Raw genomic sequence first — 56,852 nt, 5'->3', positions numbered from 1 at the left:
CGCCCCCGCATGACCCGCCTGAAGCTGGCCATCCTGATTTCCGGGCGCGGCTCCAACATGGAAGCCATCCTGGAGGCGGCGCGGGACCCGGCCTATCCGGCCAAACCCGTCCTCGTCCTGTCCAACCGGCCGGACGCCAAAGGGCTGGATACGGCAGCCGCCGCCGGCATTGCGACCGCCGCCATAGATCACAAGACCTATGGCAAGGACCGCGAAGCCTTTGAGCGCGCGATGCACGAACAGCTCACAGAGGCAGGCGTCGAGATCATTGCGCTGGCCGGGTTCATGCGCGTCCTGACACCCTGGTTCGTCAACACATGGGAAGGCCGGATGGTCAACATCCACCCCTCCCTCCTGCCCAAATACAAGGGCCTCGACACCCATCAGCGCGCGCTGGATGCGGGCGATACCGAAGCTGGCTGCACTGTCCACTGGGTCAGTCCCGGTGTCGATGATGGCGAAATCATCCAGCAGGCGAGCCTGCCCATCCTGCCGGGCGACACAGCCGACAGCCTCGCCGCACGCCTCCTGCCAGTTGAGCACCAGCTCTACCCGGAAGCGCTGACCAAGGCCTGCGCCGAAATTCAGACGCGCGACTGAACTCCCTGCCCAAATTGAAGTCGCGAAGTTCGCTTGGCGCTCTTGATGTCCCGGTCAGCATGGGTAGGCTTCATGCCAAGCCAAAATGACCGTGGGGACGTAATCGGTGCACATCATCACTCGCTACCGCAGGCTCAGCCTGTGGAACAAGATCGCTTTTTGGGGCTCGCTGGCTTCAATCTTCGGCGTCGCAATCTTTGTCTGGAACACGATTGATACGGCCCGGCGACAGTTCTCTGAACCTATCGCGATCAGCCGGGTATATGATGAGATAGACAGCTTCATATACGAAGGTGTGAGTGATGAGCGACCCATCGAGGATGTCCGCCAAACCCTTCCGGCGATTTCCTCCACGCCTTTCCTCTCATTCTCGGTTCGGTCGGACGCCGAGAAACACACAGTGCAGTTTGCGCCCTACCTGCTGGTCGACGTTCTGTCCGCTGAACCTTTCGCACCGCAAATGCTTGCGCTGTACGAAGCCCAGCGCGGTGCAGGTGGTGAACAGCGCGAGTTCAAAGGCATGCTGCGCCCCGTAACCGGCCTGCAATTGGCCCCGCATCTGGACCCTTATGACCGCACCCTGAAACAGGTGGATTTCTTCACGCTCGCACCCGGCGAGATTGAAGAAGTGTTTTTGAACCTTGGCTACTATCCTGGCTACAAGTTCACATACCGGATCGGGCTACAGTATCGGTATCAGGACAAGGACAGGACCCTGTGGCTGCCGGATACATATGAGCGTGGCGTACCCAATACCGAACTTCCTGTGTCACATTTCGGGCGGGCCTATGTCGTCTCATTCCATCCCGACAGCTATGAAGAAGATGTTGCAACAACCCAATCCCGGTACACAGAATTTCAGGATGAAGTTGAGCAATTTGTCCAGCAAACGCGGGTTTTCTCTCCACGGGATGTCGACTTGCAGGTAGCAGACTAGCCTCCAGTCCACGCAGGTTCATGCCTTTCGAATTCGTCGGACACACTGCGCAAATATGCTGGTGAGACGATGCCAGCCTTTTCCCTCTTCCAGCCCTTGCCGGGCCTGCCTTGGCATCTTTTGCTCATCTGGCCCCTGATCTTCTGGCGCATCCAGCGCCTGAGGGCGTGGTTCCGCGCCAATGGCCGCCCCGGCTCTCAGATGCTCTGGGGCATCACACGAAGCGGGCGGGTTGTGGTCAATCTGTCGTCGGATGATCTATCGGGACGGAGGTCGCTCCAATCCGGATTCGGTTTTGAACCGTCACGCCCTTTCCGTGAAGCGGCCTACGGCGAATTGATCATACTCACCCCCGATCCGTGTCCCCGGCGAATGCCGGGGCCTCCTGCAGCAAGAGATCCCGGCTTTCGCCAGGAATTCGGACTCTATCACCTGCCGCGCCCCGACACATGACCCTGCCAGCCTTGAAACTGATCTGGTAACCCCCGGAAGGCACCGCCTGTCCGGCCGCTTGTGCTGCGCGCAAGAAAAAGGGCCCAACCTTACGGCGGGCCCTTTGCAAATCTCACCTGCCCGAAGGCGTCGCCTTAGCCAGCGATGTCGGCCTCGGAGAAGAATTGCGCGATCTCGATCGCGGCATTCTCTTCGGAGTCCGAACCGTGCACGGTGTTTTCGCCGATGGATTTGGCGAACAGTTTGCGGATCGTGCCGTCAGCGGCTTCGGCCGGGTTCGTGGCGCCCATCACTTCGCGGTAGGCCGCAACAGCGTTCTCGCCTTCGAGGACCTGAACGACGACCGGGCCGGAAGTCATGAATTCAACCAGTTCGCCGAAGAAAGGACGCTCACTGTGAACGCCATAGAAGCGCTCGGCCTGAGCCTGCGTCATCTGGATGCGGCGCTGGCCGATGATGCGGAGACCGGCTTTCTCGATGACGGCGTTGACGGCGCCGGTCAGGTTACGCTCGGTGGCGTCCGGCTTGATAATGGAAAAAGTGCGCTGAACAGCCATGATGACATCCTGCTTGCAAGGGAAAAAAGGGTTCTGGCGCGGCCTATAGCGGGGCGGGCCCAGCGGGGCAAGCATCGAAGGCCGCTATTGCGCAGGCGGCCCGAGAGGCATAGGGGCTGGGGCCTGAATGTCGACAAGGATCCGACCCATGAGCGCGCTGCCTCCCTGCCCCAATTGCAATTCCGAATACACGTATGAAGACGGCGCGCTGCTGATCTGCCCGGAATGCGCCCATGAATGGAGCGCGGACACGGCAAGTGCAACGGACGCACCAGTCATCAAGGACTCGAACGGCAACCCACTCGCCGATGGTGACACGGTCACGGTCATCAAGGACCTCAAGATCAAGGGCTCGTCCTCAGTCGTCAAACGCGGCACCAAGGTCAAGAATATCCGTCTCGTCGACGGCGATCACGATATCGACTGCCGCATCGACGGCATTGGCCAGATGGGCCTTAAATCGGAATTTGTGAAAAAGGCCTGACGCCTATCTCCCCGCTTCCTGCCAGCCGCCATTCGGCGTCTGCTGGAAATAGCGTGTCACCAGCCCGACATCCTTGGCCGCTTTGAACTGTTGGCGGGCCAGATTGCGCGTGTCCGTGTCGCCATCATCGAACATGACCATGCAGCGCGTATAGGGCGCATCGACAGGCGCCTTCGTCCCGTCCATCAGGAACAACGCATCGGCCTTGTTCAAATTGTCCGGCTTGCCGGCCAGCAGGATCGGCTGCCGCGCAGGATCAAGCCCCGGCGCCTCGGCCTGGCCATGCGGCAGGAAAGTCTTCTCGTCGAAAGTCCAGAGGCTCGCATCCAGCGCCGCCCGGCGCTCGACACTCGGGCTGACCGCAAGGACCCGCCAACCAACATCAAGGCATTTCTGCATCAGCGGCGCCGCAGCCTGCTCCAGCGTGGTGCGGGAGAGATGATAAAACCACCATTCAGGCTTCGGCGCCTCTGACATCACCTAGTTCTCGTAATTGTCCGCGATCCAGCGATCGAGCAGACGCGGGCCGAAGCCGGACGCCCAGCTGACATCAAAGGCCGCCTTCTCACCCTCGACCCAAGCGACGCCTGCGATGTCGAGGTGCGCCCATTTCACGCCCTCTTTCACGAAGCGCTTCAGGAATTGCGCCGCTGTGATCGAGCCAGCGGCTCGGCCGCCAATATTGCGCATGTCGGCAAATTTCGACTTCAGCAGCGAGTCATATTCTGGCCCGAGCGGCAGGCGCCAGACGCGCTCGCCTTCGGTCTGGCCAGCCTTGGAGAGTTCATTTGCCAGATCGTCGCTCTCAGTGAACAGGCCGGCATGGTGATGGCCGAGCGAGATCACGATCGCGCCGGTCAGCGTGGCGAGATCCACCATTGCCTTTGGCTTGAAGTGCTCCTGCGCATACCAGAGCACATCGCAAAGCACGAGACGGCCTTCTGCGTCAGTATTCTGGACTTCGATGGTCTGGCCGGAGGCCGACTTCAGGATATCACCCGGACGGATTGCATCGCCATCCGGCATGTTCTCAACCAGACCCACAAGACCGATCACATTGACCTTGGCCTTGCGCTCGGCCAGCGCGCGGATTGCACCAGTCACAGCCGCTGCGCCGCCCATATCCCCGCGCATATCTTCCATGCCCGGTCCGGGCTTCAACGAGATGCCGCCCGTGTCGAAACAAACGCCCTTGCCAATCAGGATCACCGGGTCTTCGCCTTCGGCACCGCCCATCCATTTCATCACGCCGAGCTGGCTTTCCTTGACGCTGCCCTGACCGACGCCAAGCATGGAATTCATGCCGAGTTTGGCCAGCTCCGCTTCGCCCAGCACTTCGACCTGAACACCATACTGGCCCAGCTCGCGGCATTTCTCTGCAAAGCTGGCCGGATAGAGATCATTCGGTGGCATGTTGACAAGATCGCGCGCAAGCTTGGTGCCTTCGGCGCCCGCATTCAACGGCACGAATGCCGCCTCTGCCGCAGGCACATCGGAGACCACCAGTGTCACGCTTTCAAGGCTTGGCTTCTGGTCATCTTTCAGCTTGGTGAAATATGTATCGAAGCGATAGCTGGCGAGCTTCGCACCGAGCGCAATGCGCGCAGCATCCTCTGCAGAACCAGCATGGATCGCGAGAGATTTGAAACCGCTGCTGGAATGGGATTTGTAAAGATTGGCACCGAGGCCTTCGAGAACGCGCGCATCGCGCTTATCCTTCTTGCCTGCACCGATCAGCACCGCACGGCGAGAACCGCTGCCCTTGGGCAAAACGATAAAGGCCTGCTGGTCCTTCTTGCCACTGAACCGGCTGCCGTCCATGGCTTCTGACAACAGACCGCCCGTGGTTTCGTTCAGCGCGGCCGCAACTTCGGGAAGATCCCCGTCTTCATCGACCAGAAAGGCGATGATGTCGGCCTTGGCACTTTCAGCAAATGTGATTTTCATGTGTGGATTCTCCATTTGCAGCGGAAACTAAACGTCGACGCGCGTTGCGCAACTCGTTAGCTAGGGAAATATCACCCCTTTCTGAAGGATTCTGCGAAAAGCCTGCTAATCGCCTTATGACCAAAGTCCAGACATACCTGTTTTTCGAAGTCCTGAAGGCTGTGGTCATCATCATTGGCGGGCTCGCCATGCTGGCCTTGCTGGCCCAAGGGCTTTCACGCACCGATTTGATTCTGGAAAACCGCCAGTCTGCGATCACCTATTTCTATATTGTCATGCTCGGCGCACCGCAGATCATAGCGCTTCTGACCCCGCTCGCCCTGTTCGTGGCAACGGTCTGGTCGCTGAACCGCATACACAAGGATAGCGAGATCGTTGTCGCGCAGGCCGCCGGCATGACCCGCTGGCAGATCGCTTCACCGATCATGCGGCTCGCCGTGCTTTGTCTCGTCGCACACCTGACCGTGAACCTCTGGGTCCAGCCCGCCGCTCAACGTGCCATGCGCGAAACCGTGGCGACGGCGCGCGCCGATCTGGCTGCCGCCTTGATCCGGCCCGGTCAGTTTACCTCCAATGGGGACCGGCTGACCTTCTATGCGCGCGAACAGGCCGGCGGCGAACTGCGTGGCGTGCTGATCTCCGACATGACCGATCCGGAGAACCCCACTGACATTCTCGCGCGCAGCGCCGCGCTGATTGAAGTCGAAGGCAGCCCGACACTCCTGCTGCGGGATGCGACCAGCCAACAGCTCGACGCAAACAACCAGCTATCGATCCTGGAATTCGACCAATACTTGTTCGATCTGACTGACTTCATGAAAGAGGACTCAGACCTCGTCCTGAAGGCATCGGACAAATATCTCTATGAATTGTTCTTCGTGGACCGAACCAATTATTTCGAACTCAAGGAAATAGACTCCCTGCTGGCGGAAGCGCACAGTCGCCTGACCACACCCTTGCTGAACATCGTCATGACGCTGCTGGCGATCTTTGCAGTGCTCGGCGGGGATTTCAGCCGCAAGGGCTACAGCAAGCGGATTGGCTGGGCGACCGGTGGTGCCATCGGCGTTCTGATTGTGCAGTTGGTATTGCAATCGGCCGCCGCGAATGATCCGGCGCTCAATGTGTTGCAATGGCTCGTCCCGCTCGGCATCATTGCAATCCTCAGCTATATCTATTTTGCGAGAGGGCGCCACCTCGGCAAGGTCGATCGCCCACCACTTGAGTTATTCCGGAACCCGACCGGAGCCACCAGCTGATGCCTCTATTTTCCAAGATACAGAGATACATCCTGAAGGAATGCCTCATGGGACTGGCCCTTGTGCTGGGCATCCTCCTGCTGGCCATTCTCATGATCGATGTGGTCGAGCAACTGCGCACAGTGGGCGGCGATGTACGCCTCAGCATTCTTGGCGCGCTCAACCTGTCCTTGATGAAGCTGCCGCAAATTGTCGAACAAACCTTGCCCTTTGCGCTGCTGATCGCCTCCATGATGGCCTTCACCCGGCTCAATCGCCGGTCGGAATTGTCCATCATCCGCGCCAGCGGCATTTCGGCGTGGCGCTTCCTGACCCCGGTCATGGTCCTCGGCGTGGTCCTCGGCCTGTTCACAATGATGGTGCTCAATCCGTTTGCGGCGAAACTGACCGAGTCCTTTGAGCAGACGCGCGACCGCCTGCTCAATGAAGGCCGTCCTACCCTTTCGGTTTCCGATACAGGCATCTGGTTGCGCCAGGGTGACGAAACCAACCAGATTGTCATTCACGCCAAGCGCGTCGCCGAAGGTGGGGTGAATCTTCAGGATGTGAAGATGATCCAGGAAGAGCGCCTCTACGCAGATGGGCGACCGACCAATGACTACGCCTTTGCCCGCCGGATCGACGCGGATAGTGCGATTCTGCGCAATGGCTTCTGGCAGCTTGAAGGCGTAATCGAAAATGTTCCGAACGCTCCACCCGAGTTCAAGGAAAATCTCGCCATCCCCACGACACTGGACGCGGTCACGCTGCTCGACAAATTTGCATCTCCCAACACGATTGGCTTCTGGCAATTGCCGCATTTCGTTCGCCAGACCCAAGCCGCCGGCCTAGACGCTTCGCGCTACAAGATGCGCCTCAACGCGCTCATGGCCCTGCCGGCCCTGTTTGTGGCGATGGCGCTGATCGGCGCCGTTGTATGCCTGCGCCTGCAGCGAATGGGTGGAAATTCACAGCTTCTGGCCATCGGGTCGCTCGCAGCGGTCGGGCTGTATTTCTTCACTCAATTCTCTTCCAGCCTAGGGGCAACAGGTGCAGCGCCCCCCGTGATCGCAGCATGGAGCCCGCCACTCTTTGTGCTGTTCTGCACGCTCACCTTCATCGCCTATCGGGAAGACGGCTAATCACAACCCGGCCTTGACAGGGCCTGTCTCCCGACCCCATCTCTCGCCGCCTTAAAGAGGTAAGCGCATGAAACTTGTCGTCGTCGAGTCGCCCGCAAAGGCGAAAACCATCAACAAGTATCTCGGCAAGGACTATAAGGTCCTGGCGTCCTACGGGCATATCCGTGACCTTCCCTCCAAGAATGGTTCGGTCGATCCGGACGATGATTTCGCGATGGTGTGGGAGGCAGATTCCAAATCGTCCAAGCGTATCTCCGAGATCGCAGCGGCATTGAAAGAAGCCGATACGCTGATCCTCGCGACCGACCCCGATCGCGAAGGCGAGGCCATCAGCTGGCACCTCGTGGAAGCCTTGCGCAAGCGCCGCGCCCTGAAGAAGGACACGCTAGTCGAGCGTGTCGTCTTCAACGCGATCACCAAGAATGCGGTCACGACCGCAATGGAACATCCCCGCCAGATTGATGGCGAACTGGTCGATGCCTATCTGGCGCGCCGCGCACTCGACTATCTGGTCGGCTTCAACCTGTCGCCGGTCCTGTGGCGCAAATTGCCGGGTAGCCGGTCGGCTGGCCGCGTCCAGTCTGTGGCACTGCGCATCGTTTGCGACCGCGAGAACGAGATCGAGATGTTCCGGCCGCAAGAGTACTGGAATGTGGCGGCTAACCTGCGCGCACCAGACGGCACCGACTTTGAAGCGCGCCTCTATAGTCTCGACGGCGAAACGCTGAAAAAGTTCACGCTGGGCAACAAGGGCGACGCCGACAAGGCGCTGGAAATTGTCCAGATCGGCGGCTATTCCGTCACCTCGGTTGAGGCCAAGCCGGTCAAGCGCAATCCGCCCCCACCCTTCATCACGTCCACGCTGCAACAGGAAGCCTCCCGCAAGATCGGCTTCAACGCCAAGCGGACGATGCAGGCCGCCCAGAAGCTGTACGAAGAAGGTCGCATCACATACATGCGTACCGATGGCGTAAACATGGCCGAGGAAGCCTATGCGGCAGCCCGGTCCATGATCCAGTCGAACTATGGCGCGCGTTACCTGCCGGAAAAGACCCGCCGCTATTCTTCGAAGGCCAAGAATGCCCAGGAAGCGCACGAAGCCATCCGGCCAACCAATTTCGACCTTCGCCCGGAAGATTATCATGGCGATGGCGACCTGAAGAAACTCTACACGCTCATCTGGCGACGCGCGGTCGCCTCGCAAATGGAAACCGCCCGCTTCGAGCGCACCACCATCGACATGACCTCCAAGGACAAGCGCGCGGTCCTGCGCTCGACCGGTCAGGTCCTGGTGTTTGATGGCTATATCAAGCTCTACACCGAAGGTCGCGATGAAGGCGATGATGGCGATGATGGCGACGATGACGAAAATCGCCTGCCCAAGATGGAAGAAGGCCAGCATGCGGACCTGCTGAAGGCCGAGGCCAGCCAGCACTTCACCACACCGCCACCACGCTTCACGGAAGCCTCGCTGGTCAAGAAGCTTGAAGAGCTCGGCATCGGCCGCCCGTCTACATATGCGTCGACCCTCTCCACGCTGGAAGATCGCGACTATGTCCGTATCGAGAAGAAACAGCTGATCCCCGAGGACAAGGGACGCCTCGTGACGGCGTTCCTTGAGAACTTCTTCCGGCGCTATGTGGAATATGATTTCACCGCCGGGCTCGAAGAGAAGCTCGACATTATCTCGGATGGCAAGCTCGACTGGAAAGCCTTTCTGAAGGAATTCTGGCAGCAATTCGCCGCCGATATCGACGAGACGAAAGACCTTCGTGTCTCAGCGGTTCTGGACGTTCTCAACGAGGAACTCGGAGCCTATGTGTTCCCGCGCCAGGATGCGGACGGCAATCCGATCGAGAACCCGCGCCAGTGCCCGCTCTGCAAGGAAGGCGAGCTTTCAATGAAGCTGGGCCGCTTTGGCGCTTTCGTCGGCTGTTCACGCCATCCTGAGTGCAAGTTCACTCGCCAGTTCAGCGCAGATGGCGACGCCGCCGCAGCAATCAATCCAGACGGCAACGAGTTGGGTCTTCATCCCGATACCGGCGAGATGATCTATCTGAAGACCGGGCGGTTCGGTCCCTATGTCGAAATGGCGAATGGCGAGAAGCCAAAGCGTGCTTCGCTGACCAAGGCCGAAAAGGAAAACCCGCAGGACATCACGCTCGACCGCGCCGTCGAACTCCTGATGCTGCCACGGGAAGTCGGCAAACACCCAGAAGACAACGAACCGATCCTGGCGAATTTCGGTCGCTTCGGCCCCTATGTTCAGCATGGCAAGACCTATGCGAACCTCAAAGATCCGAACGACGTCTTCACCATCGGCCTGAACCACGCCGTCACACTGATCGCCGACAAACGCGCCAAACAGGGAGCCCGTGGCGGAGCCGCCGCTCTGAAAACTCTCGGCGATCATCCGGATGGCGGCACAATCGAAGTCTTCGAAGGCCGCTATGGGCCATATGTGAAGCATGGCAAGACCAATGCGACCCTGCCCAAGGACGTGACGCCGGATGCGGTCACGCTGGAACAGGCCATCGAGTTGATCAACGCCAAGGCATCCAAGGGCGGCAAGAAGGCTCCCGCCAAGAAAAAAGCCCCTGCCAAGAAGAAGGCGCCTGCGAAGAAAAAAGCGCCTGCCGCAAAAAAGGATTAATCCATAAGGCAATGAGCTCAATCGACGGTCACCGGAACACTTTCGGTCGGCCTCCGGTTGAGGGATTGGCCTGCCAATGGTTTACTGTTCCTGCCTCGCGGAATTAGGGGTTGCATCATGCCTGTTTTAGAGAAATTGGCATTCTTGGGAGCGGTTACGCTCGCCTCGGTTCTGATCGCCCAAGAACTGGACAAGACGATTGCGGCCTTGGATCGACCGTCTGAAGTGATCGATCTGGAGGAAATCCCGCGCCCGTCTCCGGCCCCGGATATCCCGCCAACGCTCATGTCGCTTGCGCCAAGCCCGACGGGGTTTCTGGATACGCTGACGGCGTGCAAGGGGATGGCGCCGAGCATTGGAGCGAATGTCGATCAAGACCTCGTAGTCACCGACTATAAGCGCTTTGTGCTGGCGGAGGGCCATATACGGCTTGCCACCGCCCCAGTCGGCGGCGGATGCCTGTCATCGGTGTTCGGGCCAAGGAATCAAAGGCCTCGACTATTACAGTAAGGAGGCGGTGCCCGTCTTCGCGGCTGCAGACGGGGAAATACGCCGGCGGCGCTATCGCAGTGATTATGGCAATATGATCGTGCTGGGTCATGGCCGCGGCGTCTTCACACGCTATGCCCATCTCGAAACCTTCGCAGACCCGGACGAAGGCGAACGCGTCAGTGCCGGGCAATATCTCGGCATGATGGGCAATACGGCGGGCTACCAAATCCCGCGCCACCTTCACTATGAAGTGCTGACCGGGAAATGGGGTGCGCAAGCCGGATCATTCGCCCTTACACCCGTAGACGTTATGTCCCTGCCGGAAGCTATCGACTGACCGCGAAATCGCGCGCTGCATAAAACCCCCGCGCATTTTTCTGCGAGTCCCCCTATATGGGCGGTATGAGTTTCCCAGATAAGAAAACAGTGCTCGATTTCATTCGAGACAATCCGAACGCAACGACCAAACAGGACATTGCCCGCGGCCTGCACGTAAAAGGGCGCGAACGCGCCGTGCTGCGCGAAATCCTGAAGGAGTTGGAGGCCGATGGCACGCTGGAACGGACAGGCAAACGCGCTTGGTCCCAGGCGGATCGCCCCCCTTCGACTGGCGTTGTCCAATTCACCCATACCGACGAAAATGGCGATCTGATCGGCAAGGCGCTTGGCGACAATGGTCCGTTTGGGCCGGACATCATCTATTCCGGCCTGTCCGGTAAGCAGAAAGGTGAGGCCACCGAGCCCGGAGAAGGCGACCGCGCCCTGTGCAAGATCACCCAGGTCGATGGCGACTGGCAGGCCCGGGCCCTGACCGTGCTGGAAAAACAGCTGACCAATTCGCTCGTTGGCATGTATTCGCAAGGCCCCCGCGGCGGCAAGGTTACCCCGGCCAATCGCAAGGAGCGCCGCGAATTCCTGATTCAGGAAGCTGACCGCAATGGCGCCGAGGATGGCGATCTCGTGGTCACAACGCCCAAGCCACAGGGCCGCCGGCAATATGGTCCCAATCTCGGCGTGATCCGCGAAGTGATCGGCCATATCAGCGATCCCCGCTCAGCCAGCCTGCTGGCCATTCATGCCCATGGCATCCCGGTCGACTTCCCTGAAGCGGCGCTGGAACAGGCCCGCAATCCAAAACCCGCTGCGGCGGAGCGTGAGGACCTGACAAAAACCCCGCTCATCACCATCGACCCGCATGATGCGCGCGACCATGATGACGCAGTATTCGCCGAACAGCTGGATGATGGCTGGCGCGTGATCGTCGCCATCGCCGACGTGGCGGCGTTCGTCACGCCAGACTCGCCGCTCGATCGCGAAGCGCTGAAACGCGGCAACTCGACCTATTTCCCGGACCGCGTGGTCCCGATGCTGCCGTTTGAACTGTCAGCGGATGAATGCTCCCTGCGTGAGGGCGAGCTGCGCCGCTGTATGGCGGTAGAGATGATCTTCGACAAGTCGGGCTCCAAGCGCTCGCACCGTTTCATTCGCGGCATGATGAAGTCAGCAGCGAAGCTCTCCTATGAGGAGGCTCAGGCGGCGATTGACGGCAAGCCGGGCGGCAAGGCCGGTGAGATGCTGGAAACCGTCCTGAAGCCGCTCTGGGGCGCCTATGCGGCGCTCTCGAAGGCACGGGACGACCGCTCGCCGCTGGACCTCGACTTGCCTGAGCGCCGCATCCTGTTTTCCAAGGATGGCGAAATTGAAGGCATCATCACCAAGGAACGCCTCGACGCGCACCGCCTGATCGAAGAATTCATGATCCAGGCAAACGTGGCCGCAGCCGAAACGCTGGAAAAGCAGAAAAGCCCGCTGATCTATCGTGTCCACGACACGCCGACGGATGCCAAGATCGCAGCCTTTGCGGAATTCCTGCAGACCATCGACATGAAATGGAATATCGGCCAGCGCCCGCAGACCGAAAATTTCAACCGCCTGCTCGGAGAGATCAAGACGGGCGACTATGACCAGATGGTCACGCAAATGGTGCTGCGCACGCAGGCCCAGGCAATCTATTCGGAAGAGAATCTCGGCCATTTCGGCCTGAACCTCGTCCGCTATGCACACTTCACGTCGCCCATTCGGCGGTATGCCGATCTGATCGTGCACCGCGCGCTGATCGCATCGCTCGGGCTCGGCCCGGACGGCCTGTCCAAGGACATGTCGGTACGGCTGGAAGAGATGGCGCAGCACATTTCCGATACAGAGCGCCGCTCCATGGCTGCCGAGCGCGAAGCGACCGACCGCTACCTCGCCATCTTCCTCGCAGACCGTGTCGGCAGCGAGTTCGAAGGGCGGATCACCGGCGTCACGGGCGCGGGCCTGTTCATCGCCCTTGCGGGCTCCGGCGCGGATGGGTTCGTGCCGATCTCGTCCATCTCGGATGATTACTGGGTGCTGGATGATGCCGCGATGCAGATCTATGCGCGCGGGTCCGGCAAGACCTATGGCCTCGGCCAGATCGTCCGCGTGAAGCTGAAAGAGGTCACGCCCTTGCAGGGCGGCCTCCTGCTGGAAATGTTGTCCGAACCCATGCCAGCCCCGGAGGGCCGCCGGGAGGCCCGTCAGAGCCACAATACGGGCGGTGGTCGGCCGCCTCGCCGGAAAACCGGTCCTGGCAAGCCCACCGGCAAGGGGCCCGGCAAAGGGAAGTTCAGCAAGAAGACGCTGCCCAAGCACAAGCGCAAAAGCCGGAAATAACGTGGACATGAATTCGAATCCGCATTCAGATACGCTGATGGGCTCTGCGTTTGACAAGGAAGACGATGGCGACGTCATCGAGACTCGCAAGCGTAGCCCCCGCCCGAAAGACGCTGCCACGCTGATCCTGGTGCGCCGGGATGCGGCGCAACCCCGCGTCCTGATGGGCAAGCGGTCAGCGGGCCACGCCTTCATGCCCGAAAAGTACGTCTTCCCCGGCGGGCGTGTGGACCCGCAGGACGGCAAGGCCGTCTCCTATTGCGAGTTTGCGCCCCAGCAGGAGCGCCTGCTGCGCATCCAGACCCGCCGGAAGCCGCGCGCCTTCGGCCTGACGGCCATCCGCGAGACGTTTGAGGAAACCGGCCTGCTGGTCGCGCGTGAAGCCGAGATGCCGGAGCGCTATGTGGAGGGCTGGAAACGCTTCCACGCCCTTGATGCCGCGCCGCATCTTTCGCCACTGACCTTCATTGGCCGTGCCATTACGCCCCCCTACAGGCCGAAGCGATTCGATGCCCGATTCGTCATGGCGAACGCCGAAGAAGCCCTCATCGACGAGCGTCCACCTGTCGACGGCGCGGAATTGTCAGACCTGCAATGGGTGACACTGAAAGATGCGCTCGCGCTCGATCTGCCCAATGTTACCCGGTTCATGCTGGGGGAAATCGAGGAAAGACTGGACAAGCCGTCGCTGAACCGGGGCCCGCCCTTCCTGCGCTGGACCCGCAGCGGACATTCGACCGACCGCCTCTAGCAGCAATGGCGCTTGACTTCCGACGCGCACATCGCCATTAAGCCGCTTTCCAGTTTCAGACGCTAACACAAGCGAGCATTCGTCATGGCCAAACCAGCCACCATCAAGATCCGCCTCAATTCGACGGCCGACACCGGTTTCTTCTACGTGACGAAGAAAAACCCACGCAACATGACTGAAAAAATGGTCAAGCGTAAGTACGACCCGGTTGCGAAGAAGCACGTCGAATTCAAGGAAGGCAAGATCAAGTAAGATCCTTGTTTTTCATGCATTGTTCGAAAAGCCCGCTCCACAAGAGCGGGTTTTTTGTTGCCTATTCTTCCGGCACGCCATGATGCAGGTCTCGTGTCTTGCGGATACCGGGGAACAGGACTGACCAAGCCGCAGCCACGCCGACGGCCGCATAGCCGCCTGCTACGACCGTGAAGACGGCGCCCCATTTGGCGGCCATGAATCCGGCCCGCGCCTCGCCCAGTTCATTGGACGCGCCCAGGAAAATCGAGTTCACGGCATTGACCCGCCCGCGCACTTGGTCAGGTGTCCAGAGCTGCAGGAGAACTTCGCGGATATAGACCGACACCATGTCGAAGGCTCCAACGAAGATCAGCGCGACGATGGATAGCCAGACGACATTCGAATACCCGAACACGACGGTGGAAATCCCGAAGAGCGCGACCGACACGAATAGTATCAGGCCGGCATGATCCTTGATCGGAAACGCCGTGATGATCGCCAGCATGATGAGTGCGCCAATGCCGGGCGCCGCGCGCAACAAGCCAAGCCCCTCTTCACCAATTTCCAATATGTCCCGCGCATAGATCGGCAGCAACGCCACGGCGCCGCCCAGCAACACAGCGAACAAATCCAGAGAGATCGCGCCCAGCACAACTTTCTGATTGAACACATATTTGAACCCGCCCAACAGCACGCTGAGTGTCGTTGGCTCGCGCTCGATACGCTGGGGAGGCTTCGGGATCGAGAAAATCAGGATGGCCGATATGGCAAACAGGCTGACAGCCGTTCCATACGCAAACCCCGCCCCGACACCATATAGCAAGCCACCTGCCACCGGCCCGAGGATCGACGCCGCCTGCCAGGACGATGCAAGCCAGCCCACAGCATTGGCGAAGTCTTCACGCGGTACCAAATTGACCGCAAGACTCGACGAAGCAGGCGTATAGAATGCGCGTGCGACGCCAAAGACAGTGAGGGTTGCGAGAACGATCAAAGGATCAAATCGTCCCGTCAGCGCGAGCGCCAAAATCACCCCGGCGCATACCAGTTCGACGCTGACTGAGGCTCCCATGACATTCCGGCGACCGAGCCGGTCCGATGCGACACCTGTCACCACGACCAACAACAGGGCTGGCAGGAACTGGACAAGGCCGATCCAACCGAGAAGGGCCGCGTTCTGGGTAACATCATACATCTGCCACGCCACGGCGACAGAAACGACCTGCGCCGCAAGCGATGTCATGAAGCGAGACAGGAAGTATCTGCGATAGGAAGAATGGCGAAACGCCGAGAACCGGTCATTCATGAGCAGCGCCTTGCGACGGGCGGCGGCTCAAGTCAATCAGGCAGCAAGACTTTCGACTCTGTTCCGGCCAGCAGACTTGGCTTGATAGAGCGCCGTATCCGCGCGCTTGGTCAGATCAGCAATCGTATCATGAGCGCCGTTAATGGTGGAAACGCCAGCGCTGAGCGTAATGGAAATTTCGCGCGCACCACTATTCACAATGAATGGCTCAGCCGCGACAGATCGGCGGATTCGCTCGGCTGCTGCGCAAGCGAGATCACCCGGCGTATCTGGCATAATGACCATGAATTCTTCGCCACCCGGGCGACAGACCACATCCATGACGCGGCTATTGACCTTCAGGCGCTTGGCCACTTCCTGCAGGACTTCATCTCCGACATCATGGCCATATGTATCGTTCACTGCTTTGAAATGGTCGATGTCGGCCATAACCACCGATACGGGTCGTCCGCCCATCTGGGAGCGCTGGATCAATTGTTCCAATTGGTTGTTCATGTACCGACGATTGTAGAGGCCGGTGAGCTGATCGATGACCGACAATTCAAGACCACGATCCACGCGGTCTCTCAATGCCTCGATATAGCGGGTTCGCCGTGCCTGCGTCCGGACACGAGCCAGCAATTCCTGCTTGTCGACGGGTGCAAAAATGACATCGCTTGCACCCAGATCAAGACCTTTTCCAGCCCTCGGCCGATCATCCGGATCGCAAATCAACAGAATTGAAATCGCGCGTGTCGCTTCATTCATCTTGAAGTGCGCACAGAGTTTCAGGGCGTCATAACGATCACTGAGCATAGACAGGACGAGAATATCCACGCCAAGCTCATTCAACCCTTTCATGCCGCCCGCCTCCAGCAGTGTAATGGCCGTATGACCACCAGACCGCAGGGTTTCAGCGACGCGCGACGATGATCTGGGATTGTCATCCACCACGAAGAGGCGTGCTGGCTGGTCTTTGACATTGAGACTTTCGTCGCCATCAATGCCCGCTCGCAGGCCGCTGGCCTGACGTTGGCGAAGCTCTGACGCAACAGCATTGTATCGGGTGATGGCCCCCATACGCGCCATCAAGGCAAAGTCATCAACCGGCTTGGTCAGGAAGTCTTCCGCCCCGACGTCCAGGCCCCGGACGCGATCCTCGGCATCATTCAGGGCCGTAACCATAACGACGGGTATATGCGCAGTGGCAGGGTTTTCCTTCAGGCGGCGGCAAACTTCATACCCGTCCATACCGGGCATCATCACGTCCAGAAGGATAATGTCAGGCTCGCTACGCTCCACCATGCTGAGCGCCTCGATCCCGTTTTCAGCCAGCATGACTGTATAATATTGAGCCTCCAGCTTGGCTTGCAGGAGGCGTCGGTTCGCTTCGATGTCATCTACGACGAGGACGCGTGCTGTCACGCTGCCTCCTTGGGCATCAATGCCTCAACCGCCTTGATGAAGGTTGCAATCTGGATGGGCTTGGAAAGGTACCCCTCACAGCCAGCTTCACGAACCCGCTGCTCATCCGCGCGCATGGCAAATGCCGTGACGGCCAGAACCGGAATGTGCGCGACCTTGTCATCGTCCTTGAGCCATCGCGTGATGTCGAGACCTGAAACTTCCGGCAGCTGGATATCCATGATGATGAGGTCCGGCAGTTCCTGGCGTGCAATCTCGACAGCCTTGGCACCATCGCGACATTGGAAGGTTTCAAAACCGAAAGCATCCAACAAGTCACAGAAAAGGCGCATGTTGAGTTCGTTATCCTCAACAACCAGAACTTTCCTGGTGTGCGACTTCGTCATGATTGAGTTGGTGCCTCTGATTCGGGACGATTCTAAGAGCTCTTTTGCCAGCTACACCCGAAATCGTTAACACTGGTTTACGTGTTTGCGTCCCATTGATTGCCGCGGGCGTCGGAACATGGCATGAACACGGGGCCATGTACACGCTCTGCAGAGACTGTTTTCACCTTTCAGACGACGACAGCGCTGCCTGCCCTCGCTGCGGGCGGCATCGTGTAATCCGCAATAAACACATCACAACGCTGGCCATCGCTCATCTCGATTGCGACGCCTTCTTTGCAGCCATCGAAAAACGCGACGATCCCTCCCTGAAAGACCGACCAGTCATTGTGGGCGGCGGAAAAAGGGGAGTCGTATCTACGTGTTGTTACATCGCCCGTCTCTATGGCGTCCGCTCGGCCATGCCGATGTTCAAGGCGCTCAAGGCCTGCCCGGACGCCGTCGTGATCAAGCCGAATGGCGAAAAGTACCGGCTCGCCGCCCACCAGATGCGCGAAAAGATGCAGGCGCTGACGCCCATGATTCAGCCCGTCTCGGTCGATGAGGCCTATCTGGACCTCAGCGGCACGGGCACCCTTCACAAGGCGCCGCCGGCCGTGTCCCTCGCCCGGCTTGCCGTAGAGATTGAGCGCGATATCGGGATCACTGTCTCGATAGGCCTGTCGACCAACAAATTCCTGGCCAAGACCGCAAGCGAACTGGACAAGCCGAGAGGATTTGCTGTCATCGGCGCAGACGAAGCCGAAGCCTTACTCGCTCCGAGACCCATTGGAATCATTCATGGCGTGGGCCCGAAACTGGCCCAGAAACTGACCCGGGATGGGTACGATACGATCGAAGACCTCCAAAGAACGGAGTTGAAGCAGTTGATCGGGCGCTATGGCGAGACCGGAATGTGGCTGAAGAATCGGGCGCATGGCATCGACAACCGGCCGGTCCGGAATGATGAGGAGCGCAAGTCGGTCGGTTCCGAGACCACGTTCAATGACGACATGTCAGACCCGGCCTGGTTGGAAGACCAGCTCTGGCGCCTCTGCGTAAAAACGGCAGACCGTGCCAAGGCCACGGGCCTTGTCGGCAATGTCATCACGCTCAAACTCAAGACCGCTGAGTTCCGGACCCTTACGCGGCGCATGTCCCTGTCAGAGCCCACCCAGCTGGCCCAGACCCTGTTTCGGAATGCCAAAGTGTTGCTGGCCAAGGAAACCAATGGCCGGACACGCTTTCGTCTCATCGGAGTTGGTATTTCCGACCTGTCAGAGCATCGCTCGGACGCTGTCGACCTGCTCGACCCTCTCGTCGCGAAGCGCGCGGCGGCAGAGCGCGCGTCGGACCTGGCCCGGCAGAAATTCGGCGCCGAAGCCGTGATCACGGGCCGGTCAGCGCGGGTGAAGAACGCGCCCCGGTGAACGGCGTTTGCGCCCCGCCCCTTGGCGGTCTAGTGAAAACGCAACACCATTTTCAAGGAGCGCGCCATGTCGACCCCCGAAACCCGTCTTGATGAACTCGGCATCGAACTGCCGGAACCCATGAAACCGGTCGCCACATATGTCCCCTATGTCATCAGCGGCAACATGCTGTTCGTGTCCGGTCAGGTCAGCGCGTCCGCTGACGGCCTCATCAAGGGACGCCTCGGCGAGAACATGGAACTCTCCGCAGGTCAGCAGGCCGCCCGCTTCTGTGGGATCAACCTGATCGCCCAGTGCAAAGCTGCCATTGGCGACCTGTCCCGTATCAAGCGCGTGGTAAAACTCGGCGGCTTTGTGAACGTCGCGCCCGGCTTCACTGACATCCCGCAAGTCATCAATGGATGTTCAGATCTTATGGTCGACGTATTCGGCGAGGCCGGCCGTCATGCCCGATCGGCTGTGTCATGCCCCGAACTGCCTCTGGGCGTCGCCGTGGAAGTCGATGGCATCTTCGAGATTGCCGACTAGATGGCACAGGCATTCACGCTCACGGACTTCGCCTACGCACATAGAGGCTTGTGGTCCGGACGCAAAACACCTGAGAATACGATGGCGGCCTTTGATGCGGCGGCACAGTACGGGCTCGGCATGGAGTTCGATATCCGCCCCGATTTGGATGGAAACCTTGTCGTTTTCCATGATGACACACTGGACCGCCTTGCCGGGCGCCCTGACCGTGTAGAGGATCTTACGTCGGACGACCTGCAGGACATAATGATCGCCGGAATCCATGGCTTGCTGACCTTCGAACGCCTGCTTGCAAGTTGGCCACACAAGCTGCCCCTGCTGACAGAAATGAAGCTGGACGGACGCACGGACCCGGCAGATCTCGGCCGCCGAACCGGTGCGTTGCTTCAGAACTATGCAGGACGCGCAGCGGCGATGAGCTTTTCGGAAGAGGCGGTACGGGCCCTCCCATCGGACGTGATGCGCGGTCAGCTCATTGGACCGTCCCACAAGATTGGCACATCCGAGTTCGAAACAATTCTTCAACGCGCATTGTCAGACGGCATTGACTACATTGCCGTCAACATCGCGGACGTCGATGGCATCCGCAAACGCGTACCGGAAGACCTCCCGATTGTGTGCTGGACGGTACGGACGCTGGATGAGGTTCGGCTGGCCGTTCATGAAAATGTGGCCATCATCTTCGAACATCTCGCTCCGGGACTGGTCTCGGCCTACGCCTTGCCCTAGATTCAGAGCATGGATGACACCGCGCTGAAATTGAGTTTTGCCTCAGCCATGGCGGAGGTCGATCCGGAGGAATGGAACGCGGTCGCCAATCCAGCCGGCGTGCGCTTCGATCCCTTTCTGAAATGGGAATTCCTGGACGCGATGGAAACGTCTGGCGCGGCCACTCCAAATACGGGCTGGATGCCGCGTCATGTATTGATCCGCGACGCAACTGGCCGACTCAAGGCTGCGATGCCGCTCTATGGCAAAACCCACTCACGCGGCGAATTCGTCTTCGACCAATCCTGGGCCGACGCCTATGAGCGCGCAGGCGGAGCCTATTATCCCAAACTGCTTGGGGCCGTGCCCTTCACGCCGGTAACCGGTCGTCGCCTGCTTGTGCGTCCGGGCCCCGATGAAATACGCCTGCAGACGGCGCTCCTGTCCGGCGCGATCCAACTGGCCGAGCAGAACGAGCTATCTTCATTGCACATCAATTTCGCTTCACCGGCAGAAGCCACAATGCTGTCGGAGACGGGCCTGCTGTTGCGCACCGACCAGCAATTTCACTGGCAGAACCGCGACTATGGCTCGTTCGATGATTTCCTTGCCGACCTCTCCTCGTCCAAGCGAAAGAATCTTCGGAAGGAACGCGCAAAGGCGCAGGAAGGATTGGACTTTGTCCACCTGCGGGGCGACGACATTACCGAAGCTCATCTCGATGCGTTCTACATATTCTACATGGACACGGGCACGCGCAAATGGGGCTCGCCCTATCTGACCCGAGACACTTTCTCACTCTTGCGAGAACGGATGGCCGACGATCTCCTCTTTATCTTCGCCATGTCAGACGGAGCGCCGATTGCCGGTGCCATGAATCTAATCGGCTCCGACACACTCTATGGCCGCTACTGGGGGTGTACCGAGCACAGATCAATGCTGCACTTCGAGACCTGCTACTATCAGGCCATCGACTACGCCATCCAACATGACCTCACTTTTGTCGAAGCCGGCGCGCAGGGCGGCCACAAGCTGGCCCGTGGCTATACGCCTGTCACCACCTATTCCACCCACTGGATAGCCCATCCCGGCCTGCGCCACGCCATCGCCGACTATCTTGAACGCGAACGCGAGGCGGTAGAATCCGACATGGACTATCTCGCCGAACGAACACCCTTTAAAAAGCGCGAATGAGCGAGTCTGCCGTCCTCAGGAACTATCGCCGGGTCGAAGAGGCCCTCATCGTCTGTGCAGCGTTGCAGTATGCAGAGTTCGACGCCTCTATCGACAACTACAATCATGCGACCGTGAACTGGCTGTTGGTTCCGGCCCTTGGGGGAATCCCTGTCCGGCTTCCAGCATCGCAACTGGAAGACGCGAAGGCATATCTCCGGGAAATGGTCGAAACCGCGGAGGACCGTCTCGTAGAAGCGACGGGGGAAGCCCCGGATCCGGTACGGAGAAAATATTGGCGCGCCTGGGCTGTGGCCGCCTTGTTCATGCTAGACTGGCTCTCGTTATTTGTCCTGTGGCGCTTCCTGAGAGCCACATATCTGAAACTACGGCATCCCTCCCCACACAAACTAGAAAGTTCGTCCTCGTCATGACTCTTCACGCTGCCTACGATCCCGACAATATCTTCGCCAAGATCCTGCGCGGTGAAATGCCCGCCGTCAAAGTCTATGAGGATGACGCTGCACTCGCTTTCATGGACGTGTTTCCCCAGAGCGAAGGTCACACGCTCGTCGTGCCGAAGGGCGTGCAAGCGCGCAACCTGCTCGACATGCCGGCCGACAAGCTCGGCCCCTATATGGAGGCTGTGCAGAAAGTGGCGCAGGCTGTCGAAGCTGCCTTGACGCCCGATGGCTTGGTCGTGACCCAGTTCAATGGCGCCCCCGCCGGACAAACTGTCTACCATTTGCACTTTCACATCATTCCGCGCTGGAAGGATGTGGCGCTCGGGCGGCATGGCTCGGGCGAAATGGCAGATACAGCTAAACTCGGCGTGCTGGCCGATCGCATCAAGACCAAGCTCTAGGGGTTAGAGCCCCAGCTTCGCTTTCAGGATATCGTTGACGGCTTTCGGATTGGCCTTGCCACCGGAAGCCTTCATCACCTGGCCCACGAACCAGCCCATCGTCTTGGGCTTTTCCTTGATCTGCGCGACCTGGTCCGGATTGGCAGCCATGATGTCGTCGACGATCTTCTCGATCGCGCCGGTATCGGTTACCTGTTTCAGGCCGTGCTTTTCGACAATGTCAGAAGCTTCGCCTTCGCCTTCGATCATCCGGGCAAAGACGTCCTTCGCGATCTTTCCACTGATCGTGTCATTGGCGATCAGTTCGATCAGGCCGCCGAGGCTGGAGGCAGATACGGGGCTGTCGGCCAGCTCAATGTCCTGCTTGTTGAGATAGCCGAACAATTCCTGCGTCACCCAGTTCGCCGCAAGTTTCGGATCGCGGCCTTTGGCAACGTCCTCGAAGAAGCTAGCTTTTTCGGCGTCGGCGCTGAGGACACCCGCATCATAGCGTGACAGCCCATAATCGGTTTCAAAGCGGGCGCGCTTCTCGTCTGGCAGTTCCGGCAGGGTCGCACGGATTTCCTCGATCCAGGCCTGCTCGACTTCCAGCGGCAACAGATCCGGGTCCGGGAAATAGCGGTAATCATGCGCGTCTTCCTTGGAACGCATGGAGCGCGTCTCGACCTTCACCGGATCGAACAGGCGCGTTTCCTGGTCGATGGAGCCGCCATCCTCAAGGATCTCGATCTGGCGGCGCGCTTCATACTCAATGGCCTGCTGGATGAAGCGGAACGAGTTCATGTTCTTGAGTTCACAGCGCGTGCCGAGATGGCTGAAATCGCCGGTCTCGCGGAATTTCTCATACTGGCCCGGACGGCAGACCGATACGTTCACGTCGGCGCGGAGATTGCCCTTCTCCATGTCGCCATCACAGGTGCCGAGCGCAATCACGATGGCGCGCAGCTTCTTCACATAGGCGGCCGCTTCGGCAGGTGTGCGGATGTCCGGCATGGACACGATTTCCATCAGCGCGACGCCGGACCGGTTAAGGTCCACATAGGTCGAGCTCGGGTCCATGTCGTGAATTGACTTGCCAGCATCCTGTTCCAGATGGAGCCGCTCAATGCGGCACGGGAAAGCATAGGCATCGCCGCCATGCGCGGGCTCGACATCCACCTCGATTTCGCCTTCACCGACAATCGGGTGCGCGAATTGGCTGATCTGATAGCCCTGCGGCAGGTCGGGATAGAAATAATTCTTCCGGTCGAAGCGGGAATAGGTGTTGATCTGCGCCTTCAGGCCGAGGCCGGTACGGATAGCCTGCTCGACGCAATACTTGTTGATCACGGGCAGCATGCCGGGCATTGCGGCATCGACCAGCGATACATTGCAGTTGGGGTCCGCACCAAACGCCGTGGACGCGCCAGAAAACAGCTTCGCGTTGGACGAGACCTGAGCATGGACTTCGAGGCCCATGACCAGCTCCCAATCGCCGGTTTCGCCCTTGATGACATATGGTGTGCGCGCGGACATAGTGTTCCCTGCTGGCAGTATGATTTGGCGCTGTTCTAGCCGTCGGAGCGGCGCACTGTCGAGCCGTCAATACCATTCGATAGGCGCCAACCCTTCCAATTTTCGGGATATGGGCGAATAATTCCGCTCGTGGAGGAAAAAGGGAGTGCCGGAATGATTTTCAAGATGATGATGGATGCCTCGGGCGAGGATGAAAAGCCGGTGGTTCGCGGCTTTCTCAAACATCTTGTCTTGGGATTCGCCGGCGGCGTGGCTGTGGGCTCCATCCTGCTGGGCGGCATGTTGCTATATCTCCAGGATATGGACCTCGACATGCCCCTGTTATGGATTTTCGCGATGATGCTGCAATGCGGCCCCGTAGGCGGCCTGATCGGGGTTGGCATCTACTTGTCGCGGGTCACACAGCGGGATTCTGATGAGGATGATGACGACAAACCAGGTCCCGGCGGTAACGCGCCGGAAGAAGTAGAATTTGACCAAGTTGTCATTCGGCCAAACAGCAAGTCCGGCGGAGCACTCAAGCCATCCAAGGCTTGAGGCCTAATCAAGCTTGCCTGACTCTTTTGCCCGCCGCACCCGCTCGGCACGCGCGGCCATGCGGTCCTTGATGGGGGCCGATTGGGCAACACGGACAGGACCTTCGCTTTCGGCCGCTGGTTCAGGTTCTGGGGTGTCTTCCAGCTTACCTTCCTCGACCAGTTTCTTGCGCCGTGCGGCAACCCGTGCTTCGCGCGCCGTCTGCGCCGCGCTCTTGCCGCCAAACAGGCCGGACAGCTTTGACTTTCCGGCACCGCCCGGCTGGGGGTGGTCCTCTAGTCGCCGCTTTCTGCGTGCGATGATTCGGGAAATTCGAAACGAGACGTAGCCAGCCACGAGGAATGCCACGAGCAGCATGGACCGCATTTCCGGGGCAAACAGGCTGTAGCCATATTGCGCCATCATCGCCGCCATCAGGGCGAGGCAGAAGACAAGCAGGACAGCAAAGAGAAGGAGGAAACGGGTGATGTTCATGCCCCCGAACCTACCACCACTTCTCCGCCTTGGCCACGAAACCTGCTGCGCGTTCCAGTTCGCCGCCGACGCGGAAACAGGCCGTCTCGTCGAGCGCCTTGCCGATTACCTGTAGACCGAGGGGCAGGCCGCTTGAGGACAGGCCAGCGGGCACGGAGATGCCCGGCAGGCCGGCAAGGTTGGCCGTCACCGTGAACACGTCATTGAGATACATCTCGACCGGATCGCCGCTTTTCTCGCCAAATGCAAAGGCCGGGCTCGGACAGGTCGGCGTCAGTACGGCATCACAGCTCTCGAACGCCTCAATAAAATCATTGAGGATCTTGGTGCGAACTTTCTGGGCACGCAGGTAATAGGCATCGTAATAGCCGGACGAAAGAACATAAGTGCCAATCATCAGGCGGCGCTGGACTTCAGCTCCAAAACCGCCAGCCCGCGTGTCTTCATAGGTCGCGGTCAGGTTCTCCCCGGCTACGCGCGCGCCATAACGCATACCATCATATCGAGCGAGGTTTGACGATGCCTCAGCAGGCGCAACGATATAATAGGCTGGCAGCGCATACTTCGTGTGCGGCAGACTGATATCGACGATTTCGGCGCCTGCAGCTTTCAGCCAGGCAATGCCTTGCCCCCAGAGCTTGTCGATCTCGTCGGACATGCCCTCCATCCGGTATTCTTTCGGAATACCGATCCGCATGCCCTTTACGCCCTTGGACACATCGCTGCGCCAGTCTGGCGTTTCGACGCTCAATGAGGTCGAATCCTTGGGGTCGTGACTGCACATGGCTTCCAGCAGGATGGCGCTATCCTCGACCGTCTTGGAGATCGGGCCAGCTTGATCGAGCGAAGAGGCAAACGCGACCATGCCATAGCGGCTGGCGCGGCCATAGGTTGGCTTGATGCCGACCGTACCTGTGAAGGCGGCTGGCTGGCGGATAGACCCGCCCGTGTCGGAAGCTGTCGCCGCGAGACAAAGGTCTGCTGCAACGGATGCTGCCGACCCACCTGACGAGCCGCCGGGTGTCAGGCCTTGATTGTCGCCCTTGCGGCGCCACGGGTTGATCACGTTTCCAAACCGCGAGGTCTCGTTGGAGGAACCCATGGCGAATTCGTCCATGTTGAGCTTGCCCAGCATGACTGCGCCTTCATCCCAGAGGTTCTGGGTGACGGTGGATTCATAGGTTGGGGTGAACTCACCCAGGATGTTGCTGCACGCCGTCGTGCGCACACCCTTGGTGCAATACAGATCCTTGATCCCCAGCGGGGCGCCTTCCAGCTTGCCGCCCTCGCCCTTGGCCAGTCTCGCATCGGACGCGTCCGCCATGGCGAGCGCCTTTTCCGGCGTTTCGACCACATAGGCATTCAGCGTCCGCGCGCCTTCAATCGCGTCGACGAATTGCTGGGTGATCTCGCGCGAAGAAAACTCCTTGGCTTTCAAGCCATCAAGCGCTGCGGCGAGGGTAAGTTTGGTCAGTTCGGTCATCGGACATCCTGAGAAGAAATCTGCCCGCCTGCTATGACGGCTTGGCACAAAAGTTCAAGCCTTCGTGAGCCTTCTTGTCAGTTGCGCGAGAGTGGCGCAGGCTAGGTTCCAACGCCAAATTCAACGGAGACCCATCATGCGTACCCTCATGCTCAGCCTTGCTGCCCCCGTTATCCTGGCGGCCTGCGCCACTTCAGAGACACAAGAGGACCGACCACGCGGCGTCGAGCGCTATGCCGACGATCCACGACTGGGCGAAGAGGTGAGCAGCATCTGCTTTGCATCCACCATTGATGGTTTTGGCGAAACAACACGGGACACAGTTGTGGTGCGTGACGGGCGCGACCATTTCCTGATTGAAGTGTTTGGCGCGTGTACGCCGCTGGATGATGCAATGCGGATCGGAATGGACGCGACCGGCAGCTGCTTGCGAAAGCATGACGCGCTAATCGTGTCCGACTCCATTTCTGATTTCGCAGAGACCACGCCCTTTTCCAAGCAAAGATGCCTGGTGAATGGAATCTACGCATGGGACCCAGAGGCAAAGGCGGAAGAATCCGAAGAAGAATCTGGCGAGGAAGACGCTGAATCCTGATGGCGGCGGCTTCGGCATGTGGTAATCATGCCTATGGAAAAAACCGGATACGCCTCACCCGTTGAGGTTCGCCAATCTCCCTTTCACGGTCGTGGCCTGTTCGCGGCCGTTTCCTTTGAAGCGGGCGACCTGATCGCAACCTATCCCCTCCTGGTCCTCAGCCAGGATGACACCGCCGCCATTCGCGGCACCCAGATCCATCATTACGTCTTCTACGTGGATGAAAATGAACAAGGAAAAATGCGCGCCGCGGTCGCATTCGGCCTGATCTCGATGTGCAATCACAGTGTCGAAGCCAATGCGGATTTTACCGTCGACCCGGCTGCACAAACTGTGACGCTAAGTGCCCGCACCCCCATCCTTGCCGATGCAGAAATCCTGATCGACTACGAAGAATTCGCTGACCAGAATATCTGATCGCTACCAGCGGCCAGACATCCGATTCCAGCGCCACAGAAGATGGGCGGTCACATGATACAGGCTGCGGGATACCAGATTCAGCCCAGGCAGATTGCCCAGCCAGGCCAACCATCCATAGCCGGGCGTCCGCTGCCATATCTCAGCGACCGCTGGCCATCCTTTAACCGCGCGACCATCCGGCAGGACAGCATGCAGTTTCAGGCGAACGTCGTTGAGGGAAATGCCCTGATCGCGAAAACGATCAGGTGTTTGAGAAACATCCACATAATCGACAAGATCTGAACCTGTTCGGGTTCGCCGTTCGAAATGGCAAATTCCCTCCCGACAGACAGGACACACACTGTTGTAGAGAACTGTCAGCCGTTCCATGAGCGCGTTGTACAGCACTTATGGCACGATGGCACTGCGGCGGGCGGCTTATTCCACGGCCTTGGGCACAACGAAGAAACCATCTTCGGTGCGCGGTGCGTTTGCCAGAACCTGATCCTGGATATCGCCATCTGTGACGATATCTTCACGCATGGGCAGCGTCGTCTCAACCACGGAGGTCATCGGCTCCACGCCGTCAATATCGACCTCGTTCAACTGGTCGATCCAGCTGAGGATGCCATTCAATTCCCCAACCAGTTCCCCGACATGCTGTTCGCTGACGGCAATGCGCGACAGGCGGGCAACCTTGCGGACATCATCCTTTGTAACAGACATGAGCGAACTCCAACGCGTGAAAATGAACCGCCCGAATACGCCATAGGCAACACGGCATCAAGGCGCTATGTGGGCTATTCATGCCCATAACTGATCCTGACCATTTCCCGAAAACCGGCGCGCTGATCGGCATTGATCCCGGGACGAAGACGCTCGGTGTCGCGTCGGCGGACGGCCTACGCATGCTGGCGAGCCCGGTCGAGACCATTCCACGCGGCAAGAAGCTGGCTCCTGTCCTTGATCGCTTGTTCCACCTCTATGATGATCGAGTGGCTGTCGGCATTGTCATGGGACTTCCGCTTAACATGGACGGGTCCGAAGGCCCACGCGCACAATCTGTCCGCGCGCTGGCCTGGCACATCATGAAACGCCGCGATGTGCCAATCCTGTTTCAGGATGAACGGCTCTCAACAGTAGAAGCCGAAAATGCGATGATCGAGGCTGACCTTTCGAGGAAACGACGCGCCGAACGAATCGATGCCTCAGCTGCTGCGGTAATCCTGAATGACGCCCTTCAAAGACTGGCTCGAACCTGATGTCAGGGTTTCTCTACGCCCTCCTGCCCGTCATCGCGATCGTCACGCTCGGACATGTCCTGTCTGTCCGCAATTGGATTCCGACCGATAGCTGGCGCGCCATCGAACGCCTGTCCTATGTGGTGCTCTTCCCGGCGCTCATCCTTCGAACCTTGGCCAATGCACCATTCGAGGAAGCGCCCTGGGGACTCGCTGCCGCGCTGATCCTCGCACAGTTTGCCCTCGGTGGCATAGGATGGCTGTCCCGCTTCCTGCCCAATATGCCGGGCCCGGCATATTNNCGGGCCCGGCCGTCGGCTCTGTCATCCAGTCCAATGTGCGCTGGAACACTATGATCGGCCTGTCTATCGGCAGCCTCCTGTTCGGTGAGGAGGGCCTCGCGCTTGTCACCATCGCCGCCGCCGTGATGATCCCGACGGCCAACATATTGTCCGTCTATGCGCTGATCGCACACGCGGATACTCCGCACGGACCAAAGCCCAATCCGTTTATGGCATTGTTCAAGAATCCGATCGTCATCGCGTGCATTGGAGGATTGGCACTGGCGGGCGCTAGCGTCACGCTGCCCCGTCTGCTCGATGACAGCCTCCGCATCCTGGGTGACGCGGCCCTTGCCCTCGGCCTGCTCTCTGCTGGTGCGGGCGTCGATCTGTCCGCCCTGAAACGCGCCGGCTCCCGCACGCTTACTTGGTCGCTCGTCAGGCTGCTGGGCCTGCCAGCCTTCGCAGTAGGCTTCTGCCTCCTGCTCGGCGTAACCGGTACGCCGCTTGTCATCGCACTGATCTGCGCCGCGACCCCGACAGCGACCAGTTCATATATCCTCGCCAAGGAACTGGGGGGCGATGCGGCACTCTCGGCCAATCTGATCGCCGTTGAAACAGTGCTCGCCATGGTCACGATCCCCATACTGTATCTGCTTCTCACGCTCTGAGCCTCTTGCCCCAACTCCGAAACGCGCCTAAACCGCCAAAAATCGAAAGGGCCTCCATGAGCAAGGCGGCATATCACTACTCCTTCGACCACGAGCATTTGCTGGGCATTGATGGCCTTCACCCGCTCGATCTCACTCATATTCTCGATCTGGCAAACGACTATGCCAAAGCGACACGGACGGGCCAGCGGGCAGATCCGGTCTTGTCTGGAAAGACAGTCGTGAACCTGTTCTTTGAAAATTCCACTCGGACGATGAGCAGTTTCGAGATTGCCGCCCGCCGATTGGGCGCCGACGTCGTATCGATGCCAGTGGCACAGTCTTCCGTGAAGAAGGGTGAGACACTGATCGACACAGCAATGACCCTGAACGCCATGAAGCCCGACGTGCTGGTGGTTCGGCACTCGGCCTCGGGCGGCGCAAAGCTGCTCTCCCGCAAGGTCGATTGCGCCGTGATCAATGCCGGGGACGGCACGCATGAACACCCGACTCAGGGCCTGCTCGACACGCTGACCATCCGCCGCAACAAGGGCCGGATCGAAGGGCTCAAAGTCGTCATCTGCGGCGACATTGTCCATTCGCGCGTCGCGCGCTCTACCACGATGGCGCTGCACCTGCTGGGCGCCGAAGTACACCTGTGCGCACCGCGAACACTCATGCCATCGGGCACGGAAACCTGGGGTGCCGCCTCAGCCACATCCGACTTCGACAGAGCCCTTCAAGGCGCAGACGTCGTGATGATGCTGCGCCTCCAACTCGAGCGCATGGATGGCGCGTATCTGCCGAGCCGCCGCGAATACTTCCGCTATTTCGGCCTGACACAGGAACGGCTTGCGCTAGCAAAGGACGACGCGATTGTCATGCATCCCGGCCCGATGAATCGCGGCATCGAGATCGAAAGTGCCATTGCTGATGGTGAGCGCTCGGTGATTACAGAACAGGTGGAAATGGGCGTCGCTGTGCGAGAGGCCGTGCTCCATTTGCTGGCAGGAGGCCGCCCATGAGCCTGTCCATCTTCAACGCGCGCCTGCTGGATCCGGCATCCGGACTGGATGAAATCGGCGGCATCCTGATCGAGGATGGTTTCATTACCGCAATTTCGCCAGGCGCTACGGGCGCCGTTGGCAATGCAAATGAAGTCATCGACGCAGGCGGACTTTGTCTCGCACCGGGCCTAATTGATCTGCGTGTGAAAACGGGTGAGCCAGGCGACGAGCAAAAGGAGACGCTCGCAACAGCATCTCGAGCCGCCGTTGCGGGCGGTGTGACCAGTCTCGTCGTCATGCCGGACACCAAGCCAGTCGTGGATGACGTCGCACTGGTCCGTTATATTTCAGATCGTGCCAAAGTCAGCGCAAAAGCCCGCATATACGCCGCCGGCGCACTCACCGTAGGCTTGGAAGGTCACGCCATGGCCGAGATAGGCATGATGGCGGATGCTGGCGCGGTCCTGTTCACCAATGGTGATGCGCCCATCTCAAATCCCTCCATTCTCAAACGCGCGATGACTTATGCGGCCAGTCGCGGTGCCATCGTCATGTCTCGCCCGGATGATAGCGCGTTGAAGGGCTCTGGCGTGATGAATGCCGGGGCCTTCGCCGCCCGCAAGGGTCTCGCCGGAATTACAAAAGAAGCTGAATGGATCGGCGCGGCGCGCGACCTGATGCTTGCGGAAGCAACTGGCTGCACCCTGATCCTCGATCAAGTATCCACCCCCCGCACGCTGGAACTGGTCGCAGATTCCCGCGCCCGGGGCGCCAACGTCTTCACGACCATCGCCGCACATTCGCTTTTCTTCAACGAGATCGACGTTGGCGACTACCTGACTTATTGCAAGGTCAATCCGCCCTTCAGGGACGAGGACACACGCCAGGCCATGATTGCTGCGTTGAAGGCGGGCGAAATCGATTCCGTGGTGTCCGCACACGACCCGCAACCCCCGGAAGAAAAGCGCCTGCCATTTGGTGAGGCGAGCTTTGGCGCGGCAGGCCTCGAGACCACGCTTTCGGCACTACTCAGCCTTGTTCATGATGGCCCGCTCACCCTGCTTGAAGCGCTCGCGCCGATTACCTCCAAGCCGGCGGACATGATCGGGTTGCCTGAAGGGCGACTGGCTGAAGGGGCGCCTGCAGATGTCATTCTGTTTGATCCAAACAAGCCCTGGCTCTGTGAACGTGAACACCTTCTTTCCAGATCAACCAATTCGCCTTTTGATGGGCGGCGCCTGCAAGGCCGTGTGCTGCGGACATTCGTGGGTGGAGTGCAGGTTTTTGCGCGATAGCCCAGACTGGCCTTGCCCACCGCCGGTTCCATTCGTAGAATTTTCAATTGGGAATTGAGGAGATCGACATGACAGCTGAGCTGGCATTCCCCTTGGCCGCACTTTGCGGCTATCTCGCCGGTTCGATCCCGTTTGGCTTGCTCATCACCCGCGCTGCAGGTCTTGGCGATATCCGATCCATTGGCTCCGGCAATATCGGAGCAACAAACGTGTTGCGTACGGGCCGCAAAGACCTCGCGCTTGCGACGCTGCTTCTCGATAGTCTGAAGGCAGGCCTACTGGCGCTAGCATTTGGCATGCTGGCCGGCAGGGAAGTCGGCTTCGTGGCCGGCGCATTCGCCTTTGTCGGCCATTGCTACCCCATATGGCTTGGATTCAAAGGTGGTAAGGGGGTCGCGACCTATGCGGGACTGCTGCCATTCGTGTCCCTGCCCGGTTTCTATATCGCCGCACCGGTTTGGCTCGGCCTGTTTGCACTTACCCGCATTTCTTCTCTCGCCGCGTTGACCGCTGCGACATTGGTCCCGCCCGGCGCATGGCTGCTGGGCGAACGGAACATGTTCATCATTGGCGGGCTCGCGCTGTTGTCGCTCTTCGTGTTTTGGACTCACCGCGCCAATCTGAGCCGCCTATTGAAGGGTGAGGAGCCCAAGTTCGGCTCCAAGAAAACGGTAGACCCGACCACATGAGTTCGGCGCGCGCGCTCAATGATGCAGAACGCCTGGATTGGTTGAGGCTCGCGCGCACCCCGAATATCGGCCCGTTCACTTTCTTCCAGCTGATACGCAAGTTCAAATCAGCGGGCGCAGCGTTGGACGGTCTACCGGAGCTGACCCGGAAGAGCCGCAGAGGCCGTGAACTCGTCCCCCCGGATGTCTCCGATATCAAGCATGAGCTGGACCGGACCCGGAAGTATGGCGCACACATAATCGCAAGCTGCGAACCCGCTTATCCGCCCTTGCTTAAGGCACTCGATCCCCCGCCGCCCGTCCTGACAGCGCTCGGCAAACTCGATCTGGCCGCCAAACCCACAGTGGCCATCGTCGGCGCGCGGAATGCATCCGCCGCCGGACGAAAGCTCGCCCGCGATATGGCTTCCGCGCTTGGCGGCACCGGGTATGCTACGGTTTCCGGTCTCGCCTTGGGCATAGATGGCGAGGCACATGCCGCCAGCCTGGGCACTGGCACCATTGCTGTGCTGGGCGGTGCGGTGGACCATGTCTACCCGCCCCAGCATGACCGACTCTATGCCGAAATCGCGGCGCAAGGGCTCATCGTATCTGAAAGTCCGTTCGGATATCGCGCCACAGCAAAGGATTTTCCGCGACGCAACCGCATCATCACCGGCTTGTCGCGTGGTGTTGTCGTTGTGGAGGCCGCTGAGAGGTCTGGCTCCCTCATCTCGGCCCGAATGGGGGCAGAACAAGGCCGTGACGTCATGGCGGTGCCCGGCTCACCGCTAGATCCCAGATCAGCCGGGACAAACCATTTGATCCGGCAAGGCGCGACACTCGTGCGTCATGCCGACGACGTTCTGGAAGTTTTGGAAAGTCTTTCCTTTTCAGGCGTGTCCGCGCCCAGAGAGTTGTTCGAAGGATCGCCAGAGCGTGATTTGCCAACCGACTTGATTGAGCGAATTCAGCAAGCCTTGTCGCCCCATCCCATGCCCCTCGATGAAATCGCAAGAGCAGCCGGGGCTACACCGGCCCAATGCGCCGCAGCCTTGATGGAACTGGAGATTGCTGGTGAGGCAATCACCCTTCCTGGTGGTCTGGCATCCCGCGCGGTTTGAACCGAGCTGTGCTGTCAGTGCATCGGCAAAAACATGAAAAATCAGCCGGAATGGTCTCATGGCTGGACGATTCCCGCCTTCCTCTCTAAGCCTCCAAAAGGAAATGAGTGTAGGCGGAACGCGGCGCGCGTTCGGTTCGACGCCCGAAAACAGCTGTAAGGGTACGCGTTTTGGCAAAATGGCATCATGTTGCAGCTGCACTTGGACTGGCAGCTTCTCTTCCTTGGTACGCCATCGCCCAGGAAAACACGGGCGCTCCGCAACCAGCCGAGCAGGATGAGCGGGTCGTTCTCGAAGCCGACTATGTTTACGAAGTTCGAGATGAGAACAAACTTGTTGCCGAGGGCAATGTTGAGGCGCTGTATCAGGGCCGCATCCTGCGCGCTGACAAGATCGTCTACGACCGCACGACCGAGAAAGTCCGGGCCAGTGGCAATGTCATTATCATCGATGAAACCGGCAGCCAGCAATTTGCAGACGAAATCGAGGTCAACTCCAACCTGGAAGACGGCTATGCAATCGGCTTTTCAGCGCGGCTGGATCAGGGCGCAACGGTCGCTGCCAATTCTGCGATCCGGCAGTCAAATGGCGTGAACGCGCTGGACCAGGTGGTGTATACCGCTTGCCCGGTCTGCGAAGAGGACAAGACACCCACTTGGTCCGTCCGCGCCCGCCGGGCTGTCCTTGACCAGGAAAGCCAGATGATCTCGTATCGCGATGCCGTGATCGAAGTCGCCGGCATTCCCGTGTTTTATTTTCCGTTTCTTGCTCACCCCGATCCGTCATCTGACCGACGGTCGGGTCTCTTGATTCCCTCTGCCGGTAACTCGTCCAAACTCGGCTGGTTCTACCAACAGCCCTATTACTGGGCCATTTCGGATTCGTCCGAGCTGACGATCTCGCCCATGGTCACTCAAAATGTGAACCCCATGCTGGAACTAGATTACCGCAAGAAATTCTATTCTGGCGCGATCAACATCAATACGAGTTTTACCAGCGAACAGAATTTCGACAGTGACGGCGAACTTTTCGGAGAAGAAAAATTACGCGGTCACGTTTATGGGAGCGGTCTGTTTGCTATCAACAACCAATGGAAATGGGGCTTTGGTGTCGAGCATCAGACAGATGACCTCTATGATCGCCGATACGATCTGGACGGGCAAGATGAACAGCGCGGCCTCTATGCCAGCCAGCCCCGCCGCCTCCTGACGCAATTGTTCGCCATCGGCCAGGGCGACGACTATTACACTGACGTCGCCCTGTTGAAATTCCAGGGACTGCGCGAGAATGACGACGATGGCGAATTGCCCACCGCCCTACCTGTATTCTATGGCGAGAAGTATTGGGACCTTGGCAATATGGGCTTTGCCAGCGTCAACGCGTCGAGTGCCATCCTTAGTCGGGATTTGGGGGAAGACAGTCACCGGGTCAGCGTTGGTGCGGACTGGACCGATCTCAACATCTTGCCCGGCGGCTTCACATTCGAGCAATTTGCCGAAGTTCGTGCCGATTATTACGGTTTGGACGAAGACGTTTCCGGTGAGGAAAGCGTCTCCCGCGCAGTTGGCAATATCGGGGGCAAGCTGGCTTATCCCATGATCCGGCCCGGTAAAGTCATTGATATCATGGTCGAACCGGCGGTTATGGCGGCGTGGGGCCTCTCCAACGTCAATGATGACGCCATCCCGAACGAAGACAGCCTGCTTTACGAGGCCGACGAAGCCTCGCTGTTCGATGCCAACGGCTTTGGTGCCTTCGATCTCTATGAAGGGGATGGAAAGCTCGCGGCAGGGATCACTACTCGCGCGGTTTGGAAAAGCGGTCCCAGCCTCAGCGCAACGGTCGGTAAACGATGGCGGTCCAGACCAGATAATGCGTTTGATCCGGTGAGCAATCTTGATGGGACATCATCGGATTGGATCATCGCTACGACGGCAGACCTGGGCGAATTGTTACGTGTGGATGCACGAGCTCGCCTGGATGAAGACGGGTTCAGCCTGAATAGGATCGACGCGAAATTATCTTCATCTTACAAACGGTTCCGCGCTATTGCGCAGTACTACAAAGTTGACGAGCGGATCGCAATCGTGGGCGGTGGAGACGAAGGCGTATTGCTACGCGGCGACATCAAGGTGACCAGCCAGTACTCGGTCTTCTTCGGTCAATTGAGAGATATCCAATCCAATTTGAATGCTCGGCAGGAATACGGCATCGCCTTCGAAGACGAGTGCTCGCGGTTTGAACTGGTCTATATGCGGTCGGAATTGCAGGATCGTACGCTGGGACCGGAAGAAAACATCCAGATTCGATTCTCGCTCAAGACCATCGGCGACTTCGGCTCCAGCGAGTTCGATTGATTCGAGGTATGAAGGCGCGATATTGCCCGATGTCGTATCCTAAATTTCCGTAAGAATTCAGGGATGACTGCCCTGATGCGTTGCGCGCGATTGCAGGACTTGTATGGTCCGGCAGTATAATTGCCACGGGGCCCGGCTGGGCACTCAATGGAGGCCATTCATGGTTCGTCAGATTTTCGCAGCTGTCCTTCTTGCAGCCATGCCTGTTGGCCTTGTTGCAGCAGCGCAGGAAGCAAGCGCACCAGAACGGCTGGCGTTGGAAGGTGTCGCCGCCATCGTAAATGACCAACCTATTTCCTATTCAGATGTTCGCCAGCGCGCACGACTACTGCTGCTCAGCCTCGGTGGTCAGCAGCCGTCCCAGGAACAGATTCAGCAGATCACAGGTCAAGCTCTTGAACAGCTGATCGATGAGCGCCTCCAGCTGGAGAAAGCCGCCGAATTCGAAATGGAAATTGCGCCGGAAGAGATCAACGGGGCCGTAGACGACATGGCGCGCCAGTCCGGCGCAACGGGTGATCAGCTGAAGCAACAATTGCTGGCCGCTGGCGTGAACCCCACCAGTCTTGAAGAGCAGATGCGTGCCGAGATCGCCTGGAGCCGCGTGATGAGCGGATTGTACGGCTCACGTATCCGCATTTCGGACAACCAGGTGGAAGACCAGCTTAACCGCGTGCGCAGCTCCCTGCAGCAGACCCAGTACCGTGTTTCCGAAATCTTCCTCTACGCACCGGATCCGGAAACCAAGGATCAAGCCCTGCAAGCCTCCAGTTCGATTATCGAGCAGTTGAATCAAGGCGCCGATTTTCGCATTGCGGCACAGCGTATCTCTTCTGCGCCAACTTCGGCCACAGGGGGAGATATGGGGTGGATCACAATAGGTGACCTTGACACTGTGCTCGCACAAGCCGTCGAAGACTCAGCTGGACCCGGCATCGTCGGTCCGCTCGCAGTCGAAAATGGAATTTACATTCTGAATATTGCCAGCAAACGTGAGCCAGCCAAACTGACAACCAAGGTCGACCTTATTCGCCTGCAAGTGACAGATGGCGATGAAGCCGTCCTCACAGAAGCCATGGAAGCCATCTCCAGCTGTGATGATGTTCAAAGCGTTTCCAATTCGAAATCGAACTTGCGGCATGCTGACCTGACAGACATAAACGTCGACGAGCTGGGCACTGAGGGCAAGGACCTCGTGCTTGCGGCAGACGTTGGCCAGCCCACAGAAATCTTTGCCGCCGGCAGCGGCCTTGCAGTCATGTATGTCTGCCGCCGTGAGGATGGTGCCGAAGCCCTGCCATCGCGCGATGACCTCAAGAGCCGCCTGAAAGATCAGGAACTCAGCATGATTTCGGAGCGAGAGCTGCGCGACATGCGCCGCGAAGCGACGATTATATATCGCTAGGCCTTGCATGGCCGGCTGTTTGGGTGAAGACCCCCTGAGTGACCGATAAAAGCCGAACTCCACTCGCATTGACAATGGGCGACCCTGCGGGTGTGGGCCCGCCGATCACAGTGTCGGCGTGGAACGCGCTAAAGCATGATCCGTCTTGCTGTTTCTTCGTGATTGGCGCGCCACGTTTGTATGCTCGGGACATTTCGGTGCAGGAAATTTCCAGCCCGGCAGACGCACAAGAGATATTCGCTCATGCGCTACCCGTCATTCCGTTGGAAGGGGTACCGGACATCCAGCCTGGACAGGCAGACGACCGCGCCGCCGCATCCATCATCAAATCCATCGAACTGGCCACCACCTTGTGCCTTGATCGCTCTGCAGACGGCATGGTCACCAATCCAATCAACAAGGCGCTGCTCTATGGGACGGGCTTTCGTCATCCGGGCCATACAGAATTCGTGGCCGCGCTGTGCGCGGAAGGCTCTCAGACTTCGTACCTACCGGTCATGCTGTTGACCGGAGGTGGTCTGCGCGTCGCACTCGCAACCATTCATGTCGCTCTGAAAGATGTGTTCAGTCATTTGAACATCAAAGACCTCGTCACACTTGGAGAAATTGTGGCGGCGTCAATGCGTGCGGACTTCGGCATTGCCTCGCCCCGCCTCGCCTTCACCGGATTGAACCCACACGCTGGCGAGAACGGTACTATAGGGCGCGAGGAAGTCGATATCATCAATCCTGCAGCCAGCACCCTGCGCGCCGCCGGCATCGACATGTCAGACGCGCGGTCAGCTGACACAGTGTTCGCCGAATCTCTGGACGGACGGTTCGATGCCATCATCGCCATGACCCACGATCAAGGGCTCATTCCGGTCAAGACGCTGGACATGTGGGGCGGCGTCAACACGACGATTGGCCTGCCCATTGTACGCACCAGCCCCGATCACGGCACCGGCTATGATGCCGCCGCGAATGACACAGCTCGGCCTGACAGCCTGATCGCCGCAATCCGCCAGGCCCGAATGATCGCTGACAACCGAAAGCAAATTTCATGAGCCGTGACGAGACGCCTCCAGGCCTGACACAGGCAACTGCGCGCAAGGCGCTAGGTCAGCATTTCCTTTTCGATCCGGACATTTTGAAGCGAACGGCACTGGCCGCAGGACCGATAGAAGGCCGGACAGTCATCGAGGTGGGCCCAGGTCCGGGCGGGCTCACGCGCGCCTTGCTGGACAATGGCGCCGCCAAGGTCATCGCCGTGGAGGCTGATGAGCGATTTGCCCAGGCACTACAATCATGGCCAGAAGCCAAAAGCGGTCGTCTCCACGTAATCCTGAAAGACGCACGCAAAGTTCGCTGGGAAGAAATGCTGGCAGAACTTGGCGGCACCACACCAGCCATGATGATCTCCAATCTTCCTTACAATGTTGGCACGCCATTGCTCGTAGCCTGGCTGAAGTCAGGCCCCTGGCGTGGCGAGATGGCCCTGATGTTCCAAAAGGAAGTGGCTGAGCGCGTGTGCGCCAAACCGAATACGGATCAATATGGTCGCCTCGCCGTCCTGACCCATGCGGTTACCGATCCCCATATTGCCTTCACGCTGCCGCCGGGTGCGTTCCGACCCCCGCCGAAAGTGGACAGCGCCGTAGCCGTTCTGCACCCGTTGCCGCCGGAAAACGTCTTTCCCCATCTCGACAAGCTGGAAGAAGTGGCCGGTGCGGCGTTCGGACAGAGGCGGAAGATGCTGCGTGCGGGCCTGAAACCGCTTGCCAAGCGTCATGGGCTCAAAGCGGTGGAATGGCTCCAAAGCCTCGACATTGACCCGACGGCCCGTGCCGAGACGCTCAGCCAGGACGAATTCAGACGGATGGCCGCCTCCCTCGTCAAATAGAAAACGGCGCCCCGGTTTCCCGGAGCGCCGCGTTTTAGACAATGTGTAACCAACTAGTCGCGTTCAAGATCGAACCGATCGGCTTCCATGATTTTCGTCCAGGCCGCGACGAAATCGTGCACGAACTTTTCTTTCGCATCATCCTGGGCGTAAGTCTCCGACAAGGCCCGCAGTTGTGAGTTCGAACCGAAGACGAGATCAACTCGCGTGCCGGTCCATTTCACTTCTCCGGTATTGCGATCACGTCCTTCGAAGACATCCTGCTTCTCAGTGGCTGCTTTCCAAGCGACGCCCATGTCCATCAGGTTCACAAAGAAGTCGTTCGACAGCGTGCCGGGGCGATCCGTGAAGACGCCATGCTTGGAATCAGCATGATTGGCGCCGAGTACACGCAGGCCGCCGACGAGAACCGTCATTTCTGGTGCAGTCAGAGTCAGCAACTGCGCCCGATCCAGCAGCAATTCTTCAGTCGGAACCGAGAATTCGACCTGAAGATAGTTGCGGAAGCCATCGGCTTTCGGCTCGAGGAAGGCATAGGATTCAACATCCGTTTGCTCCTGCGAAGCATCCATACGGCCCGGCGTGAACGGTACCGAAACATTGACGCCCGCATCCTTGGCGGCCTTCTCCACGGCAGCGGAACCACCGAGCACGATCAGGTCGGCCATCGACACCTTCTTGTTGCCTGTCTGGGCGTAATTGAAAGCGCGCTGAACGCTTTCGAGCAGACCGAGAACCTTGGCAAGCTTTTCAGGTTCGTTGACTTCCCAGTTCTTTGCCGGGTCCAGGCGGATACGGGCGCCATTCGCACCGCCCCGCTTGTCGGAGCCGCGGAACGTGGAAGCTGCGCCCCATGCCGTCGAGACCAGTTCGGACACAGACAAGCCCGAAGACAAGATCTTCTCTTTGAGATCAGCAATGTCACTGGCGTTCACCAGTTCATGGTCAACTGCCGGAATTGGGTCCTGCCAGAGCAATTCTTCGCTTGGAACTTCCTCACCAAGGTACCGAACGGCTGGCCCCATATCGCGATGGGTCAGCTTGTACCAGGCGCGGGCGAACGCGTCTGCAAACTGATCCGGATTTTCGTGGAACCTGCGAGAGATCTTCTCGTATTCCGGATCCATCCGCATGGCCATGTCGGCCGTGGTCATGATGGTGATCTGCTTCTCGGACGGATTGTGAGCCTTTGGCGCCATGTGCGCCTCGTCTACATCCTTTGGCTGCCATTGGAACGCGCCAGCGGGGCTCTTCACAAGTTCCCACTCATAGCCGAACAGCATATCAAAATAGCCATTGTCCCATTTGATCGGGTTTGGCGTCCATGCGCCTTCGATGCCGCTGGTGATCGTGTCATCGCCATGGCCAATACCGAACTTGCTCTGCCAACCAAGCCCTTGTTCGGCGATGTCGCCGCCTTCAGGCTCTGCACCGACCATCGCCGCGTCACCCGCACCGTGGCACTTGCCAAATGTGTGACCGCCAGCAGTCAGCGCAACAGTTTCTTCGTCGTTCATGGCCATCCGGGCAAACGTTTCACGGATGTCCTTTGCCGAAGCCAGCGGATCAGGATTGCCGTCCGGGCCTTCGGGGTTCACGTAGATGAGGCCCATTTGAACGGCTGCGAGCGGGTTCTCGAGCACACGCTCGCCGCTATAGCGGCTGCCGGGCTTATCGCTGGTGGCCAACCACTCTTCTTCCGTGCCCCAATAGATATCTTTCTCCGGCTCGAAAATGTCTTCGCGGCCGCCGCCAAACCCAAACGTTTTACCGCCCATGGATTCAATGGCGCAATTGCCCGCAAGGATCATGAGATCGGCCCAGGAAATCTTGTTGCCGTACTTTTTCTTGATCGGCCACAGCAAACGGCGGGCCTTGTCGAGATTGGCATTGTCCGGCCAGCTGTTCAGCGGCGCAAAGCGCTGCGACCCAGAGGTCGATCCACCCCGGCCGTCACCGGTGCGATATGTACCGGCGCTGTGCCAGGCCATACGGATGAAGAACGGACCATAATGGCCGTAGTCCGCAGGCCACCAATCCTGGGAATCCGTCATCAGCGCGAAGATGTCCTGTTTGATCGCCTTCAGATCGAGTTTCTTGAATTCCTTGGAATACTTGAACGTCTCGCCAAGTGGATTACCGACCGGCGGGTTCTGGTGAAGGATGCTGAGGTCTAGCTGGTTGGGCCACCAGTCGCGGTTTACGCGCCCTCGCAGCGAATGCATTACGGGGCACTTGCCCTCTGGAGCTGCGTCATTTCCGTCCATATTCATCTCCCTGGATTGGTCTGGCCGGAGAGCAGTCCCTCCCGGAACAACCCTCCTGATTTCACGGTCGCCGAGAGAACATCAGCGCGGAGTAGGCGCAATCCTTTGACGACAGTCTTGAGGCTACGCAATGATTTTGAATAGAACCAATCAATAGAAGCCTACTCCGGTATCGATATTTTCTATGCATTGAATTAGTGGTACAAAAACAAAGGCCCCGGCACTTTCGCACCGGGGCCTTCCATAAAAAATTCATTCAACTAGTGGCCTGCGAGGACCGCGAGCATGAGCAAGGCCACGATATTTGTGATCTTGATCATCGGATTCACGGCCGGACCGGCAGTATCCTTGTAGGGATCGCCAACCGTGTCTCCGGTTACAGCGGCCTTGTGAGCTTCTGAGCCCTTTCCGCCGTGATGACCATCTTCGATATACTTCTTCGCATTGTCCCAGGCACCGCCTCCGGACGTCATCGAGATGGCCACGAACAGGCCTGTCACAATCACACCCAGGAGCATCGCCCCAACCGCCGCGAGGGCCGCGCCTTTGCCGGCAATGGCAAAGATCACGCCGAACAGGACAATCGGTGACAACACTGGCAGGAGTGACGGGACGATCATTTCCCGGATAGCGGCCTTCGTCAGAAGATCGACCGCCCGGCCATAATCAGGCTTCACTTCGCCTTTCATGATACCCGGCATTTCGCGGAACTGTCGACGAACTTCCTCAACCACCGCTTGCGCAGCGCGTCCGACTGCCATCATGGACAGGCCACCGAACAGGAATGGCAACAGGCCACCGAACAGGAGGCCGACCACCACATATGGGTTCGCAATCGAGAAATCAGCCGTTGCATTGTAGAAGAAGTCCCCTTCCACGGCGCGCGCCGAGAAGTATTTGAGATCTTCCGCATAGGCCGCGAACAGAACGAGTGCGCCGAGCCCGGCCGAACCAATGGCATAGCCCTTGGTCACAGCCTTCGTGGTGTTGCCAACCGCATCGAGTGCGTCCGTTGTCTCGCGAACTTCCGATGGAAGCTCCGCCATTTCAGCGATACCACCCGCATTGTCCGTAACGGGTCCAAAAGCGTCGAGCGCCACGATAATCCCGGCAAGCGCCAGCATGGTCGTGGTCGCAATGGCAATGCCGTACAGGCCTGCGAGGTTGAACGTCAGTATGATGCCCGCAATGATCACGATGGCCGGAAGGGCCGTCGATTCCAGCGACACAGCGAGGCCCTGGATCACGTTCGTCCCATGACCAGACTCTGATGCCCGCGCGATCGAGCGTACCGGACGATATTTGGTTTCGGTATAATATGCCGTGATCACGACGATCAGTCCCGTCACCACGAGGCCAACCACGCCGCAACCGAACAACATCCAACCGGATACGTCATTGGCAAGACCAAGCCGCTCGCCGGCATCGTCGAGCACGCCGAACCCGTTCGGTAAGACCGTTGCGATTGCGATTGCGAGACCGCCAATGGACAGTACGCCAGTCACGATGAGGCCTTTGTAGAGCGCCCACATGACATCCGTCTTGCCGGGTGCGAGGTTCACGAAATAGGTGCCGACAATCGACGTGACGATACAGACGGCGGCAATCGCCAACGGCAGCATCATGATTTCGACGATGTAAGTTGCGCCAGAGAAATAGATTGCACCGAGCACCATCGTCGCCACCAGCGTGACCGCATAGGTCTCGAACAGGTCGGCCGCCATGCCGGCACAGTCGCCGACATTGTCTCCCACATTGTCTGCAATCGTCGCAGCGTTGCGTGGATCATCTTCCGGAATGCCGGCTTCGACCTTGCCGACCATATCACCGCCGACGTCCGCGCCCTTGGTGAAGATACCACCACCAAGACGCGCAAAGATCGAGATCAGCGACGCGCCAAAGCCGAGGGCCACGAGCGAGTCGATGACGAGACGTTTCTCGCTTTCAACGCCCAGATTCAGTCCAATGACCATGGTGAGCAAGCCGTAATAGACAACGATGCCCAGAAGAGCGAGGCCAACGACCAGCATGCCCGTGATGGCACCTGACTTGAACGCAAGCTTGAGACCGGCGTTGAGGCCGGATTTGGCCGCTTCAGTTGTGCGCACATTTGCCTGCACCGACACTTTCATGCCGATGAACCCGGCCGCGCCGGAAAGCGCTGCGCCGACGATGAAGCCGAGCGGCACCTGCCAGTTTCGGAACAGAATAAGCAACAGAACGACGACAACGACGCCGACGATCGCAATTGTACGATACTGGCGCCCAAGATAGGCATTTGCGCCTTCCTGGATCGCTTGAGCAATTTCGCGCATACGCGCATCACCAGCCGGGGCCTTCATGATCGAATTGATCTGGAGCCAGCCATAAAGGACTGACAAGACCCCCGCCGCGAGAGCGAGATAATACCACATGGATTACGTTTCCTTCCCTTAAAACAGAACTTCGACGCCAGGTTATTCCTGATCATGCACTGTTTATTATAGGTGACCAGCCTGCCCGGCCCTCGGGAAATAGGCAATATGCCTCCCGTCAGGGGCGAGTCAGCCCAGTCCCACTTCAGCCATGCTCAAAGCCGAGAGTTTCCGGGAGGTTAATGGGCGAATTCCGCAGGGTGACGGAAAGTCCTCCTTCGGGTCGGGTTTCGCCGATAAGCGTAATAACTACGCCAGATCTGCCCGCATCCGCCAGGATTTCATCGCGCCGCGTTTTTTCTGAGGTGAAGAGCAGTTGATAGTCGTCTCCCCATGTCGACAGGCGGATCATTTCGTCCAATTCGATTGCATCCCCCGCGAAGGGCACGGTCTCAAGTGCTATCTGAATGCCAATGTCGGACGCGCTGGCGAGACTCGCAGCATCCCCCAGCAGTCCGTCGGAAACATCCATCGCCGCCGTCGCGAACTGAGCCACAAGATGCGCGGCGGCAAGCGGTTGGACCGGCGGCACCCGATACGCCTCGATCTCAGAACCTTCAACCGCCCCTTTCTGGATCGCGTCAAAGCCCAGATACGCCGCACCGACACGACCTGTGACCCAGACATCTTCGTCGGGCCCAGCGCCCATCCGCCGAACAGGTGTTTCACCAAGACAAGTCCCGGTCATGGTGAGTGACAGGAAAAGACCACCCGGGCTGCGCACGGTATCTCCGCCGATCAGGTGGATATCGAATGCATCCAGTTCTGACCCAAGAGCAGATGCGAATTCAGCAAGGTCGGATTCCGGTCGTTCCTTGGGCCATCCGAGCGTGAGCAAAGCTTCAGAGGGCAAGGCGCCGGCGGCGTAGACATCAGACACATTCACGCGCACAAGCTTTCGGGCAACGGACGCCACCGGATCAGACGCGAGAAAATGCACGCCCTCGACCAACGCATCAACCGTGATGACCGTCGGAGACTTGCTGTCGGCCAACTGCGCAAGATCGTCCCGCAAGCCAGCTGCCCCGCCCGCTCTGGCGAGCGGCGCAAAATATTTGGCGATCCAGTCTTTCTCAGCCATTGGGTCAGCGCCCCATGCGCCTCACGGCGCTACAACCCTTCGCGGCCGATGGCGTAGAAACGCTCCTTGCGCTGGGTGCGCAGTTCGGACGGGCTCAGGCCTTCCAGTTCCTGCAAGGCCTCATCAAGCGCTTTTGCGGCAGCAGCCATCGCCCGTTTCGGGTCACGATGTGCGCCGCCGACTGGCTCCTTGACGACACCGTCGATGACTTTGGTTTTCAACAGGTCCGGCGCTGTGATTTTCATCGCGTCAGCCGCATCCTTCGCCTTGGCAGCGTCGCGATAAAGGATCGAAGCGCAGCCTTCCGGAGAGATCACCGAATAGATGGCATGCTCCATCATCAGGACCTTGTTGGCCGCCGCGATGCCGATCGCGCCGCCCGACATGCCCTCGCCGATGATCAGCGTGACGAACGGCACGCCCAGTGACAGGCCGCGCTGTGTGCCGCGCGCAATGGCTTCCGCCTGCCCACGCTCTTCGCCGCCCTTGCCCGGATAGGCACCCGACGTGTCAGGGAAACTCAGGACCGGCAGATTGAACTTCTCGGCCATGTCCATCAAGCGCACCGCCTTGCGATAGCCTTCAGGGTGGGCCATGCCGAAATTGTGCTTCAGGCGCTTCTCGATCGTGCGGCCCTTCTCATGGCCGATAATGACCACCGGACGCCCCTTGAAGCGTGCCAGTCCGCCCATAATGGCTTCATCATTCCCAAACACACGGTCGCCCGCGAGTTCCTCGAAATCGTCGAAGATGTTCTCGATGAAGTCAGACAAATGCGGCCGGTCTGGATGGCGGGCCACAAGAGTCTTCCGCCATGCGCTGAGATCGGAATACATGTCCTTCAGCTGCTTGCTCGATTTGGCCTTCAGCTTTTTCAGCTCGTCGGTAATCGATGGACCTTCCTTGCTGGAAGCAAGCGCTTCCAGTTCGGAGATCTTCGCGTCCAGCTCCGCAATGGGCTTTTCGAATTCAAGATAGGTCGTTGTCATGGTGCGCAAGTTAGCAATGACGGGCTGACTCGCCTAGCCGGGAATTCACTAAAGTGCGCCTTGCACCTTTACCACGGCCGGCAGGATCAAAACGCCGAGCAGGACGGGAAAAACGAATATAATCAATGGCAAAGTCAGCTTTGCCGGCAGCGCCATGGCCTTTTCCTCCGCCATCAGGATGCGACGCTTGCGCATATCTGCCGAGAAAACTCGCAAAGTCTGGCCCAGACTGGTGCCCATTTCCTCTGCCTGACGGAGCATCGTGGCCAGAGAACTCGCTTCTTCGATGCTCATGCGATCAGCAAAAGCGCGCCAGGCATTCTTGCGCGCCTTGCCCGCGCGTAGCTCCAGCGACAGCTTTTTCATGTGCCCAGCAATGATCGGATGCCGCAATTCCAACTCTTCGCCGACCCTCTGAACCGAGGCATCAAGGCTGAGACCGGCTTCTACGCAGGCAACCATCAGATCCATCATATCGGGAAAGCCAGCCGAGCATTGCTGCTGGCGCGCTTTGGTACGGCGCGAAACGAGCATGTCAGGCGCGAGCAAGCCCGCAATGATCAGGCCAATGCTGAGCATGATCAGATGTTGCTTCGAAAAGCCACCGAGATGCGGCAAAGCCACCAGCAGAGCGAGCTGAGGCAACACGACGCAAGCAATTCTGGCCATGTAATACCGCCCCACCGCCGACGGGTTTGTGAACCCTGCGAGCAGCAATTTGGCGCGCACCTCACTGACCGCATCCTCGTTCGAAGGGGTCGCGCGATTGGCAAGCCCGATGACCGCCCGACCTATCCGTGTATCGTTCCGGCTTTCTTCCTGCACCGCAGGACGTGACTCGCGTCGCTCCAGCCGGCGCTCAAGATCTTCCTTGGCCTTCCAGCTTCTCACGAACGCCATAATCGCAGGCACGGCGAGGAAACCGGCAATGGCCAGCATGATGATGGGCAGAAGAGCAGATGCGGAGAAGGACATGGGTTTGCTTGGGGGCCTACATCTTGAAATTGATCATCTTACGCATGACAAAATTGCCAATCGCCATCCATACAAACAGGATCGGGAACACCACCCGCACTAGCGGCTCATCGATCACTTCGCCGTAAAATTCCGGGCGCAGCACGTGGATGCCAGACATCACGATGAAGGGTGCCGAGGTAAGGATCATCGCCGAGGCCCGGCCCTCTGACGAAGCTGCCTTCACTTTCAGACGCATGGTCTGGCGCTCACGGATGGTTGTCGTGTTCGCTTTCAGGAGTTCGCAAAGGTTGCCACCAGTCTTTTCCTGCAGGCGTACCGTGGCGACGAACAGCTCGACGTCCGGGTCGCCCGCCCGCTCGGCCATGCGCTGGACCGCATTGGTCAGCGACATGCCGTATGACACTTCATCCGCCGCCATGCCGAACTCTGTTCCAATCGGGTCAGGCATCTCGCGGGCCACCAACGACACGGCTGTCGCAACCGGGTGCCCCGCCTCCAGACTGCGGCAAACTATCTGGAGTGCGTCGGGCAATTGTTCCGACATTTTCTTCATGCGCCGCCCAGCAACCATTTTGAGCCAGACGATGGGTCCGAGCACAAGAATGAGCGCGGCAATGCCGACAGCCGGTCCGGGCCCGCCAACAAAACGCCAATAGGCCAGCCCCGCGACCAGGGCTGCCCCGGCTGACATCCCGAACCAACGCAATGGCTGAAACTTCAGGCCAGACCTGACCACCAGCTGATTGAACCAGCGCAACGGCATAGCAAGATTGCCATTCTTGTCGAGGCCACGACTTTTGCGCAGCTCGACCATGGCTTCACTCGTCGTTTCAAACCGTTCCTTGAACTGAAGACGCTTGTTGACCACGCGGCGGGTTTGGGCTTCCGTCACCAGCCCCATAACCGACTGGATCGCCAGAAATACCGCGCCGATCGCCATGATCACAGGGATCAGGACAGTCAGGCTGATATTGGTGATGTCAGGCATCCACGACAAGAAGCTCATCTCCTAGAAACGCGTAGAGGGGTCAAACATGCCCTCCGGCATGGGAACGCCGCGACGTTCCATCTCATCGAGGAATTTCGGGCGTAGACCAGTCGCGGCGAAGTGCCCCTCGACCTTGCCCTCATCGGTTGTGCCAGTGCGTTCAAAGCGAAAGATTTCCTGCAATTGAACGACTGAGCCTTCCATGCCCGTCACTTCGGAGATTGATACGACTTTTCGCGAGCCGTCTGACAGGCGCGTGGCCTGGACGATAAAATTGACTGCGGAAGCAATCTGTCCACGGATCGCCGTCTCGGATATTTTCATACCACCCATCATCACCATCTGCTCCAGACGGGTCAGTGCATCGCGCGGATTGTTAGCGTGGATCGTCGCCATAGAGCCTTCGTGGCCCGTATTCATGGCTTGCAGCATGTCAAACGCTTCTTCTGAGCGAACCTCGCCCAGGATCACGCGGTCAGGCCGCATGCGCAGTGCGTTCTTGACCAGTTCGCGCTGACGGATCTCGCCCTTGCCTTCAATATTGGGCGGGCGGGTTTCCATGCGCGCAACATGAGGCTGTTGCAGCTGGAGTTCGGCAGCGTCCTCAATCGTGATGAGGCGTTCATCTTCATTGATAGCGGCTGATAGCGCGTTGAGCAGAGTTGTCTTCCCCGACCCGGTGCCCCCGGAGATAACGGTAGAGGCCCGGCACTTCACCGCCCCGAGGATGAACTTTGCAACCGGCTCAGGAATTGCGCCAAAGCCAACCAGCTTCTCCATTGTCAGTGGCGATTTGGAAAATTTCCGGATGGAGACAAGCGGCCCATCAATGGCGATTGGCAAGACAGCGGCGTTGACACGGCTGCCATCCAGAAGGCGTGCATCAACCAGGGGCTGGCTCTCATCGACACGTCGGCCCACAGCCGCCACGATCCGCTGCACAATGCGAAGCAAATGGTCATTGTCCGCAAACCGGACCGGTGCCAGTTGGAGCTTGCCGTGCCGCTCGACATAGACCTGGTCAAAACCATTGATCAGGATGTCGGCAATCGAGTCGTCCTTCAGTAGCGGCTCGATGGGCCCAAGCCCCGTCATCTCGTCCATCACAGCATCGGCAAAGCTTGCCTCTTCTGTGGCCGAGAGCGCCATCTCTTCCTTCTTGATGATCTCAGAAACAATTCCCCGCACACGGCGCCGCATGGTTTCATCATCCAGCTTGTCGAGAACGGACAGATCCAGTTCGTCGATCAGCTTGGCATGGATACGCAATTTGGCATCGAGCTGGTCAAAAGCCTTGGTGTCGGCAGGAGCGGGCGGCGCGGGCTTCGGCGCAGTTGGCTCAGCCACTTCAGGCGCGTTGACCGGTTCCGGCTTGGCGGCGGCGTTCGAAAATCCAAAACGGCTCATTTCGCTTTCCTCTTACCGGCAACTTGTTGAACGGGCTGCCTCGCGGCGTCGGGCATCATCTTGTCGACCAATGTCAAGACATCTGCGACGAGCGCGCTTTTCGGTTTCACGTCACCAATCGGCTTTCCGAGATTTACCGCAGTGCGGGCAGCATCCCAGTCCGACGTGATCGTTGCATCAATCTGACGGTCGATGGCCTTCTCGGCCTTGTCGACGGCAAACTCGGCACGGAACTTCTTTTTCGGGAACATACGGTTCAGTACGAGCTTGGCCTTGCGATCGGGCCCACGCAGCATATCAACTTCGCGCGCCATATCCGCAGCAGCGTGCAGGCTTGGCACGGTCAGCTCACTGATAATGATCGCCTCATCAACCGCGCCCAGTATGGGCTTGGTCCACGGCATCATGTGGCGAGGCATGTCCACCAGAACAAATGGGAACTCGGCGCAGGCAACGTCCAGCAATCTGAGGATCGCCGCTTCCGTGGCCAATGCATCTGCGTCCGGATTGCGCGGCGCCGAAATTGTCGAAACGCCATCCTCGTGTTGCCAGCACCATGCGGCCAGCAAGCGCGCATCAAGGCGCTCCGGCGCAGCAGACAAGGCTGCAAGGTCGAGCTTTGGCACCGCTTCCAGAAACGAACTTACCATGCCGTCAGACACATTCAGATCAACAAGGCATACCTTGCCGGGGCCGACTTTCTCACAGATTGCAAATGCGCTCTCAATAGCCAGTGTTGAGACACCCGCTCCTCCCACAGCGCCCCGGAACGCCCAGCATACGGCGGACGCTGGTCCGTCACCGCCACTCTCTGCGGCTTCTGCAGCGGCGCGGATGCGTTCCACGGATTCCAGGATTTCGTCCGCACCGGCGCTGACCGGAAGGATGTCCGACGCCTCAATTTTCATTAAGGCTCTAACGATGTGAACTGGCAGATTATCTGACACCATCAAGACGGCGCTGTCCGGTTTTTCGACCGCCAGTCCCAGCACAACCTGTTCCGCGCCTTTTTGTCCTTGTTCCAACAGGATCAGTGCACCACCGAACTTTTCGACAATGTTCGCGGGGTCCATTGAAGAAAGGTCAATAACATTCCGGCAGATCGACTTGAGCTGCATCAGCCGTTCAGGCCCCGCCAATGCGGCAATCGCAGGGATCATTGCCGGCGCGGATGCCGGAGGGGATCCATCAGACAGTTTTCGCGCTACGCCTGACATCAGCTGCCTCCCGACGCGCTGACCGAGGAATCCCGCAAGTCTTTGGTTTTACCTTCATTGAGGGCCTTCACGGCATTGGCTGCACGCAGGCCAGACGTGGACTCGACGGCCTTGGAGTTGCTCAGATTGACGTCACGAACCGATTGCTCACGTATGTTGCTGGCATTGGCTTCACCCAGCAGAAATTTGTCCTGATTGTCATAGCTTGCACATCCGACGAGGAACACGCTCACCATCATGACACTGATAATACGGCGCTTGAAAGTCATGTTCAGTCTCCTTCGCCAACCAGCGGCGCATGAGTGGTTTGGTTCATGAGAAAGAATTCTTCTTCCGTCGGTTCAGCAAATGCGTCGAGTGGAGTCCGAAGCATGGAAGGGTGCGGAGTAGGTTGAACCAGACGCGGAATGATGATGATCACCAATTCGCTTTCCTGGCGCTGATAGCGCTTGGAAGAGAACAAGGCTCCCAATACCGGCACATTTCCAAGCCACGGTGTCTGCCGAACATCATTGGAATAATCATTTTGCAACAGGCCCGCGATGGCAAAGGCCTGTCCGTCATGTAGCTCTACCGTTGTATCGGCGCGGCGGACGGAAATACCGGGAATCTCGATGTCCTGCGCTCGGATACCATTGTTCCGGTCAAGCTGGGACACTTCCGGACGCACCCGCAAGTTCACAAGCCCGCCACCCAAAACGGTCGGCGTGAAATCGAGGCTCACCCCAAACTTCTTGAACTCAACCGATACCTGGCCATTCTCGCTCGAGACCGGAATGGGGAACTCGCCCCCGGCCAGGAAGCTCGCCGTGTCGCCTGACAGGGCCACCAGATTGGGCTCAGCCAGCGTACGCACGATTCCCTTCTCTTCAAGGGCGCGCAGTTCGACATCAATATTCTCTCCACCAACATTGGTAAACAGGGCAACCGTCTTGGCGGCCAGTCCGGACACGGTCGATGGCTCCGTGAACGCAACCGCGTCGCGCCCATCCATGGAGTTTCCAAATCCGATTTCCTTCACCGCACTACGGCTGGCTTCGAGAAAACGTACCTCCAGCAGGACTTGCTGACTCTGGCCAACAGACAATCCATTGGCCACACCACCCGGAACATAGCGCTCGGCCACTTGCACCGCCATCTCCGCGGCTGCCGCCGTGGTCAGCTTGCCATCCAGGAACACGCCATCATGTACGGGGTATACTTCAATACGCTCGCCTGGCAGCAGATTTCCCAAATCGGCGCGAAGTTCATCTAGGCTCAGCTCAACTTCAACATCAATCAGTTCAGAGATCTCGCCCTCTGCATTGTAGATGAGCACGGTCGTTGAGCCGGGCACTTTGCCACGCAGGAAGAAGGACCGGTTGGAGGTTGCCATCGCTTCGGCGATATCAGGGTCGGCTACGACGAGCGTCGAAAATCCCTGATCGGACTCGATGACGGTCGAGCGTCCCTTCTCGAGCACGAGCACCTTGGCATCAGGGCCGGTCGTGCGCTCGGTCCAGGCATGCGCCGGCGCAATGGCGACGACGCCAACAACCAGAAGAAGCAGGATATAAGTCAGTTTAGGCATCAGTTCGCCTCCTCGGTCAGCGGCTTCGGCTGCGCGACTGGCGCGGTCACACTTGTTTCACGATCCCCATTTATGATGCGCACGGTCGCAGTCGTTACGCGCTTGGACGCAGCACGACGAACAACAGGGACCTTTTTAGGCTCCGCCTTCACCAGCGTGATGACATCTGCGTCTTCTTCGCGTCCAATCAATGCCAGTCCCAGCGCGCCTTGCATGCTGACCGCACCCAAGCGGAGTGCACCTTCTGGCGTCACTTCCAGCGTTACCGTGCTGGAGGGACGTGCGCCCTCAAGATTCGATTCAAATGTCTGATCGACCGCCAGCACTTTCACGCGCTTGAGCACAGGCCGCGCTATCAGATCCGATGTGACACGTACGGCATCGCTGCCAAACGAGTTTGCAGACTGGCCAGGTTCGCGCTGGATGAACTCGTTCACGTCGACCCGGTCACCGGGCAGGACGAAGCCAGCAACTCCGGTATCACTCCGTACCGTGATGGCCACGGCACGCATGCCGGGCTCGATTGCAGATGCCAGGGTAAGCAGGTTTCCGGCCGCGTCGAGCTTTTCCAGCATGATTGGTTCGCCAGGCAGGATCGGGCCACGTGCATAAAGGATTTCCGACAGTTCCTCCGTCGAGGCCAGAACGCCCTCAGGAACAGAGTCACTTGGCCATTTAATGGCTTTCACATTGCTGGCCGAGACCTCCTCACCTGCTTCGATAGCCGCAGATGCAACGAGAACAGACGACATCTGGACCGCCGGTGTGGCAATCTGGGCCGTCGCGTCATTGGAATTCGACGTCATGTAATAGCGGCCAAGAAACACAGCTGCGATTCCCAGTACCGCAGAAAGACCAAGACTGATCAGGGGTGCGAGTTTCATTCTGAATGCCCTCTCCCGCGCAAAATACGCAATCATCAGCATTCATGATTAATCTTCAGGCGATAAGGTCTCTTGAAGACTTGTAGGGAAATCTAAATCACGAACAGAACCGCGCATTAACCATGCCGCAACTGTTTCGCGGCCAGGTCCTAAAATTCAGCACACGCATGTTAATCTGCTAGGCCGATTTAGCCTCTCAAGACAGTGGAGAACATGTCTGCGTCGACGTTCCCACCAGTGATAAGAACGCCGACCCGCTGTCCGTGCATCTCGGATGGCAAGCCCTGCACTGCGGCCGCCAGCGCGGCTGCCCCGCCCGGTTCGGCAACGACCTTCAAGTATCGGAAGGCCAAGCGCATCGCCTCACGCACCTCGTCATCCGACACGACCAGCCCACCACTCAACAAGCGCTTGCCGAGGGCAAAGGTGATCTGGCCGGGCATGGGCGTCAGAATGGCATCGCAGATCGACCGCGTTCCGGGCAGATTGCTGCGCAGTTCGCCCGCTGCTAGCGACTGCGCCCAATCATCATGTCCTTCTGGCTCAGCCGTCCAAATACTTGTTTGCGGCGACAGTTCGGCCATCGCGATCGCCACGCCCGTGATCAGCCCGCCGCCGCCAGCACAACAGATCAGATGGTCCAATGGCGCACCGAATGCTTCCATCTGGTGCGCAAATTCGAGCCCCGCGGTGCCTTGCCCGGCCACGATGTCTTTGTCGTCAAAACTCGGCACGACGACCGCGCCGCGGTCTTCGGCGATCCGGGTCGCGATCTCCTCGCGGCTTTCAGTCTCCCGGTCATAAAAGCGAACCATGCCGCCATCTGCCTCGACGCCTGCCACCTTTATCCGAGGCGCATCAGATGGCATGACAATTATCGCGGGCATACCCAGCAAACGCGCGGCCCGCGCAACGCCCTGCGCATGATTGCCAGAGGAAAAAGCCACCACACCCGCTGCGCGTTGCGCCGCCGGGATTTGTGACAGGCGATTCATCGCGCCGCGGATCTTGAAGCTGCCGGTCACCTGTAGGCACTCAGCCTTGATGAACAGTGATCCGCCAGCCAGGGCGTCCAGCGCTTCATGTGTCAGAATCGGCGTCTCACGCGCAACACCGCGCACACGTTCAGCGGCGGCAAGCACATCTTCGAAATCCGGTAGCGCGTCAGCAGCAGTCATGCCGGTGGCCTAAACCGAACCGGCATGCCCTGCAATGCAATAGGATCGACTAGAGTTTGTCGAGCATTGCCTTGGCAAGTGCCTTGGCGTCTTCGCCTATCTCTTCATTGGCAAGCGCATAACCCAGAACAGCTTCGAAATAGCCGAGCTTCGAGCCACAATCATAATCCTGCCCTTCATACTCGTAGGCATAGAAGGACTGGACTTCCATCAGGCGCGCCATGGCGTCCGTCAGCTGGATCTCGCCGCCGGCGCCCTTGCCCTGGCTTTCGAGCAGGCCAAACACTTCGGGCTGGAGAATATAACGACCCGTGATCTTGAGATTCGATGGCGCGTCGGCGACGGGGGGTTTCTCCACCATGCCCGTCATCTCGATCAGGCGTCCGTCGCGATCATTCCCTTTCGGAGCAATGACGCCATAAGATGAAACGCGATCCATCGGCACCTGGTCTACGGCAACGATATTCCCGCCGACCTTGTCATAGGCTTCCACCATCTGCGCGAGACAGGAGGGGCTGCCCTTGACCAGAACATCCGGCAGCAACACGGCGAACGGCTCGTTGCCGACGATATCTCGCGCACACCAGACGGCATGGCCAAGTCCCAGAGGCGATTGCTGGCGCACAAAGCTGGCGGAGCCCGCTGGCAAAGTGGTCTGCTTGACCTGTTCCAGAATGGCCTTCTTGCCCTTGGCTTCGAGCGCGACTTCAAGCTCGTAAGGGATGTCAAAATAGTCTTCGATCGAACCCTTGTTGCGCCCGGTCACGAAAACGATGTGCTCAATCCCGGCTTCCAGCGCTTCATCAACGACATATTGAATGGCCGGCCGGTCGACGACGGGCAGCATTTCTTTCGGGATAGCCTTCGTCGCGGGCAGGACTCGCGTGCCAAATCCGGCCACAGGAAGAACAGCTTTTCTAACGCGCATGAACAGGAAGCTCCTTGGAGTTCAACATCGGGACCGCGAAAGGCCACCTATGCGGGTTTCTAAGCAGACTTGGACTTAAATCGCGTTAACTCAGAGCAATAAAATGGCCGTAAGTCTAAATCCAGCCAAGGCTGTACAAGCTTAACGCACCAACGCTGCACGCGAGTGACAAAACGAGCACTGTGGCCATGGACCGTTTGGCGGAGGGTGCACGTGTCCCACGCATTTCGGCTTCGAGCAGGCTCTGCAAACGACGCGCAGGAGATCGCGTGGGCGGATAACGCGGCTCAGATAGGCTGGCGTCCTGCATATTCGCTGCCGCCAGGTCTGTGGATTTCGCGGCTTCCTGGGCGGTAGATTCGTCTTGAATCGCTGGCTTGCTTTTCGGAAGGGCCATCTGAATTCTCCGGTATCTTCCAGAGAGTGTGCCAGATGAGAGCTAACCGATAGCTAACAAAATCGGATGTACTGAAGTCAGTCCGGCACCGGTCCGAAGAAAACGCCACCGTTTGGCGCTTCATAGCCATTTGAGCAGCGCAACGTGCCATCAGAACCGCGGTCATCCAGAACGACGAAAGTCTTTAGACGGGATTCGCCGAATTCGCGCGCTTGCGATATGGACTCGCCGCCATCGCTACGCACTGTCGTTGTCGGTGCGAGGCTTCCCGAAATCATCACGGCGACACCGGTGGACAAAATTTCTTTGAGCATGTTTCGGCCTTTTGGGGGTTACCCGAAATTTACCAACGATAAGAGAGGGAGCGCCGCCTATATTCGTCTGACCGGGAAACTTCAAGAGTTAAAGCGGGGTCAACGTATGACCGCCATCCACAACCAGTGTGGCGCCCGTCATGTAGCCGCCCTGCTCCGACGCCAACAGCAGAAGCGGACCAGACAATTCGTCATAGTTTCCGAACCGACGCATCGGGACGCGCTTTGCCATTCTCTGACCCGCTTCCGATTCGAGGAACTCATCATTTATTGCTGTCTTGAAGTATCCAGGCGCAATCGCGTTAACGCGGATCCCATGCCGAGATGCCTCAAGTGCCATCGTGCGAGTCAGATGATCCACCGCAGCTTTCGACGCTGAATAGGCAGAGATCATGTTTGACGGCCTGAGCGCCGTAATTGACGCAATATTTATGATCGCGCCGCCACAGCCCGCATCGATCATGGCCTTGGTAGCGTATTTGGCAACTCGCCAGACACCGGTGAGATTGGTCTCGATGACAGTGTCCCAATCCTTTTCGGGCATGTCCCAGAACCATCCCTCACGCGACATTCCGGAATTGTTGACGAGAACATCGCACGGACGACCAAGCGCTTCGCGAATCTCTGCAAACGCTCCCGTCACGCTGTCGTCGGAAGTGACGTCCATCTGTACAGGCAGCGCCTTTCCGCCGCGCTTCTCAATGCTTTCTGCAACTTCTTCCAATCGGTCCAGGCGGCGCGCCGCAAGCACGACATAGGCCCCGGCATCGGCCAGAACATGGGCGAAATGCTGGCCCAAACCGCTTGATGCTCCTGTGACCAATGCCGTCTTATTAGTTAAACTGAACAATCTCATGCCCTCCAATTAGAAAATTCGTGTTGCGCGCCGCAATATTTTTCCTCTATCCCAGCGATATGAAAATATCTGTTCTGAGGGAGCGACGAGCTGGTGAGACCCGTGTGGCGGCTACACCAGAAACCGTCAAGAAGTTGGTGGCCTCCGGCCACTCGGTAACAATTGAGTCCGGAGCGGGCACTGTCGCAGGCTTTCCTGACGACAGCTTTTCTGAGGCGGGGGCNNGCAACCAAGGGGGCCGACATTGTCTTCAAGGTGCGCGCTCCGGAAGACGGCGAAGTTAGCGCCCTGCCCGACGGCGTCGCGCTGATCGCCTTGATGGACCCCAGCAACCTGGATGCGACGCCGCTCAATGGGAAAAAGATCGCGGCTCTTTCCATGGAATTCACCCCCCGCATCACGCGCGCACAAAGCATGGACGCCCTGTCGTCCCAATCAAACCTTTCCGGCTATCGCTCAGTCATTGAAGGTGCGCAGATCTACGGCCGCGCCATGCCGATGATGATG

The 56,852-nt window shown here is 58.7% G+C and carries 58 protein-coding genes and 1 pseudogene (1 of these 59 running past the window's edge); 32 read left to right on the top strand and 27 right to left on the bottom strand.

All coding sequences use genetic code 11. From position 1 onward, the window contains the following. The 3 genes from purM to B2P82_RS07790 form a co-directional block, all read left to right on the top strand. Positions 1-13, top strand: partial view of a phosphoribosylformylglycinamidine cyclo-ligase gene (gene purM, locus B2P82_RS07800; protein WP_290496250.1) — the 3' end only. It extends 1,013 nt beyond the left edge of the window; the window shows 13 of its 1,026 coding nt (coding positions 1,014-1,026); its start codon lies beyond the left edge, outside the window; its stop codon occupies positions 11-13. Then, a complete protein-coding gene (purN, locus tag B2P82_RS07795) occupies positions 10-600 on the top strand; it encodes a phosphoribosylglycinamide formyltransferase (RefSeq protein WP_290496248.1) in 591 nt (196 codons plus the stop codon). Before purM ends, purN begins: the two co-directional genes overlap by 4 nt. A 106-nt stretch (positions 601-706) precedes the next feature. Further along, positions 707-1,537, top strand: a complete 831-nt coding sequence (locus tag B2P82_RS07790) for a hypothetical protein (RefSeq protein WP_290496247.1) — start codon at positions 707-709, stop codon at positions 1,535-1,537. A gap of 587 nt (positions 1,538-2,124) precedes the next feature. On the opposite strand, the gene ndk is transcribed toward B2P82_RS07790, so the two are convergent. Next, on the bottom strand, positions 2,125-2,547 hold the full coding sequence (ndk, locus tag B2P82_RS07785) for a nucleoside-diphosphate kinase (RefSeq protein ID WP_034814231.1): 423 nt from the start codon (positions 2,545-2,547) through the stop codon (positions 2,125-2,127). A 148-nt stretch (positions 2,548-2,695) separates the two neighbouring features. Here ndk and B2P82_RS07780 point away from each other — a divergent pair, with 148 nt between their 5' ends. Next, complete coding sequence (locus B2P82_RS07780; RefSeq protein ID WP_290496246.1) at positions 2,696-3,031, top strand: zinc ribbon domain-containing protein YjdM; 336 nt, start codon at positions 2,696-2,698, stop codon at positions 3,029-3,031. 3 nt (positions 3,032-3,034) lie between these two features. Here the strand turns inward: B2P82_RS07780 and B2P82_RS07775 are convergent, their stop codons facing one another. Together B2P82_RS07775 and B2P82_RS07770 are read right to left on the bottom strand one after the other, a co-directional pair. After that, a complete protein-coding gene (locus B2P82_RS07775) occupies positions 3,035-3,508 on the bottom strand; it encodes a DNA polymerase III subunit chi (RefSeq protein WP_290496244.1) in 474 nt (157 codons plus the stop codon). A 3-nt stretch (positions 3,509-3,511) separates the two neighbouring features. Further along, positions 3,512-4,978, bottom strand: coding sequence for a leucyl aminopeptidase (locus tag B2P82_RS07770; protein ID WP_290496242.1), 1,467 nt, complete (start codon positions 4,976-4,978; stop codon positions 3,512-3,514). A gap of 116 nt (positions 4,979-5,094) precedes the next feature. On the opposite strand from B2P82_RS07770, the gene B2P82_RS07765 reads away from it, so the two are divergent. From B2P82_RS07765 to rpmG, 8 genes are all read left to right on the top strand, one after another. Continuing rightward, positions 5,095-6,237, top strand: coding sequence for an LptF/LptG family permease (locus B2P82_RS07765; protein ID WP_051607661.1), 1,143 nt, complete (start codon positions 5,095-5,097; stop codon positions 6,235-6,237). Continuing rightward, positions 6,237-7,358: an LPS export ABC transporter permease LptG gene (gene lptG / locus B2P82_RS07760; RefSeq protein ID WP_034813312.1), complete on the top strand. Its 1,122-nt coding sequence runs from the start codon at positions 6,237-6,239 to the stop codon at positions 7,356-7,358. Before B2P82_RS07765 ends, lptG begins: the two co-directional genes overlap by 1 nt. A 67-nt stretch (positions 7,359-7,425) precedes the next feature. Then, on the top strand, positions 7,426-10,011 hold the full coding sequence (gene topA / locus B2P82_RS07755; RefSeq protein ID WP_290496240.1) for a type I DNA topoisomerase: 2,586 nt from the start codon (positions 7,426-7,428) through the stop codon (positions 10,009-10,011). Positions 10,012-10,128: 117 nt separating this feature from the next. Further along, positions 10,129-10,521 carry a hypothetical protein gene (locus B2P82_RS07750; RefSeq protein WP_290496238.1) on the top strand — a complete coding sequence of 131 codons (393 nt, stop codon included), beginning with the start codon at positions 10,129-10,131 and terminating at the stop codon, positions 10,519-10,521. Between the two features lie 7 nt (positions 10,522-10,528). Continuing rightward, positions 10,529-10,840, top strand: a complete 312-nt coding sequence (locus B2P82_RS07745; protein ID WP_290496236.1) for a M23 family metallopeptidase — start codon at positions 10,529-10,531, stop codon at positions 10,838-10,840. A gap of 65 nt (positions 10,841-10,905) precedes the next feature. Beyond that, positions 10,906-13,200, top strand: a complete 2,295-nt coding sequence (rnr, locus tag B2P82_RS07740) for a ribonuclease R (RefSeq protein ID WP_290496234.1) — start codon at positions 10,906-10,908, stop codon at positions 13,198-13,200. 7 nt (positions 13,201-13,207) lie between these two features. After that, complete coding sequence (locus B2P82_RS07735) at positions 13,208-13,951, top strand: NUDIX hydrolase (RefSeq protein WP_290496233.1); 744 nt, start codon at positions 13,208-13,210, stop codon at positions 13,949-13,951. Between the two features lie 84 nt (positions 13,952-14,035). After that, entirely contained in the window at positions 14,036-14,203 is a 168-nt protein-coding gene (gene rpmG, locus B2P82_RS07730; protein WP_034789743.1) for a 50S ribosomal protein L33, read from the top strand. 61 nt (positions 14,204-14,264) lie between these two features. Here the strand turns inward: rpmG and B2P82_RS07725 are convergent, their stop codons facing one another. The 3 genes from B2P82_RS07725 to B2P82_RS07715 are packed head-to-tail and all read right to left on the bottom strand — an operon-like array spanning position 14,265 to position 17,281. Then, positions 14,265-15,491: an MFS transporter gene (locus B2P82_RS07725; protein ID WP_290496231.1), complete on the bottom strand. Its 1,227-nt coding sequence runs from the start codon at positions 15,489-15,491 to the stop codon at positions 14,265-14,267. Between the two features lie 36 nt (positions 15,492-15,527). Continuing rightward, positions 15,528-16,895, bottom strand: coding sequence for a PleD family two-component system response regulator (locus tag B2P82_RS07720; protein WP_206993048.1), 1,368 nt, complete (start codon positions 16,893-16,895; stop codon positions 15,528-15,530). Then, a complete protein-coding gene (locus tag B2P82_RS07715; RefSeq protein WP_034813323.1) occupies positions 16,892-17,281 on the bottom strand; it encodes a response regulator in 390 nt (129 codons plus the stop codon). Before B2P82_RS07715 ends, B2P82_RS07720 begins: the two co-directional genes overlap by 4 nt. A gap of 137 nt (positions 17,282-17,418) precedes the next feature. On the opposite strand from B2P82_RS07715, the gene B2P82_RS07710 reads away from it, so the two are divergent. The 6 genes from B2P82_RS07710 to B2P82_RS07685 all read left to right on the top strand — a co-directional run bounded on the left by B2P82_RS07710 (position 17,419) and on the right by B2P82_RS07685 (position 21,964). Beyond that, the gene (locus B2P82_RS07710; RefSeq protein WP_290496229.1) at positions 17,419-18,690 is read left to right on the top strand and encodes a DNA polymerase IV; all 1,272 of its coding nucleotides are present in this window, start codon (positions 17,419-17,421) and stop codon (positions 18,688-18,690) included. Between the two features lie 66 nt (positions 18,691-18,756). Next, a complete protein-coding gene (locus B2P82_RS07705; RefSeq protein ID WP_290479130.1) occupies positions 18,757-19,218 on the top strand; it encodes a RidA family protein in 462 nt (153 codons plus the stop codon). Beyond that, a complete protein-coding gene (locus B2P82_RS07700) occupies positions 19,219-19,947 on the top strand; it encodes a glycerophosphodiester phosphodiesterase family protein (RefSeq protein ID WP_290496228.1) in 729 nt (242 codons plus the stop codon). 9 nt (positions 19,948-19,956) lie between these two features. Next, entirely contained in the window at positions 19,957-21,120 is a 1,164-nt protein-coding gene (locus B2P82_RS07695) for a GNAT family N-acetyltransferase (protein ID WP_290496226.1), read from the top strand. Further along, entirely contained in the window at positions 21,117-21,533 is a 417-nt protein-coding gene (locus tag B2P82_RS07690; protein WP_290496224.1) for a hypothetical protein, read from the top strand. The genes B2P82_RS07695 and B2P82_RS07690 overlap by 4 nt, the downstream gene beginning before the upstream one ends. Further along, positions 21,530-21,964 carry an HIT family protein gene (locus tag B2P82_RS07685; protein WP_290496222.1) on the top strand — a complete coding sequence of 145 codons (435 nt, stop codon included), beginning with the start codon at positions 21,530-21,532 and terminating at the stop codon, positions 21,962-21,964. Before B2P82_RS07690 ends, B2P82_RS07685 begins: the two co-directional genes overlap by 4 nt. 3 nt (positions 21,965-21,967) lie before the next feature. Here the strand turns inward: B2P82_RS07685 and gatB are convergent, their stop codons facing one another. Further along, positions 21,968-23,479: an Asp-tRNA(Asn)/Glu-tRNA(Gln) amidotransferase subunit GatB gene (gene gatB, locus B2P82_RS07680; RefSeq protein ID WP_290496220.1), complete on the bottom strand. Its 1,512-nt coding sequence runs from the start codon at positions 23,477-23,479 to the stop codon at positions 21,968-21,970. Positions 23,480-23,632: 153 nt separating this feature from the next. Here gatB and B2P82_RS07675 point away from each other — a divergent pair, with 153 nt between their 5' ends. Beyond that, on the top strand, positions 23,633-24,016 hold the full coding sequence (locus B2P82_RS07675) for a hypothetical protein (RefSeq protein WP_290496218.1): 384 nt from the start codon (positions 23,633-23,635) through the stop codon (positions 24,014-24,016). A 3-nt stretch (positions 24,017-24,019) separates the two neighbouring features. On the opposite strand, the gene B2P82_RS07670 is transcribed toward B2P82_RS07675, so the two are convergent. Together B2P82_RS07670 and gatA are read right to left on the bottom strand one after the other, a co-directional pair. Next, the gene (locus B2P82_RS07670) at positions 24,020-24,490 is read right to left on the bottom strand and encodes a hypothetical protein (RefSeq protein WP_290482989.1); all 471 of its coding nucleotides are present in this window, start codon (positions 24,488-24,490) and stop codon (positions 24,020-24,022) included. A gap of 10 nt (positions 24,491-24,500) precedes the next feature. Beyond that, a complete protein-coding gene (gatA, locus tag B2P82_RS07665; protein ID WP_290485382.1) occupies positions 24,501-25,973 on the bottom strand; it encodes an Asp-tRNA(Asn)/Glu-tRNA(Gln) amidotransferase subunit GatA in 1,473 nt (490 codons plus the stop codon). Positions 25,974-26,109: 136 nt separating this feature from the next. On the opposite strand from gatA, the gene B2P82_RS07660 reads away from it, so the two are divergent. Beyond that, on the top strand, positions 26,110-26,568 hold the full coding sequence (locus tag B2P82_RS07660; protein WP_290482987.1) for a DUF6491 family protein: 459 nt from the start codon (positions 26,110-26,112) through the stop codon (positions 26,566-26,568). Between the two features lie 27 nt (positions 26,569-26,595). Continuing rightward, on the top strand, positions 26,596-26,985 hold the full coding sequence (locus tag B2P82_RS07655; RefSeq protein ID WP_290496216.1) for an SET domain-containing protein: 390 nt from the start codon (positions 26,596-26,598) through the stop codon (positions 26,983-26,985). Between the two features lie 3 nt (positions 26,986-26,988). On the opposite strand, the gene B2P82_RS17050 is transcribed toward B2P82_RS07655, so the two are convergent. Continuing rightward, entirely contained in the window at positions 26,989-27,357 is a 369-nt protein-coding gene (locus B2P82_RS17050; RefSeq protein ID WP_414652021.1) for a thiol-disulfide oxidoreductase DCC family protein, read from the bottom strand. 48 nt (positions 27,358-27,405) lie between these two features. After that, positions 27,406-27,693, bottom strand: a complete 288-nt coding sequence (gene gatC / locus B2P82_RS07650; RefSeq protein ID WP_290479140.1) for an Asp-tRNA(Asn)/Glu-tRNA(Gln) amidotransferase subunit GatC — start codon at positions 27,691-27,693, stop codon at positions 27,406-27,408. 80 nt (positions 27,694-27,773) lie between these two features. On the opposite strand from gatC, the gene ruvX reads away from it, so the two are divergent. The 10 genes from ruvX to rsmA all read left to right on the top strand — a co-directional run bounded on the left by ruvX (position 27,774) and on the right by rsmA (position 38,877). After that, a complete protein-coding gene (gene ruvX / locus B2P82_RS07645) occupies positions 27,774-28,229 on the top strand; it encodes a Holliday junction resolvase RuvX (protein ID WP_290496214.1) in 456 nt (151 codons plus the stop codon). A 331-nt stretch (positions 28,230-28,560) separates the two neighbouring features. Then, a complete protein-coding gene (locus tag B2P82_RS07640) occupies positions 28,561-29,160 on the top strand; it encodes an AEC family transporter (protein ID WP_290496212.1) in 600 nt (199 codons plus the stop codon). Positions 29,161-29,216: 56 nt separating this feature from the next. Continuing rightward, positions 29,217-30,164 (top strand): aspartate carbamoyltransferase catalytic subunit, encoded by a 948-nt coding sequence (locus B2P82_RS07635; RefSeq protein WP_290496210.1) that lies wholly within the window; start codon positions 29,217-29,219, stop codon positions 30,162-30,164. Next, positions 30,161-31,441: a dihydroorotase gene (locus B2P82_RS07630; protein WP_290496208.1), complete on the top strand. Its 1,281-nt coding sequence runs from the start codon at positions 30,161-30,163 to the stop codon at positions 31,439-31,441. The genes B2P82_RS07635 and B2P82_RS07630 overlap by 4 nt, the downstream gene beginning before the upstream one ends. A gap of 68 nt (positions 31,442-31,509) precedes the next feature. Then, entirely contained in the window at positions 31,510-32,130 is a 621-nt protein-coding gene (gene plsY, locus B2P82_RS07625; RefSeq protein ID WP_290496206.1) for a glycerol-3-phosphate 1-O-acyltransferase PlsY, read from the top strand. Beyond that, positions 32,127-33,233, top strand: coding sequence for a DNA-processing protein DprA (gene dprA / locus B2P82_RS07620; protein WP_290496204.1), 1,107 nt, complete (start codon positions 32,127-32,129; stop codon positions 33,231-33,233). Before plsY ends, dprA begins: the two co-directional genes overlap by 4 nt. A 170-nt stretch (positions 33,234-33,403) precedes the next feature. Continuing rightward, positions 33,404-35,590 (top strand): LPS-assembly protein LptD, encoded by a 2,187-nt coding sequence (gene lptD, locus B2P82_RS07615; RefSeq protein WP_206993027.1) that lies wholly within the window; start codon positions 33,404-33,406, stop codon positions 35,588-35,590. Positions 35,591-35,750: 160 nt separating this feature from the next. Further along, positions 35,751-36,995, top strand: coding sequence for a peptidylprolyl isomerase (locus B2P82_RS07610; protein WP_290496202.1), 1,245 nt, complete (start codon positions 35,751-35,753; stop codon positions 36,993-36,995). A 38-nt stretch (positions 36,996-37,033) separates the two neighbouring features. Then, positions 37,034-38,041: a 4-hydroxythreonine-4-phosphate dehydrogenase PdxA gene (pdxA, locus tag B2P82_RS07605; RefSeq protein ID WP_290496200.1), complete on the top strand. Its 1,008-nt coding sequence runs from the start codon at positions 37,034-37,036 to the stop codon at positions 38,039-38,041. Next, positions 38,038-38,877, top strand: coding sequence for a 16S rRNA (adenine(1518)-N(6)/adenine(1519)-N(6))-dimethyltransferase RsmA (gene rsmA / locus B2P82_RS07600; protein WP_290496198.1), 840 nt, complete (start codon positions 38,038-38,040; stop codon positions 38,875-38,877). Before pdxA ends, rsmA begins: the two co-directional genes overlap by 4 nt. 53 nt (positions 38,878-38,930) lie before the next feature. Here the strand turns inward: rsmA and katG are convergent, their stop codons facing one another. From katG to B2P82_RS07520, 16 genes are all read right to left on the bottom strand, one after another. Beyond that, positions 38,931-41,144, bottom strand: a complete 2,214-nt coding sequence (gene katG, locus B2P82_RS07595) for a catalase/peroxidase HPI (RefSeq protein ID WP_290496196.1) — start codon at positions 41,142-41,144, stop codon at positions 38,931-38,933. Positions 41,145-41,404: 260 nt separating this feature from the next. Beyond that, the gene (locus B2P82_RS07590) at positions 41,405-43,558 is read right to left on the bottom strand and encodes a sodium-translocating pyrophosphatase (RefSeq protein ID WP_290496194.1); all 2,154 of its coding nucleotides are present in this window, start codon (positions 43,556-43,558) and stop codon (positions 41,405-41,407) included. Between the two features lie 145 nt (positions 43,559-43,703). Next, positions 43,704-44,639: a thiamine-phosphate kinase gene (gene thiL, locus B2P82_RS07585; RefSeq protein WP_290496192.1), complete on the bottom strand. Its 936-nt coding sequence runs from the start codon at positions 44,637-44,639 to the stop codon at positions 43,704-43,706. A 29-nt stretch (positions 44,640-44,668) separates the two neighbouring features. Further along, entirely contained in the window at positions 44,669-45,628 is a 960-nt protein-coding gene (locus tag B2P82_RS07580) for an acetyl-CoA carboxylase carboxyltransferase subunit alpha (RefSeq protein ID WP_206993021.1), read from the bottom strand. A 48-nt stretch (positions 45,629-45,676) separates the two neighbouring features. Then, positions 45,677-46,603 (bottom strand): type II secretion system F family protein, encoded by a 927-nt coding sequence (locus B2P82_RS07575; protein ID WP_290496190.1) that lies wholly within the window; start codon positions 46,601-46,603, stop codon positions 45,677-45,679. A 16-nt stretch (positions 46,604-46,619) separates the two neighbouring features. Then, positions 46,620-47,594: a type II secretion system F family protein gene (locus B2P82_RS07570; protein WP_290496257.1), complete on the bottom strand. Its 975-nt coding sequence runs from the start codon at positions 47,592-47,594 to the stop codon at positions 46,620-46,622. 21 nt (positions 47,595-47,615) lie between these two features. Further along, on the bottom strand, positions 47,616-49,001 hold the full coding sequence (locus tag B2P82_RS07565) for a TadA family conjugal transfer-associated ATPase (protein ID WP_290479149.1): 1,386 nt from the start codon (positions 48,999-49,001) through the stop codon (positions 47,616-47,618). Continuing rightward, positions 48,998-50,218, bottom strand: coding sequence for a CpaE/TadZ family protein (locus B2P82_RS07560; protein WP_290496189.1), 1,221 nt, complete (start codon positions 50,216-50,218; stop codon positions 48,998-49,000). The genes B2P82_RS07565 and B2P82_RS07560 overlap by 4 nt, the downstream gene beginning before the upstream one ends. Further along, complete coding sequence (locus B2P82_RS07555) at positions 50,218-50,487, bottom strand: hypothetical protein (protein ID WP_034813381.1); 270 nt, start codon at positions 50,485-50,487, stop codon at positions 50,218-50,220. The genes B2P82_RS07560 and B2P82_RS07555 overlap by 1 nt, the downstream gene beginning before the upstream one ends. A 2-nt stretch (positions 50,488-50,489) precedes the next feature. After that, entirely contained in the window at positions 50,490-51,788 is a 1,299-nt protein-coding gene (locus tag B2P82_RS07550; RefSeq protein WP_290496186.1) for a type II and III secretion system protein family protein, read from the bottom strand. Further along, positions 51,788-52,672 carry a Flp pilus assembly protein CpaB gene (gene cpaB, locus B2P82_RS07545; protein WP_290496184.1) on the bottom strand — a complete coding sequence of 295 codons (885 nt, stop codon included), beginning with the start codon at positions 52,670-52,672 and terminating at the stop codon, positions 51,788-51,790. Before cpaB ends, B2P82_RS07550 begins: the two co-directional genes overlap by 1 nt. A 188-nt stretch (positions 52,673-52,860) precedes the next feature. Further along, a complete protein-coding gene (locus B2P82_RS07540; protein ID WP_290496182.1) occupies positions 52,861-53,850 on the bottom strand; it encodes a threonine ammonia-lyase in 990 nt (329 codons plus the stop codon). 49 nt (positions 53,851-53,899) lie between these two features. After that, entirely contained in the window at positions 53,900-54,778 is an 879-nt protein-coding gene (gene galU, locus B2P82_RS07535) for a UTP--glucose-1-phosphate uridylyltransferase GalU (protein ID WP_290479154.1), read from the bottom strand. A gap of 115 nt (positions 54,779-54,893) precedes the next feature. Next, a complete protein-coding gene (locus B2P82_RS07530; RefSeq protein WP_290496180.1) occupies positions 54,894-55,175 on the bottom strand; it encodes a hypothetical protein in 282 nt (93 codons plus the stop codon). Positions 55,176-55,252: 77 nt separating this feature from the next. Then, on the bottom strand, positions 55,253-55,489 hold the full coding sequence (locus B2P82_RS07525; protein WP_290496178.1) for a hypothetical protein: 237 nt from the start codon (positions 55,487-55,489) through the stop codon (positions 55,253-55,255). An 88-nt stretch (positions 55,490-55,577) separates the two neighbouring features. Continuing rightward, positions 55,578-56,345: an SDR family NAD(P)-dependent oxidoreductase gene (locus B2P82_RS07520; protein WP_206993010.1), complete on the bottom strand. Its 768-nt coding sequence runs from the start codon at positions 56,343-56,345 to the stop codon at positions 55,578-55,580. A 59-nt stretch (positions 56,346-56,404) separates the two neighbouring features. Between B2P82_RS07520 and B2P82_RS17045 the strand changes: the two are divergent. After that, a pseudogene (locus tag B2P82_RS17045) lies at positions 56,405-56,852 on the top strand (Rossmann-fold NAD(P)-binding domain-containing protein); the annotation flags it as partial.

This window comes from Hyphomonas sp. UBA4494 (assembly GCF_002388935.1).
GTDB lineage: Bacteria > Pseudomonadota > Alphaproteobacteria > Caulobacterales > Hyphomonadaceae > Hyphomonas.
The sequence above is the reverse complement of the archived record's forward strand: the minus strand, read 5'-3'. Positions and strand labels throughout refer to the sequence as shown.

Bases quoted from the DNA above. Each gene is read 5' to 3' on its own strand.
- purN (WP_290496248.1), top strand. From the start codon at position 10: ATGACCCGCCTGAAGCTGGCCATCCTGATTTCCGGGCGCGGCTCCAAC.
- ndk (WP_034814231.1), bottom strand. From the start codon at position 2,547: ATGGCTGTTCAGCGCACTTTTTCCATTATCAAGCCGGACGCCACCGAG.
- B2P82_RS07780 (WP_290496246.1), top strand. From the start codon at position 2,696: ATGAGCGCGCTGCCTCCCTGCCCCAATTGCAATTCCGAATACACGTAT.
- B2P82_RS07775 (WP_290496244.1), bottom strand. From the start codon at position 3,508: ATGTCAGAGGCGCCGAAGCCTGAATGGTGGTTTTATCATCTCTCCCGC.
- B2P82_RS07770 (WP_290496242.1), bottom strand. From the start codon at position 4,978: ATGAAAATCACATTTGCTGAAAGTGCCAAGGCCGACATCATCGCCTTT.
- B2P82_RS07765 (WP_051607661.1), top strand. From the start codon at position 5,095: ATGACCAAAGTCCAGACATACCTGTTTTTCGAAGTCCTGAAGGCTGTG.
- lptG (WP_034813312.1), top strand. From the start codon at position 6,237: ATGCCTCTATTTTCCAAGATACAGAGATACATCCTGAAGGAATGCCTC.
- topA (WP_290496240.1), top strand. From the start codon at position 7,426: ATGAAACTTGTCGTCGTCGAGTCGCCCGCAAAGGCGAAAACCATCAAC.
- B2P82_RS07750 (WP_290496238.1), top strand. From the start codon at position 10,129: ATGCCTGTTTTAGAGAAATTGGCATTCTTGGGAGCGGTTACGCTCGCC.
- rnr (WP_290496234.1), top strand. From the start codon at position 10,906: ATGAGTTTCCCAGATAAGAAAACAGTGCTCGATTTCATTCGAGACAAT.
- B2P82_RS07735 (WP_290496233.1), top strand. From the start codon at position 13,208: ATGAATTCGAATCCGCATTCAGATACGCTGATGGGCTCTGCGTTTGAC.
- rpmG (WP_034789743.1), top strand. From the start codon at position 14,036: ATGGCCAAACCAGCCACCATCAAGATCCGCCTCAATTCGACGGCCGAC.
- B2P82_RS07725 (WP_290496231.1), bottom strand. From the start codon at position 15,491: ATGAATGACCGGTTCTCGGCGTTTCGCCATTCTTCCTATCGCAGATAC.
- B2P82_RS07715 (WP_034813323.1), bottom strand. From the start codon at position 17,281: ATGACGAAGTCGCACACCAGGAAAGTTCTGGTTGTTGAGGATAACGAA.
- B2P82_RS07710 (WP_290496229.1), top strand. From the start codon at position 17,419: ATGTACACGCTCTGCAGAGACTGTTTTCACCTTTCAGACGACGACAGC.
- B2P82_RS07705 (WP_290479130.1), top strand. From the start codon at position 18,757: ATGTCGACCCCCGAAACCCGTCTTGATGAACTCGGCATCGAACTGCCG.
- B2P82_RS07700 (WP_290496228.1), top strand. From the start codon at position 19,219: ATGGCACAGGCATTCACGCTCACGGACTTCGCCTACGCACATAGAGGC.
- B2P82_RS07695 (WP_290496226.1), top strand. From the start codon at position 19,957: ATGGATGACACCGCGCTGAAATTGAGTTTTGCCTCAGCCATGGCGGAG.
- B2P82_RS07690 (WP_290496224.1), top strand. From the start codon at position 21,117: ATGAGCGAGTCTGCCGTCCTCAGGAACTATCGCCGGGTCGAAGAGGCC.
- B2P82_RS07685 (WP_290496222.1), top strand. From the start codon at position 21,530: ATGACTCTTCACGCTGCCTACGATCCCGACAATATCTTCGCCAAGATC.
- gatB (WP_290496220.1), bottom strand. From the start codon at position 23,479: ATGTCCGCGCGCACACCATATGTCATCAAGGGCGAAACCGGCGATTGG.
- B2P82_RS07675 (WP_290496218.1), top strand. From the start codon at position 23,633: ATGATTTTCAAGATGATGATGGATGCCTCGGGCGAGGATGAAAAGCCG.
- B2P82_RS07670 (WP_290482989.1), bottom strand. From the start codon at position 24,490: ATGAACATCACCCGTTTCCTCCTTCTCTTTGCTGTCCTGCTTGTCTTC.
- gatA (WP_290485382.1), bottom strand. From the start codon at position 25,973: ATGACCGAACTGACCAAACTTACCCTCGCCGCAGCGCTTGATGGCTTG.
- B2P82_RS07660 (WP_290482987.1), top strand. From the start codon at position 26,110: ATGCGTACCCTCATGCTCAGCCTTGCTGCCCCCGTTATCCTGGCGGCC.
- B2P82_RS07655 (WP_290496216.1), top strand. From the start codon at position 26,596: ATGCCTATGGAAAAAACCGGATACGCCTCACCCGTTGAGGTTCGCCAA.
- B2P82_RS17050 (WP_414652021.1), bottom strand. From the start codon at position 27,357: ATGGAACGGCTGACAGTTCTCTACAACAGTGTGTGTCCTGTCTGTCGG.
- gatC (WP_290479140.1), bottom strand. From the start codon at position 27,693: ATGTCTGTTACAAAGGATGATGTCCGCAAGGTTGCCCGCCTGTCGCGC.
- ruvX (WP_290496214.1), top strand. From the start codon at position 27,774: ATGCCCATAACTGATCCTGACCATTTCCCGAAAACCGGCGCGCTGATC.
- B2P82_RS07640 (WP_290496212.1), top strand. From the start codon at position 28,561: ATGATCGGCCTGTCTATCGGCAGCCTCCTGTTCGGTGAGGAGGGCCTC.
- B2P82_RS07635 (WP_290496210.1), top strand. From the start codon at position 29,217: ATGAGCAAGGCGGCATATCACTACTCCTTCGACCACGAGCATTTGCTG.
- B2P82_RS07630 (WP_290496208.1), top strand. From the start codon at position 30,161: ATGAGCCTGTCCATCTTCAACGCGCGCCTGCTGGATCCGGCATCCGGA.
- plsY (WP_290496206.1), top strand. From the start codon at position 31,510: ATGACAGCTGAGCTGGCATTCCCCTTGGCCGCACTTTGCGGCTATCTC.
- dprA (WP_290496204.1), top strand. From the start codon at position 32,127: ATGAGTTCGGCGCGCGCGCTCAATGATGCAGAACGCCTGGATTGGTTG.
- B2P82_RS07610 (WP_290496202.1), top strand. From the start codon at position 35,751: ATGGTTCGTCAGATTTTCGCAGCTGTCCTTCTTGCAGCCATGCCTGTT.
- rsmA (WP_290496198.1), top strand. From the start codon at position 38,038: ATGAGCCGTGACGAGACGCCTCCAGGCCTGACACAGGCAACTGCGCGC.
- katG (WP_290496196.1), bottom strand. From the start codon at position 41,144: ATGGACGGAAATGACGCAGCTCCAGAGGGCAAGTGCCCCGTAATGCAT.
- B2P82_RS07590 (WP_290496194.1), bottom strand. From the start codon at position 43,558: ATGTGGTATTATCTCGCTCTCGCGGCGGGGGTCTTGTCAGTCCTTTAT.
- thiL (WP_290496192.1), bottom strand. From the start codon at position 44,639: ATGGCTGAGAAAGACTGGATCGCCAAATATTTTGCGCCGCTCGCCAGA.
- B2P82_RS07580 (WP_206993021.1), bottom strand. From the start codon at position 45,628: ATGACAACGACCTATCTTGAATTCGAAAAGCCCATTGCGGAGCTGGAC.
- B2P82_RS07575 (WP_290496190.1), bottom strand. From the start codon at position 46,603: ATGTCCTTCTCCGCATCTGCTCTTCTGCCCATCATCATGCTGGCCATT.
- B2P82_RS07570 (WP_290496257.1), bottom strand. From the start codon at position 47,594: ATGCCTGACATCACCAATATCAGCCTGACTGTCCTGATCCCTGTGATC.
- B2P82_RS07565 (WP_290479149.1), bottom strand. From the start codon at position 49,001: ATGAGCCGTTTTGGATTTTCGAACGCCGCCGCCAAGCCGGAACCGGTC.
- B2P82_RS07560 (WP_290496189.1), bottom strand. From the start codon at position 50,218: ATGTCAGGCGTAGCGCGAAAACTGTCTGATGGATCCCCTCCGGCATCC.
- B2P82_RS07555 (WP_034813381.1), bottom strand. From the start codon at position 50,487: ATGACTTTCAAGCGCCGTATTATCAGTGTCATGATGGTGAGCGTGTTC.
- B2P82_RS07550 (WP_290496186.1), bottom strand. From the start codon at position 51,788: ATGCCTAAACTGACTTATATCCTGCTTCTTCTGGTTGTTGGCGTCGTC.
- cpaB (WP_290496184.1), bottom strand. From the start codon at position 52,672: ATGAAACTCGCACCCCTGATCAGTCTTGGTCTTTCTGCGGTACTGGGA.
- B2P82_RS07540 (WP_290496182.1), bottom strand. From the start codon at position 53,850: ATGACTGCTGCTGACGCGCTACCGGATTTCGAAGATGTGCTTGCCGCC.
- galU (WP_290479154.1), bottom strand. From the start codon at position 54,778: ATGCGCGTTAGAAAAGCTGTTCTTCCTGTGGCCGGATTTGGCACGCGA.
- B2P82_RS07530 (WP_290496180.1), bottom strand. From the start codon at position 55,175: ATGGCCCTTCCGAAAAGCAAGCCAGCGATTCAAGACGAATCTACCGCC.
- B2P82_RS07525 (WP_290496178.1), bottom strand. From the start codon at position 55,489: ATGCTCAAAGAAATTTTGTCCACCGGTGTCGCCGTGATGATTTCGGGA.
- B2P82_RS07520 (WP_206993010.1), bottom strand. From the start codon at position 56,345: ATGAGATTGTTCAGTTTAACTAATAAGACGGCATTGGTCACAGGAGCA.